General features: G+C 60.4%; 60 protein-coding genes (2 of these 60 cut by a window edge). 48 read left to right on the top strand and 12 right to left on the bottom strand.

Features of this window, described 5'->3' with window-relative positions:
• From dnaE to ispD, 8 genes are all read left to right on the top strand, one after another.
• Positions 1-3,421, top strand: the 3' portion of a protein-coding gene (gene dnaE / locus ACUXVH_RS07365; RefSeq protein ID WP_053156549.1) for a DNA polymerase III subunit alpha. The gene continues 101 nt to the left of window position 1, outside the view; only the last 3,421 of its 3,522 coding nucleotides appear in the window; the start codon falls outside the window, past its left edge; it ends in the stop codon at positions 3,419-3,421.
• 139 nt (positions 3,422-3,560) lie between these two features.
• Complete coding sequence (locus ACUXVH_RS07360; RefSeq protein WP_011059539.1) at positions 3,561-4,508, top strand: acetyl-CoA carboxylase carboxyltransferase subunit alpha; 948 nt, start codon at positions 3,561-3,563, stop codon at positions 4,506-4,508.
• A 133-nt stretch (positions 4,509-4,641) separates the two neighbouring features.
• The gene (gene tilS, locus ACUXVH_RS07355) at positions 4,642-5,958 is read left to right on the top strand and encodes a tRNA lysidine(34) synthetase TilS (protein WP_065364545.1); all 1,317 of its coding nucleotides are present in this window, start codon (positions 4,642-4,644) and stop codon (positions 5,956-5,958) included.
• Positions 5,959-6,232: 274 nt separating this feature from the next.
• The gene (locus ACUXVH_RS07350) at positions 6,233-7,864 is read left to right on the top strand and encodes a CTP synthase (RefSeq protein WP_011059541.1); all 1,632 of its coding nucleotides are present in this window, start codon (positions 6,233-6,235) and stop codon (positions 7,862-7,864) included.
• 5 nt (positions 7,865-7,869) lie between these two features.
• Positions 7,870-8,715, top strand: coding sequence for a 3-deoxy-8-phosphooctulonate synthase (kdsA, locus tag ACUXVH_RS07345; RefSeq protein ID WP_011059542.1), 846 nt, complete (start codon positions 7,870-7,872; stop codon positions 8,713-8,715).
• A 155-nt stretch (positions 8,716-8,870) separates the two neighbouring features.
• Positions 8,871-10,160, top strand: coding sequence for a phosphopyruvate hydratase (gene eno / locus ACUXVH_RS07340; RefSeq protein ID WP_011059543.1), 1,290 nt, complete (start codon positions 8,871-8,873; stop codon positions 10,158-10,160).
• Between the two features lie 172 nt (positions 10,161-10,332).
• A complete protein-coding gene (gene ftsB, locus ACUXVH_RS07335; protein ID WP_011059544.1) occupies positions 10,333-10,611 on the top strand; it encodes a cell division protein FtsB in 279 nt (92 codons plus the stop codon).
• Positions 10,608-11,315: a 2-C-methyl-D-erythritol 4-phosphate cytidylyltransferase gene (gene ispD / locus ACUXVH_RS07330; protein ID WP_019093200.1), complete on the top strand. Its 708-nt coding sequence runs from the start codon at positions 10,608-10,610 to the stop codon at positions 11,313-11,315. The genes ftsB and ispD overlap by 4 nt, the downstream gene beginning before the upstream one ends.
• A gap of 117 nt (positions 11,316-11,432) precedes the next feature.
• Here the strand turns inward: ispD and ACUXVH_RS07325 are convergent, their stop codons facing one another.
• Positions 11,433-12,332 carry a LysR substrate-binding domain-containing protein gene (locus tag ACUXVH_RS07325; protein ID WP_065364544.1) on the bottom strand — a complete coding sequence of 300 codons (900 nt, stop codon included), beginning with the start codon at positions 12,330-12,332 and terminating at the stop codon, positions 11,433-11,435.
• A gap of 104 nt (positions 12,333-12,436) precedes the next feature.
• Here ACUXVH_RS07325 and ACUXVH_RS07320 point away from each other — a divergent pair, with 104 nt between their 5' ends.
• The 8 genes from ACUXVH_RS07320 to rpoS all read left to right on the top strand — a co-directional run bounded on the left by ACUXVH_RS07320 (position 12,437) and on the right by rpoS (position 19,663).
• Entirely contained in the window at positions 12,437-13,549 is a 1,113-nt protein-coding gene (locus ACUXVH_RS07320) for an S-(hydroxymethyl)glutathione dehydrogenase/class III alcohol dehydrogenase (RefSeq protein ID WP_011059547.1), read from the top strand.
• 86 nt (positions 13,550-13,635) lie between these two features.
• Positions 13,636-14,481, top strand: coding sequence for an S-formylglutathione hydrolase (gene fghA, locus ACUXVH_RS07315; protein ID WP_041116226.1), 846 nt, complete (start codon positions 13,636-13,638; stop codon positions 14,479-14,481).
• A 52-nt stretch (positions 14,482-14,533) separates the two neighbouring features.
• Positions 14,534-15,007, top strand: coding sequence for a 2-C-methyl-D-erythritol 2,4-cyclodiphosphate synthase (gene ispF / locus ACUXVH_RS07310; RefSeq protein WP_011059549.1), 474 nt, complete (start codon positions 14,534-14,536; stop codon positions 15,005-15,007).
• Positions 15,004-16,062, top strand: a complete 1,059-nt coding sequence (gene truD / locus ACUXVH_RS07305; RefSeq protein ID WP_053149271.1) for a tRNA pseudouridine(13) synthase TruD — start codon at positions 15,004-15,006, stop codon at positions 16,060-16,062. Before ispF ends, truD begins: the two co-directional genes overlap by 4 nt.
• Entirely contained in the window at positions 16,050-16,799 is a 750-nt protein-coding gene (surE, locus tag ACUXVH_RS07300; RefSeq protein ID WP_011059551.1) for a 5'/3'-nucleotidase SurE, read from the top strand. Before truD ends, surE begins: the two co-directional genes overlap by 13 nt.
• A 41-nt stretch (positions 16,800-16,840) precedes the next feature.
• Positions 16,841-17,476 (top strand): protein-L-isoaspartate(D-aspartate) O-methyltransferase, encoded by a 636-nt coding sequence (locus tag ACUXVH_RS07295; RefSeq protein ID WP_169892832.1) that lies wholly within the window; start codon positions 16,841-16,843, stop codon positions 17,474-17,476.
• A 212-nt stretch (positions 17,477-17,688) separates the two neighbouring features.
• Complete coding sequence (locus tag ACUXVH_RS07290; RefSeq protein WP_065364543.1) at positions 17,689-18,549, top strand: peptidoglycan DD-metalloendopeptidase family protein; 861 nt, start codon at positions 17,689-17,691, stop codon at positions 18,547-18,549.
• Positions 18,550-18,655: 106 nt separating this feature from the next.
• Positions 18,656-19,663 (top strand): RNA polymerase sigma factor RpoS, encoded by a 1,008-nt coding sequence (gene rpoS / locus ACUXVH_RS07285; protein ID WP_011059554.1) that lies wholly within the window; start codon positions 18,656-18,658, stop codon positions 19,661-19,663.
• A 512-nt stretch (positions 19,664-20,175) separates the two neighbouring features.
• Here rpoS and fdxA read toward each other — a convergent pair.
• Together fdxA and mutS are read right to left on the bottom strand one after the other, a co-directional pair.
• Positions 20,176-20,499 carry a ferredoxin FdxA gene (gene fdxA, locus ACUXVH_RS07280; protein WP_011059555.1) on the bottom strand — a complete coding sequence of 108 codons (324 nt, stop codon included), beginning with the start codon at positions 20,497-20,499 and terminating at the stop codon, positions 20,176-20,178.
• 143 nt (positions 20,500-20,642) lie between these two features.
• Positions 20,643-23,210, bottom strand: coding sequence for a DNA mismatch repair protein MutS (gene mutS, locus ACUXVH_RS07275; RefSeq protein WP_445494419.1), 2,568 nt, complete (start codon positions 23,208-23,210; stop codon positions 20,643-20,645).
• Positions 23,211-23,396: 186 nt separating this feature from the next.
• On the opposite strand from mutS, the gene ACUXVH_RS07270 reads away from it, so the two are divergent.
• On the top strand, positions 23,397-24,122 hold the full coding sequence (locus tag ACUXVH_RS07270) for a hypothetical protein (RefSeq protein ID WP_445494417.1): 726 nt from the start codon (positions 23,397-23,399) through the stop codon (positions 24,120-24,122).
• A gap of 228 nt (positions 24,123-24,350) precedes the next feature.
• Here ACUXVH_RS07270 and ACUXVH_RS07265 read toward each other — a convergent pair whose 3' ends face one another.
• From ACUXVH_RS07265 to ACUXVH_RS07225, 9 genes are all read right to left on the bottom strand, one after another.
• Positions 24,351-25,364 carry a tyrosine-type recombinase/integrase gene (locus tag ACUXVH_RS07265; RefSeq protein ID WP_445494415.1) on the bottom strand — a complete coding sequence of 338 codons (1,014 nt, stop codon included), beginning with the start codon at positions 25,362-25,364 and terminating at the stop codon, positions 24,351-24,353.
• Between the two features lie 11 nt (positions 25,365-25,375).
• Complete coding sequence (locus ACUXVH_RS07260) at positions 25,376-25,570, bottom strand: DUF4224 domain-containing protein (protein ID WP_065364539.1); 195 nt, start codon at positions 25,568-25,570, stop codon at positions 25,376-25,378.
• Positions 25,554-26,408, bottom strand: a complete 855-nt coding sequence (locus tag ACUXVH_RS07255) for a hypothetical protein (RefSeq protein ID WP_445494412.1) — start codon at positions 26,406-26,408, stop codon at positions 25,554-25,556. The genes ACUXVH_RS07260 and ACUXVH_RS07255 overlap by 17 nt, the downstream gene beginning before the upstream one ends.
• A complete protein-coding gene (locus ACUXVH_RS07250) occupies positions 26,408-26,629 on the bottom strand; it encodes a hypothetical protein (RefSeq protein WP_445494410.1) in 222 nt (73 codons plus the stop codon). The genes ACUXVH_RS07255 and ACUXVH_RS07250 overlap by 1 nt, the downstream gene beginning before the upstream one ends.
• Positions 26,626-27,045: a hypothetical protein gene (locus tag ACUXVH_RS07245; protein ID WP_445494408.1), complete on the bottom strand. Its 420-nt coding sequence runs from the start codon at positions 27,043-27,045 to the stop codon at positions 26,626-26,628. The genes ACUXVH_RS07250 and ACUXVH_RS07245 overlap by 4 nt, the downstream gene beginning before the upstream one ends.
• A 45-nt stretch (positions 27,046-27,090) precedes the next feature.
• The gene (locus ACUXVH_RS07240) at positions 27,091-27,417 is read right to left on the bottom strand and encodes a pyocin activator PrtN family protein (RefSeq protein ID WP_445494406.1); all 327 of its coding nucleotides are present in this window, start codon (positions 27,415-27,417) and stop codon (positions 27,091-27,093) included.
• A gap of 158 nt (positions 27,418-27,575) precedes the next feature.
• On the bottom strand, positions 27,576-27,860 hold the full coding sequence (locus ACUXVH_RS07235) for a DNA-binding protein (protein WP_445494404.1): 285 nt from the start codon (positions 27,858-27,860) through the stop codon (positions 27,576-27,578).
• Between the two features lie 9 nt (positions 27,861-27,869).
• Positions 27,870-28,454, bottom strand: coding sequence for a hypothetical protein (locus ACUXVH_RS07230; protein ID WP_445494402.1), 585 nt, complete (start codon positions 28,452-28,454; stop codon positions 27,870-27,872).
• A 245-nt stretch (positions 28,455-28,699) separates the two neighbouring features.
• The gene (locus ACUXVH_RS07225; protein WP_445494400.1) at positions 28,700-29,449 is read right to left on the bottom strand and encodes a helix-turn-helix domain-containing protein; all 750 of its coding nucleotides are present in this window, start codon (positions 29,447-29,449) and stop codon (positions 28,700-28,702) included.
• Between the two features lie 102 nt (positions 29,450-29,551).
• Here ACUXVH_RS07225 and ACUXVH_RS07220 point away from each other — a divergent pair, with 102 nt between their 5' ends.
• The 31 genes from ACUXVH_RS07220 to ACUXVH_RS07070 all read left to right on the top strand — a co-directional run.
• Positions 29,552-29,776 (top strand): helix-turn-helix transcriptional regulator, encoded by a 225-nt coding sequence (locus tag ACUXVH_RS07220; RefSeq protein WP_445494398.1) that lies wholly within the window; start codon positions 29,552-29,554, stop codon positions 29,774-29,776.
• Between the two features lie 326 nt (positions 29,777-30,102).
• Entirely contained in the window at positions 30,103-30,630 is a 528-nt protein-coding gene (locus ACUXVH_RS07215) for a phage regulatory CII family protein (RefSeq protein ID WP_445494396.1), read from the top strand.
• Entirely contained in the window at positions 30,614-30,841 is a 228-nt protein-coding gene (locus tag ACUXVH_RS07210; protein ID WP_445494394.1) for a TraR/DksA family transcriptional regulator, read from the top strand. Before ACUXVH_RS07215 ends, ACUXVH_RS07210 begins: the two co-directional genes overlap by 17 nt.
• Entirely contained in the window at positions 30,831-33,047 is a 2,217-nt protein-coding gene (locus ACUXVH_RS07205) for a VapE domain-containing protein (protein ID WP_445494392.1), read from the top strand. The genes ACUXVH_RS07210 and ACUXVH_RS07205 overlap by 11 nt, the downstream gene beginning before the upstream one ends.
• Positions 33,040-33,399, top strand: a complete 360-nt coding sequence (locus tag ACUXVH_RS07200) for a PA0613 family protein (protein WP_445494390.1) — start codon at positions 33,040-33,042, stop codon at positions 33,397-33,399. Before ACUXVH_RS07205 ends, ACUXVH_RS07200 begins: the two co-directional genes overlap by 8 nt.
• Before the next feature lie 520 nt (positions 33,400-33,919).
• The gene (locus ACUXVH_RS07195; RefSeq protein ID WP_268562457.1) at positions 33,920-34,264 is read left to right on the top strand and encodes a phage holin family protein; all 345 of its coding nucleotides are present in this window, start codon (positions 33,920-33,922) and stop codon (positions 34,262-34,264) included.
• On the top strand, positions 34,245-34,613 hold the full coding sequence (locus ACUXVH_RS07190; protein ID WP_445494387.1) for an HNH endonuclease signature motif containing protein: 369 nt from the start codon (positions 34,245-34,247) through the stop codon (positions 34,611-34,613). The genes ACUXVH_RS07195 and ACUXVH_RS07190 overlap by 20 nt, the downstream gene beginning before the upstream one ends.
• A gap of 155 nt (positions 34,614-34,768) precedes the next feature.
• Positions 34,769-35,302 carry a phage terminase small subunit P27 family gene (locus tag ACUXVH_RS07185; protein WP_068587777.1) on the top strand — a complete coding sequence of 178 codons (534 nt, stop codon included), beginning with the start codon at positions 34,769-34,771 and terminating at the stop codon, positions 35,300-35,302.
• A complete protein-coding gene (locus ACUXVH_RS07180; protein ID WP_445494385.1) occupies positions 35,265-37,112 on the top strand; it encodes a terminase large subunit in 1,848 nt (615 codons plus the stop codon). The genes ACUXVH_RS07185 and ACUXVH_RS07180 overlap by 38 nt, the downstream gene beginning before the upstream one ends.
• A complete protein-coding gene (locus ACUXVH_RS07175) occupies positions 37,109-37,285 on the top strand; it encodes a hypothetical protein (protein ID WP_445494383.1) in 177 nt (58 codons plus the stop codon). The genes ACUXVH_RS07180 and ACUXVH_RS07175 overlap by 4 nt, the downstream gene beginning before the upstream one ends.
• 2 nt (positions 37,286-37,287) lie before the next feature.
• Positions 37,288-38,556 carry a phage portal protein gene (locus ACUXVH_RS07170; protein ID WP_445494381.1) on the top strand — a complete coding sequence of 423 codons (1,269 nt, stop codon included), beginning with the start codon at positions 37,288-37,290 and terminating at the stop codon, positions 38,554-38,556.
• Positions 38,553-39,497: a S49 family peptidase gene (locus ACUXVH_RS07165; protein WP_445494379.1), complete on the top strand. Its 945-nt coding sequence runs from the start codon at positions 38,553-38,555 to the stop codon at positions 39,495-39,497. The genes ACUXVH_RS07170 and ACUXVH_RS07165 overlap by 4 nt, the downstream gene beginning before the upstream one ends.
• A 65-nt stretch (positions 39,498-39,562) precedes the next feature.
• Complete coding sequence (locus ACUXVH_RS07160) at positions 39,563-40,885, top strand: phage major capsid protein (RefSeq protein ID WP_445494377.1); 1,323 nt, start codon at positions 39,563-39,565, stop codon at positions 40,883-40,885.
• Positions 40,886-40,931: 46 nt separating this feature from the next.
• A complete protein-coding gene (locus tag ACUXVH_RS07155; RefSeq protein WP_445494375.1) occupies positions 40,932-41,192 on the top strand; it encodes a hypothetical protein in 261 nt (86 codons plus the stop codon).
• 35 nt (positions 41,193-41,227) lie between these two features.
• The gene (locus ACUXVH_RS07150) at positions 41,228-41,740 is read left to right on the top strand and encodes a hypothetical protein (RefSeq protein ID WP_445494373.1); all 513 of its coding nucleotides are present in this window, start codon (positions 41,228-41,230) and stop codon (positions 41,738-41,740) included.
• A 2-nt stretch (positions 41,741-41,742) separates the two neighbouring features.
• A complete protein-coding gene (locus ACUXVH_RS07145; RefSeq protein ID WP_445494371.1) occupies positions 41,743-42,105 on the top strand; it encodes a head-tail adaptor protein in 363 nt (120 codons plus the stop codon).
• Positions 42,098-42,619 (top strand): hypothetical protein, encoded by a 522-nt coding sequence (locus tag ACUXVH_RS07140; RefSeq protein WP_445494369.1) that lies wholly within the window; start codon positions 42,098-42,100, stop codon positions 42,617-42,619. The genes ACUXVH_RS07145 and ACUXVH_RS07140 overlap by 8 nt, the downstream gene beginning before the upstream one ends.
• 60 nt (positions 42,620-42,679) lie before the next feature.
• Positions 42,680-43,270 (top strand): phage tail terminator protein, encoded by a 591-nt coding sequence (locus tag ACUXVH_RS07135; protein ID WP_445494639.1) that lies wholly within the window; start codon positions 42,680-42,682, stop codon positions 43,268-43,270.
• On the top strand, positions 43,270-43,470 hold the full coding sequence (locus tag ACUXVH_RS07130; RefSeq protein ID WP_445494367.1) for a DUF2635 domain-containing protein: 201 nt from the start codon (positions 43,270-43,272) through the stop codon (positions 43,468-43,470). The genes ACUXVH_RS07135 and ACUXVH_RS07130 overlap by 1 nt, the downstream gene beginning before the upstream one ends.
• A complete protein-coding gene (locus ACUXVH_RS07125) occupies positions 43,467-44,963 on the top strand; it encodes a phage tail sheath subtilisin-like domain-containing protein (protein WP_445494365.1) in 1,497 nt (498 codons plus the stop codon). The genes ACUXVH_RS07130 and ACUXVH_RS07125 overlap by 4 nt, the downstream gene beginning before the upstream one ends.
• 57 nt (positions 44,964-45,020) lie before the next feature.
• Positions 45,021-45,368, top strand: coding sequence for a phage tail tube protein (locus ACUXVH_RS07120; RefSeq protein ID WP_445494363.1), 348 nt, complete (start codon positions 45,021-45,023; stop codon positions 45,366-45,368).
• Complete coding sequence (locus ACUXVH_RS07115; RefSeq protein WP_445494361.1) at positions 45,368-45,667, top strand: phage tail assembly protein; 300 nt, start codon at positions 45,368-45,370, stop codon at positions 45,665-45,667. The genes ACUXVH_RS07120 and ACUXVH_RS07115 overlap by 1 nt, the downstream gene beginning before the upstream one ends.
• A 136-nt stretch (positions 45,668-45,803) precedes the next feature.
• Entirely contained in the window at positions 45,804-48,122 is a 2,319-nt protein-coding gene (locus tag ACUXVH_RS07110) for a phage tail tape measure protein (RefSeq protein ID WP_445494360.1), read from the top strand.
• On the top strand, positions 48,115-49,503 hold the full coding sequence (locus ACUXVH_RS07105) for a DNA circularization protein (RefSeq protein ID WP_445494358.1): 1,389 nt from the start codon (positions 48,115-48,117) through the stop codon (positions 49,501-49,503). The genes ACUXVH_RS07110 and ACUXVH_RS07105 overlap by 8 nt, the downstream gene beginning before the upstream one ends.
• A 5-nt stretch (positions 49,504-49,508) precedes the next feature.
• A complete protein-coding gene (locus tag ACUXVH_RS07100; protein WP_445494356.1) occupies positions 49,509-50,621 on the top strand; it encodes a phage baseplate assembly protein in 1,113 nt (370 codons plus the stop codon).
• Positions 50,618-51,130, top strand: coding sequence for a phage baseplate assembly protein V (locus ACUXVH_RS07095; RefSeq protein ID WP_445494354.1), 513 nt, complete (start codon positions 50,618-50,620; stop codon positions 51,128-51,130). Before ACUXVH_RS07100 ends, ACUXVH_RS07095 begins: the two co-directional genes overlap by 4 nt.
• Complete coding sequence (locus tag ACUXVH_RS07090) at positions 51,130-51,525, top strand: phage GP46 family protein (protein WP_445494637.1); 396 nt, start codon at positions 51,130-51,132, stop codon at positions 51,523-51,525. The genes ACUXVH_RS07095 and ACUXVH_RS07090 overlap by 1 nt, the downstream gene beginning before the upstream one ends.
• A complete protein-coding gene (locus tag ACUXVH_RS07085) occupies positions 51,515-52,555 on the top strand; it encodes a baseplate J/gp47 family protein (RefSeq protein ID WP_445494353.1) in 1,041 nt (346 codons plus the stop codon). Before ACUXVH_RS07090 ends, ACUXVH_RS07085 begins: the two co-directional genes overlap by 11 nt.
• The gene (locus tag ACUXVH_RS07080; RefSeq protein WP_445494351.1) at positions 52,546-53,145 is read left to right on the top strand and encodes a YmfQ family protein; all 600 of its coding nucleotides are present in this window, start codon (positions 52,546-52,548) and stop codon (positions 53,143-53,145) included. Before ACUXVH_RS07085 ends, ACUXVH_RS07080 begins: the two co-directional genes overlap by 10 nt.
• A gap of 2 nt (positions 53,146-53,147) precedes the next feature.
• The gene (locus tag ACUXVH_RS07075; protein ID WP_445494349.1) at positions 53,148-54,674 is read left to right on the top strand and encodes a gp53-like domain-containing protein; all 1,527 of its coding nucleotides are present in this window, start codon (positions 53,148-53,150) and stop codon (positions 54,672-54,674) included.
• A 17-nt stretch (positions 54,675-54,691) separates the two neighbouring features.
• Positions 54,692-54,964, top strand: the 5' portion of a protein-coding gene (locus ACUXVH_RS07070; protein ID WP_445494347.1) for a phage tail assembly chaperone. Its footprint extends 171 nt past the window's final position; only the first 273 of its 444 coding nucleotides appear in the window; it begins with the start codon at positions 54,692-54,694; its stop codon lies beyond the right edge, outside the window.

The raw sequence follows: 54,964 nt of genomic DNA, 5'->3' as shown, positions 1-54,964 counted from the left end.
CATGCCGGCGGTGGCGGTCACCGACCAGAACAACATGTGTTCCCTGGTCAAGTTCTATAAAACCAGCATGGGGGCGGGGATCAAGCCGATCTGCGGCGCCGACCTGTGGCTGTCGAACAAGGACCCGGATAACCCCCTGAGCCGCATCAGCCTGCTGGTGATGAACGCCGTGGGTTATCGCAACCTGACCGAGCTGATTTCCCGCGGCTTCATCGATGGCCAGCGCAACGGCCAGATCATCATCGAGCGTGAGTGGGTGGCGGAGGCCGCGGAAGGCTTGATCATGCTCTCGGCGGCCAAGGAGGGCGAGATCGGCATGGCCCTGATCGCCGGCGATCTCGAGGTTGCCGAGACCCTGGCCCGGGAGTGGATGGCCGTATTCCCCGAGCGCTTCTACCTGGAAGTGCAGCGTACCAACCGCCCCAACGACGAAGAGCAATTGCACGCTGCGGTGGCCCTGGCCGACAAGATCGGCGCGCCGCTGGTGGCTACCAACGACGTGCGTTTCATCAAGCAGGAAGACTTCGAAGCCCACGAAACCCGGGTTTGCATCGGTGAAGGCCGGGCCCTGGACGATCCGCGTCGCTCAAAGAACTACAGCGACCAGCAGTACCTGAAAAGCGCCGAAGAAATGGCCGAGCTGTTCAGTGACCTGCCCGAGGCGCTGGAAAACACTGTCGAGATCGCCAAACGCTGCAACATCGAGGTCAAGCTGGGCAAGCACTTCTTGCCTGACTACCCGATTCCCGATGGCATGACCATCGATGAGTATTTTCGCAAGGTTTCCTTCGACGGCCTGGAAGAGCGCCTCAGCGTGCTGCTGCCCAAGGACACCACCGAGGACTACGAGGCCAAGCGTCAGGTCTACGTCGACCGGCTGAATTTCGAACTGGATATCATCATCCAGATGGGCTTCCCCGGTTACTTCCTGATCGTTATGGACTTTATCCAGTGGGCCAAGAGCAACGGCGTACCGGTAGGTCCGGGCCGGGGGTCGGGTGCCGGTTCCCTGGTGGCCTATGTGCAGAAGATCACTGACCTCGATCCGCTGGAATACGACCTGCTGTTCGAACGTTTCCTTAACCCGGAACGGGTCTCCATGCCCGACTTCGACGTCGACTTCTGCATGGACGGTCGCGACCGAGTGATCGACTACGTGGCCGAGAAATACGGCCGCAACGCGGTGAGCCAGATCATCACCTTCGGTTCCATGGCGGCCAAGGCGGTGGTGCGTGACGTGGCGCGGGTGCAGGGCAAGTCCTACGGCCTGGCCGACCGTCTGTCGAAGATGATCCCCTTCGAAGTCGGCATGACCCTGGAAAAAGCCTACGAGCAAGAGGAGATCCTGCGGGACTTCATCAAGGTCGATGAAGAGGCGGCGGAAATCTGGGAGATGGCGCGCAAGCTCGAGGGCGTGGTGCGTAACGTCGGTAAACACGCCGGGGGCGTGGTGATCGCGCCCACCAAGCTTACCGACTTCTCGCCGATCTACTGCGACGAAGAAGGCGGCGGCCTGGTGACCCAGTTCGACAAGGATGACGTCGAGGCTGCTGGCCTGGTGAAGTTCGACTTCCTCGGTCTGCGGACCCTGACCATCATCGACTGGGCGCTGAAAACCATTAACCGCGACCGCGCCAAGGTCGGCGAGGAACCGCTGGATATCGCCTTTATCCCGCTGGACGACAAGCCGACCTACAGCCTGTTGCAGAAAGCAGAAACCACCGCGGTATTCCAGCTTGAATCCCGGGGCATGAAGGAGCTGATCAAGAAGCTCAAGCCCGACTGCCTGGAAGACCTGATCGCACTGGTGGCCCTGTTCCGTCCGGGGCCGCTGCAATCGGGCATGGTGGATGACTTCATCAACCGCAAGCACGGCCGCGCCGAGCTGGCCTACCCGCACCCGGACTATCAGTACGACGGCCTGCAGCCGGTACTGGCGCCGACCTACGGCATCATCCTGTACCAGGAACAGGTGATGCAGATCGCCCAGGTCATGGCCGGCTACACCCTGGGCGGTGCGGACATGCTGCGCCGGGCCATGGGTAAGAAAAAGCCCGAGGAGATGGCCAAGCAGCGTGGCGGCTTCATTGAGGGGTGCGCCAGCAACAACATCGATGCAGACCTGGCGGGCAACATCTTCGACCTGGTGGAAAAGTTCGCCGGCTACGGCTTCAACAAATCCCACTCCGCCGCCTACGGCCTGGTGTCGTACCAGACCGCCTGGCTCAAGGCGCACTACCCGGCGCCGTTCATGGCGGCGGTACTCTCCGCGGATATGCACAACACCGACAAGGTCGTGACCTTGATCGAGGAAGTGCGGATCATGAAGTTGCGCCTCGACGCGCCGGACGTGAACACCTCCGAGTTCAAGTTCACGGTGAACGACGAAGGTCGCATCGTCTACGGCCTGGGGGCGATCAAGGGCGTCGGCGAGGGGCCGGTGGAAGCCATCACCGAAGCCCGCGAGGCAGGCCCTTTCAAGGATCTGTTCGATTTCTGCGCCAGGGTCGACCTCAAGCGCATCAACAAGCGGACCCTGGACGGCTTGATTCGAAGCGGCGCCCTGGACCGCCTGGGGCCGCACTTCTTCGATGAGCCCAAGGCCTACCAGGCCAATATCGACCAGAACCGCGCCGTGCTGCTGGCGGCCATGGAAGAAGCGATCAAGGCCGCGGAGCAGACCGCCCGTACCCACGACAGCGGCCACGCCGATCTGTTCGGCGGGGTCTTCGTCGATGAGGATGCGGATGTCTACGCCAACCATCGCAAGGCCAAGGAACTGACCCTCAAGGAACGCCTGAAAGGCGAGAAAGACACCCTGGGGCTGTACCTGACCGGGCACCCGATCGACGAATACGAAGGCGAGATCCGTCGTTTCGCCCGCCAGCGCATCATCGACCTGAAGCCGGCCCGGGATACCCAGACCGTGGCTGGCATGATCATCGCCCTGCGGGTGATGAAGAATAAAAAGGGCGACAAGATGGGCTTCATCACCCTCGACGACCGCTCGGGGCGGATCGAAGCCTCGCTGTTTGCCGATGCGTTCCACTCGGCGCAGTCGCTGCTGCAGACCGACGCCATGGTGGTGGTGGAGGGCGAGGTCAGCAACGACGACTTCTCCGGCGGCCTGCGCCTGCGGGTCAAGCGGGTGATGAGCATGGAGGATGCGCGGACCAACCTGGCGGAAAGCCTGCGCCTGAAGATCCACAGCGATGCCCTGAAGGGCGATCAGCTACGCTGGCTGGGTGATCTGTTCAAGCGCCACCGCGGCGCATGCCCGATCACCATGGAGTACACCCGGGATGACGCCAAGGCCCTGCTGCAGTTTGGCGAGAACTGGCGGATCGATCCGGCGGACAGCTTGATTCAAGCCCTGCGTGACCAGTTCGGGCGAGACAACGTCTTCCTCCAATACCGTTGACGGTGAGGTGCCATCATTGCGCCTCATCGTCACTTGAATTTTTAATCTCGACCTCAACGCGTCCGTCCCTTAAGGTAGGGCGCGAATAGACAACCGGCCGGCCCAAGCTCCCTTGGACGTCGAGCCCAGACGGACGCCTATGAACCCGAATTTTCTTGATTTCGAACAGCCGATCGCCGACCTGCAAGCCAAGATCGAAGAGTTGCGCTTGGTCGGTAATGACAATTCGCTGAATATCGGCGATGAGATTTCCCGCCTGCAGGACAAGAGCAACACCCTGACCGAGGACATCTTCGGCAAGCTCACCAGCTGGCAGATCGCACGTCTGGCGCGGCACCCGCGTCGCCCGTACACCCTGGACTACATCCAGCACATCTTCACCGAGTTCGACGAGCTGCATGGCGATCGCCACTTCTCTGACGACGCCGCCATCGTAGGCGGCGTTGCTCGCCTGGACGAGCAGCCGGTAATGATCATCGGGCACCAGAAAGGCCGTGAAGTACGCGAAAAGGTCCGCCGCAACTTCGGCATGCCGCGTCCGGAAGGCTACCGCAAGGCCTGCCGCCTGATGGAAATGGCCGAGCGCTTCAAGATGCCGATCCTGACCTTCATCGACACTCCGGGCGCCTATCCGGGCATCGACGCTGAAGAGCGCAACCAGAGCGAGGCCATTGCCTGGAACCTGCGAGTCATGGCGCGCCTGAAGACTCCGATCATCGCCACCGTGATCGGTGAAGGTGGTTCTGGCGGTGCCTTGGCCATCGGTGTCTGTGACCAGTTGAACATGCTGCAGTACTCCACCTACGCGGTGATCTCGCCGGAAGGCTGCGCATCGATCCTTTGGAAAACCTCGGAAAAGGCTGCCGATGCCGCCGAAGCCATGGGTATTACCGCCGAGCGCCTCAAAGGCCTGGGTATTGTCGACAAGGTCATCGGCGAGCCATTGGGCGGTGCCCATCGGGATCCGGCTGCCGCAGCGGCCTCGATCCGTGCCGAACTCAGCACGCAGCTGGCCATGCTCAAGGAAATGGACAACGACACCTTGCTGGCCCGTCGCTATGACCGCCTGATGAGCTACGGTCTCTGATCGAGCACTGCCTCCCCTTGTAGGGGCACGCTCGTTCGCGACCCAGGCGCCGCCATCGATTCGATGGCGGCGTTGTTGCTTATGCGGGCAAGCAGTACGCCACCCGGCCGCTCCTACAGGTCTTGAACACGTCATGAACGCTCTCTCCGCCAAACTACTGCACAGCCTCGCGCCCTGGCGCGACTCCAGGAGTTGGCGCGTGGCTTTCTCCGGTGGCCTGGATTCCACCGTCCTGTTGCATCTGCTCGCCGATCTGGCGCAGCACCATCGCCTTCCTCCACTTTCGGCTGTGCATATCCATCATGGGCTTCAGGCTGCGGCCGACGCCTGGCCGGAGCATTGTCAGGCCTTCTGTGATGCGCTGGGGGTGCCGCTGCAGGTGCTTCGCGTCCAGGTGCCAGCCGGTGCCAGCCTGGAGCGCGCCGCCCGCGAGGCACGCTATGGCGCTTTCGCACGGCTCACGGCGAGCACTGAAGTGCTGCTGACGGCGCAGCATCGTGACGACCAGGCGGAAACGCTGCTGTTCCGCCTGCTGCGCGGTGCCGGAGTCAGGGGCTTGTCGGCAATGCCGTCAGCGCGGCCATTGGGCGACGGGCACCTGCTGCGACCCTTGCTTGATGTGTCACGTGCCGAACTGCAGTGCTACGCCGTGGAGCATCAGTTGAGCTGGGTCGAAGACCCATCCAACGCCGATCATCAGTATTCGCGCAATTACCTGCGCCACCAGGTCATGCCGGCGATTACCGCGCGCTGGCCCCAGGCGGCACTCAGCATGAGCCGCAGCGCCGCGCACTTGAATGAAGCCCAGGGCCTGCTCGATGAGCTGGCGCTCATGGATCTGGATGCAGCCCGCGGTGCTAGCGTCTGGCCCTGGCTGGATCTGCCCTCACTGGCTCTGGCACCTTTGCAGTCTTTGTCGGGCGCGCGCCAACGCAATGCCCTGAGCCATTGGTTGAGCCGGTTTGGCCGTTTGCCGGATACCGATCACTGGCGTGGCTGGGACAGCCTGCGAGATGCGGGTGCCGAAGGGCGACCGGTGTGGCGTTTGGCCGATGGCGAGTTGCATCGTGCGGCAGGGCGAGTCTGGTGGTTGTCCGGCAGCTGGCTGCAACCGGTCGACGGACGGTTGCAGTGGCTCGATCCGCAAAAGCCCTTGCATCTGCCGGGCAACGGTCAGGTGTCGTTCCCTGGGCCAGTGCCGACCGGGTCGCTGCATATCCGCTATCGCCAGGGGGGCGAGATCATGCACCTGGCCGGCCGCGGCCATCGGGACTTGAAGCGTTTGCTCAATGAAAGCGGGCTGCCGGGTTTCGTCCGTGGCAGATTGCCGCTGCTGTATCAGGACGACCGCTTGCTCGCGGTGGCGAACCTGCCGGCACTTGCGACAAACCCCCAGGGTGGCTGGCCATTGCAATGGCTGCCACCAACCAGCGATCAAGGTTTGAGCTGAAAGGGGCTTTCCGGTAGACTACGCTCCCTTCTTGATACAACTTCTGTGGATTCGCCTGAATTGCAGGAGTTGCCGATTACCAAGCAGTCTTTGCTGGGCGATTCCAAAAAATGTGTAGCGAGCAACCTACCGGTGTTTTTGCATCCGGTCTGTCACCACGCGGCGGTTTTTTTGAAAGGTGCACTGTGATTAATGCAGGTGATCGGGGGCTTCGGCCTTCCTTCGCTTTCCCCGGCGGCACTGACCGCTTTAACGCAGACTTCTAGGGTTTTTCATGACGCGCTACATATTCGTCACGGGCGGTGTTGTTTCTTCATTGGGGAAAGGCATTGCCTCGGCTTCATTGGCGGCCATCCTGGAGGCGCGGGGGCTTAAGGTCACCATGCTCAAGCTGGACCCGTACATCAACGTCGACCCGGGCACCATGAGCCCGTTCCAGCACGGTGAAGTGTTCGTCACCCACGACGGCGCCGAGACCGACCTGGACCTGGGCCACTACGAGCGGTTCATCCGCACGACCATGACCCAGAACAACAACTTCACCACCGGCCGCGTGTACGAGCACGTGCTGCGCAAGGAGCGCCGTGGTGATTATCTGGGTGCCACCATCCAGGTGATTCCGCACATCACCGACGAGATCAAGCGTCGCATCATCAAGGGCGCCGGCGATGCCGACGTGGCCCTGGTGGAAATCGGCGGTACTGTGGGTGACATCGAGTCGCAACCGTTCCTCGAAGCCATCCGTCAACTGCGTGTGGAAGTCGGTTCCAAGCGCGCGATGCTGATGCACCTGACGCTGGTTCCGTACATCGCCACCGCTGGCGAGACCAAGACCAAGCCGACCCAGCACTCGGTAAAAGAGCTGCGTTCGATCGGCTTGCAGCCGGACGTGCTGATCTGCCGCTCCGACCATCCGGTGGATGTGTCGTCGCGCCGCAAGATCGCGCTGTTCACCAACGTTGAAGAGCGTGCGGTGATCTCCCTGGAAGACGTTGACACCATCTACAAGATCCCTGCCGTGCTGCACGCCCAGGGCCTGGACGATTTCGTCGTCGAGCGTTTCGGCCTGCAGTGCAACGGTGCTGACCTGTCCGAGTGGGAAAAAGTGGTGGACGCCAAGCTCAACCCAGAGCACGAAGTCACCATCGCCATGGTCGGCAAGTACATGGAACTGCTGGACGCCTACAAGTCGCTGATCGAAGCGATGAGTCATGCCGGCATTACCAACCGTACCAAGGTCAACCTGCGCTACATCGATTCCGAAGACATCGAGAACCAGGGCACCGCGCTGCTGGAAGGCGTCGACGCGATCCTGGTTCCAGGCGGTTTCGGCCTGCGTGGCGTGGAAGGCAAGATCACCGCGGTGCAATACGCTCGCGAGAACAAGGTGCCGTACCTGGGTATCTGCCTGGGCATGCAAGTGGCGGTCATCGAGTTCGCCCGTAATGTCATGGGCTGGAAAGACGCCAACTCCACCGAGTTCGATCGCACCAGCGGCCATCCGGTCGTCGGCCTGATCACCGAGTGGGAAGACGCCACCGGTGCCGTTGAAGTACGTACCGAAGCTTCCGACCTGGGCGGCACCATGCGTCTGGGCGCTCAGGAATGCTTGCTGGAAGCGGGCTCCAAGGTCCACGACTGCTACGCCAAGGACGTGATCATCGAGCGTCACCGTCACCGCTACGAAGTGAACAACAAGCTGCTGCCGCAACTGATCGAAGCTGGCCTGAAGATCTCCGGTCGCTCGGGTGACGGCGCGCTGGTTGAAGTGGTCGAGGCCCAGGATCATCCATGGTTCGTCGCTTGCCAGTTCCACCCCGAGTTCACCTCGACTCCCCGTGACGGCCACCCACTGTTCAGCGGTTTCGTCAAAGCAGCATTGGCTCAACACCAGAAGAAGGCGTGACCCTGATGGCGCAGAAGATCATCCGCGTAGGCAACATCGAGATCGCCAACGACAAGCCGATGGTGCTGTTCGGCGGCATGAACGTGCTGGAAAGCCGCGACATGGCGATGCAGGTCTGTGAAGAATACGTGCGGGTCACCGAGAAGCTCGGTATCCCCTACGTGTTCAAGGCCAGTTTCGACAAGGCCAACCGTTCGTCGGTGACCTCCTACCGTGGCCCGGGCCTGGAAGAAGGCATGCGGATTTTCGAAGACGTGAAGCAGGCCTTTGGCGTGCCGATCATCACTGACGTCCACGAGCCGGCCCAGGCTGCCGTGGTCGCCGAAGTCTGCGACATCATCCAGCTGCCGGCCTTCCTTTCGCGGCAGACCGACCTGGTGGTGGCCATGGCCAAGACCGGCGCGGTGATCAACATCAAGAAAGCCCAGTTCCTCGCACCCCAGGAAATGAAACACATCCTGAGCAAGTGCGAAGAGGCGGGCAACGATCAGTTGATCCTCTGCGAGCGCGGTTCCAGCTTCGGCTACAACAACCTGGTCGTGGACATGCTCGGTTTCGGCATCATGAAGCAGTTCGAATACCCGGTGTTCTTCGATGTGACCCACGCCCTGCAGATGCCGGGTGGTCGCGCCGACTCCGCTGGCGGTCGCCGGGCCCAGGTCACCGACCTGGCCAAGGCCGGCATGAGCCAGTCTCTTGCCGGGCTGTTCCTCGAAGCCCATCCGGATCCGGACAACGCCAAGTGCGACGGTCCTTGCGCCCTGCGCCTGGACAAGCTCGAGCCGTTCCTGGCCCAGCTCAAGGCCCTGGACGAGCTGGTCAAGAGTTTTCCGACGGTAGAAACCGCGTAAAACCGATTTCTCCGGTAAAGTACCGCACGATTATTGCTCAGGCCCCCGGGCCTGAGCCTTATCGTCTGCAAGACTGCCCGCTTTCCCTGCCTTGCCGACGGTAAAAGATTTCCTACAGCTGCGTCGTTTTCGTCAACTTTGGAGTGTTTACAACAATGGCAAAAATCGTCGACATCAAAGGTCGTGAAGTTCTCGACTCCCGTGGCAACCCCACTGTCGAAGCGGACGTGCTTCTCGACAACGGCATCATCGGCAGTGCATGCGCGCCGTCCGGTGCTTCCACCGGCTCGCGCGAAGCGCTGGAGCTGCGTGATGGCGACAAGAGCCGTTACCTGGGCAAGGGCGTGCTCAAGGCGGTAGCCAACATCAACGGTCCGATCCGCGACCTGCTGCTGGGTAAGGACCCGATCGATCAGAAGGCCCTGGATCAGGCCATGATCAAGCTCGACGGTACCGAGAACAAGGCCACCCTGGGCGCCAACGCGATCCTCGCCGTGTCCCTGGCTGCTGCCAAGGCCGCCGCTCAGGACCAGGACCTGCCGCTGTACGCCCACATCGCCAACCTCAATGGCACTCCGGGCGTCTACTCGATGCCGGTACCGATGATGAACATCATCAACGGTGGCGAGCACGCCGATAACAACGTCGACATCCAGGAGTTCATGGTGCAGCCGGTTGGCGCCAAGTCCTTCTCGGAAGGCCTGCGCATGGGCACCGAAATCTTCCATCACCTCAAAGCCGTGCTGAAGGCCCGTGGCCTGAACACCGCAGTGGGTGACGAAGGCGGTTTTGCACCGAACCTGGCTTCCAACGAAGACGCTCTGAAAGTGATCTCCGAAGCCGTGGCCAACGCCGGTTACACCCTGGGCACCGACGTGACCCTGGCCCTGGACTGCGCTGCCAGCGAATTCTATGAAGATGGCAAGTACAACCTGTCCGGCGAAGGCCAGGTGTTCACCGCCGAAGGTTTCGCCGAGTACCTCAAAGGCCTGACCCAGCGCTACCCGATCATCTCCATCGAAGACGGCCTGGACGAGTCCGACTGGGCCGGCTGGAAAATCCTTACCGACAAGATCGGCGAGAAGGTTCAACTGGTCGGCGACGACCTGTTCGTGACCAACACCAAGATCCTGAAAGAAGGCATCGACAAGAAGATCGCCAACTCGATCCTGATCAAGTTCAACCAGATCGGCACCCTGACCGAAACCCTGGAAGCCATCCAGATGGCCAAGGCTGCCGGCTACACTGCGGTGATCTCCCACCGTTCCGGTGAAACCGAAGATTCGACCATCGCCGACCTGGCCGTGGGTACCTCGGCTGGCCAGATCAAGACCGGCTCCCTGTGCCGTTCCGACCGCGTTTCCAAGTACAACCAATTGCTGCGTATCGAAGAGCAATTGAACGGCAAGGCCAAGTACAACGGTCGCGGTGAGTTTCGCGGCTAAGCAGTAGATGGTAAAAAGACACCGGATTGTGTCGGGAAAATCGCTACAGCGAGTTTTTTGCCACTAATCTGATGCCTTAAGAGCACAAGCCTGGGTCTTCCAGGCTTCGTGCTATCAGTAGGTCCGAAGTTGTTGGCATGGCTGTCTTTTTTCACTGGATACCCGATATTCGATGCGCAGTCCCAATTGGTTGTTCCTGGTCTTGCTCTTGCTGCTGGCTGGCTTGCAGTACCGCCTGTGGGTGGGGAACGGCAGCTTGGCCCAGGTTGCTGACCTGACTCAGCAGATTGCCGACCAGCACGCTGAAAACGAGCGTTTGCTGGAACGAAATCGCGTACTCGATGCGGAAGTCATGGAGCTGAAAAAAGGCATGGAGACCGTGGAAGAACGGGCTCGCCATGAGTTGGGTATGGTCAAGGAGGGTGAAACCCTCTACCAGTTGGCCCAATGAGCGACGTATTGCCGGCCTTCTGGGCCGTGATTCCTGCCGCGGGCGTTGGTGCCCGCATGGCCGCGGACCGCCCCAAGCAGTACCTGCAACTGGGTGGACGCACAATTCTTGAACACAGCTTGGGCTGCTTTCTCGACCACCCCGGCCTCAAGGGGCTGGTGGTCAGCCTGGCGGTTGATGATCCTTACTGGCCGGCCCTGGCTTGCGCCCATGATTCGCGGATCCAGCGGGTCGAAGGTGGTGCTGAGCGTTCCGGCTCGGTGCTCAATGCCTTGCTCCATCTGCACGCCCAGGGCGCTGCCGATGACGACTGGGTGCTGGTTCACGATGCCGCCCGGCCCAATCTTTCCCGGGATGACCTGGACAAACTGCTGGGTGAGTTGGTGGATGACCCGGTGGGGGGGCTGCTCGCAGTTCCGGCCCGGGACACCCTGAAACGTGTGGACAAGCACGGTCGAGTGCTGGAAACCGTTGACCGCAGTTTGATCTGGCAAGCCTACACACCGCAGATGTTCCGCCTCGGCGCCCTGCATCGGGCCCTGGCCGACAGCCTGGTGGCCGATGTGGCGATTACCGATGAAGCTTCGGCGATGGAATGGGCCGGCCAGGCGCCGCGCCTGATCGAAGGCCGCTCGGATAACCTCAAGGTCACCCGTCCCGAAGACCTGGAATGGTTGCGCCAGCGCTGGTCCAACCGCCGCTGACTGCTGGCTTGCGCTGCACCTTGTAGCTGCTGGTGCAGGCTGCGAACGACTCGGAAGGAGGCGCCGCTCTTGAGGCCCTGAAGGCCCTGCGGGCCTTGTCACAGCCTGCGGCAGCAGCTACAGGTCGCGGTATTCCGGGCGCTGCGCCAGCCCTTGTTTCAGATAATCCACCAGCTTGCGCACTTTCGGTGACAGGTGCCGTTGCTGCGGGTACAGCGCCCAGACTGCGGTGTTGGGCGGTTGGTGAGCTTCCAGCAAGGAAATCAGCGTACCGTTCTGCAGGTGCTCCAGGACGTAGTAGTCCGGCAACTGGCACAGCCCTACCCCTTGTAAGGCCGCATCCAGCACCGCCTGTCCGCTGTTGCAGCGCCAATTACCCTGCACCCGTTGCGAAAATTCGCGCCCATCCAGTTCCAATTGCCAGATATCCGTGCTGCCGATCAGGCAGTTGTGCCGGCTCAACTCCGACAGGCTGTGTGGGCGTCCATAACGTTCCAGGTAGGAGGGCGAGGCGCATAGGTACATGCGACGTGGGGCCAGGCGAGTGGCGACCAGGCGCGAGTCCTGCAGGCGCCCAAGGCGAATCGCCAGGTCCAGCCCTTCATGCACCAGGTCCAGGGGGCGGTTGCTGAGCTCTATATCCACCCGCAACTGCGGATAAAGGCTCATGAACCGGGTAACCAGCGGCACGATAAAACGCTCGCCGTAGGCCACTGCACAGGTCATGCGCAGCATGCCCTTGGGCTCGCTGGTCAGGTCGCCTACGGCCCGCAGGGCCTCCTCGCGACCATCCTGCAGACGTTGGCAATGCTGGAGAAAGGTCTGCCCGGCCTCGGTCAGGGTCACCCGGCGGGTACTGCGATACAGCAGGCGAGTCTGCAAGCGTTCCTCGAGCCGCGCCACCTGACGGCTGATATGGGACGAAGAGACCCCCAGGCGCTCGGCGGCAGCGGTGAACTGGCTGCATTCGGCGACCGCGACAAATTCGTCGATACCTTCCCAACGGTTGTCATTCATTGATTGTCCCCATACAGCAATAATGTTTTGCTTTTGTCTGGATTATTCATCGCATTGCGCTGTTTTACACTCTATGCCTCGTTTTTATTCGCTGGAGAGTCAGGATGATCAAGTCACGTGCTGCCGTAGCCTTCGAGGCCAAGAAGCCGCTGGAAATCGTCGAAGTGGATGTCGCCATGCCCAAGGCGGGCGAGGTGCTGCTGCGGGTCGTCGCCTCCGGCGTCTGCCACACCGACGCCTACACGCTGTCTGGTGCCGACCCTGAAGGCATCTTCCCGGCGATCCTCGGCCACGAAGGCGGTGCGGTGGTTGAGGCGGTGGGCGAGGGCGTGACCTCGGTGGCTGTGGGTGACCATGTGATCCCGCTGTACACCCCGGAATGCGGCAAGTGCAAATTCTGTCTGTCGGGCAAGACCAACCTCTGTCAGGCCATTCGCGCCACCCAGGGCAAGGGCCTGATGCCTGATGGCACCACGCGTTTTTCCTACAAGGGTCAGCCGATTTTCCACTACATGGGTACCTCGACCTTTTCCGAGTACACCGTGCTCCCGGAAATCTCCGTGGCCAAGATTCCCAAGGAAGCCCCGCTGGAAAAGGTCTGCCTGCTGGGGTGCGGCGTGACCACCGGGATCGGAGCGGTGATCAACACCGCCAAGGTCAAGGCCGGTGACACCGTGGCCATCTTCGGCCTGGGCGGCATTGGGCTGTCGGCGGTCATCGGTGCGGTCAAGGCCAAGGCCGGGCGTATCATCGCCATCGATATCAACCCGGCCAAGTTCGAGATCGCCAAGCAACTGGGCGCCACCGACTGCGTCAATCCGAAGGATTTCGACCGTCCGATTCAGGAGGTCATTGTCGACATGACTGATGGCGGCGTGGATTTCTCCTTCGAGTGCATCGGCAATGTGCAACTGATGCGTGCGGCCCTGGAGTGCTGCCACAAGGGCTGGGGCGAATCGGTAATCATCGGCGTGGCCGGTGCCGGCCAGGAAATCTCCACCCGTCCCTTCCAACTGGTGACCGGCCGGGTATGGCGCGGCTCAGCCTTTGGTGGCGTGCGCGGGCGCAGCGAGCTGCCAAGCTACGTGGAAATGTCCCAGACCGGCGAGATCCCCCTGGATACCTTCATCACCCACACCATGGGCCTGGAAGATATCAACAAGGCGTTCGACCTGATGCACGAAGGCAAGAGCATTCGCTCCGTCATTCACTTCTAAGAGCAGCGGCAAGCGGCAAGCCACAGGCGCCAAGCGGGAGTACCGCTTGCGGCCCATGGCTTGCGGCGTGCCGCTGGAGGTCTGCCATGAGTCTGGAAAACCTTTCCTGCCAGAAAAGCTTCGGCGGCTGGCATAAACGCTACAAGCATCATTCCCGGGTGCTGGGCTGTGACATGGTGTTCGCCGTGTATTTGCCGCCCCAGGCCGAGCAGGGCGGCAAGCTGCCGGTGCTTTACTGGTTGTCCGGCCTGACCTGTACCGACGAGAACTTCATGCACAAGGCCGGGGCTCAACGCATGGCTGCCGAGCTGGGCTTGATCATCGTCGCTCCGGATACCAGCCCGCGTGGCCCCGGCGTGCCCGGTGACCCGGACGGTGCCTGGGATTTCGGTCTGGGTGCCGGGTTCTACCTGAACGCGACGCAGGAGCCCTGGGCCCAGCATTACCGGATGCACGATTATGTGGTGAACGAGCTGCCGGAGCTGGTGGAGGCGCATTTTCCCGCTTCGCACAAGCGTGGGATCAGCGGGCACTCCATGGGCGGTCACGGGGCACTGGTGTGCGCGCTGCGTAATCCGGGGCGCTATCAGTCGGTTTCGGCCTTCGCTCCCATCAGCAACCCGATGGATTGCCCCTGGGGGCAGAAGGCGTTTTCCCGTTACCTGGGGGAGGAGCGCTCACGCTGGCGCGAGTGGGATGCCAGCGTGCTGATCGCCGAAGCCACCGAGAAGCTGCCGTTGCTGGTGGATCAGGGGGATCGTGACGACTTCCTTGCCGGTCAGCTCAAGCCTGAAGTGCTGCAGCAAGCGGCAAAGAATGCCGGGCATGAGCTGACGTTGCGGATGCAGCCGGGGTACGACCACAGCTACTTCTTTATCGCCAGTTTCATAGACGACCACTTGCAGCACCATGCACGTGCTCTTAACGCCTAATACCTGCCAAAGCAGGTAGAATCACGTCCTGACTTTTTCGGGGCGTTTTTTTATGCGTATTGGCCACGGCTACGATGTGCACCGTTTCGCTGAGGGCGACTTCATCACGTTGGGGGGGGTGCGTATTGCCCACCATTTCGGGCTGCTCGCGCACTCCGATGGTGATGTGCTGTTACACGCACTCAGTGATGCCCTTCTGGGCGCTGCCGCGCTGGGTGATATCGGCAAGCACTTTCCGGACACCGACCCGCAGTTCAAGGGCGCCGACAGCCGTGTCCTGCTGCGTCATGTTGTCGCGCTGATTCATGCCAAGGGCTGGAAGATCGGCAACGTCGACAACACCATCGTCGCCCAGGCACCGAAAATGGCACCTCACATTGAAACCATGCGGGCGTTGATTGCCGAGGACCTGCAGGTCGAGCTGGACCAGGTGAACGTGAAGGCAACCACCACCGAAAAACTCGGCTTTGTCGGCCGCGAGGAAGGCATCGCCGTGCATTCCGTGGCCTTGTTGCAACGCCCATGAATGAACTGCAACTGTTGGGCCCGCGGGCCTATGGCGATGCCCTGGGCAGCGCCGTACTCAAGGCCACTGCCGAAGACTTCCAGGTTGATGAAGTACTCGATATCCCGCTGAGCGGGGAAGGCGAGCATCTGTGGCTGTGGGTGGAAAAACGCGGCTTGAACACCGAGGAAGCGGCGCGGCGGATCGCCAAGGCGGCGGGGGTGTCGTTGCGCACTGTCAGCTATGCCGGGCTCAAGGATCGCCAGGCGCTGACCCGCCAGTGGTTCAGTGTGCAACTGCCGGGCAAGGCCGACCCGGATCTTGGCGCAGCGGAAAATCACACTCTGAAGATCCTCGAGGCCACCCGCCACAAGCGCAAATTGCAGCGTGGGGCCCATGCCGCCAATGGCTTTACCTTGCGCCTGACAGAGCTCAAGGCGGATCAGGCCGCCATCGACGAGCGCCTGAAGAGGATTGCCGCTCAAGGTATTCCCAACTATTTCGGCGCCCAGCGCTTCGGCCACGACGGTGGCAACCTGGCGGACGCCCGTAGCTGGGCTGCCCGCCAGGCGCTGCCGGAGCAGCGCAATGTGCGTTCGCGCCTGTTGTCCACCGCCCGCAGCTACCTGTTCAACCAGGCGCTGGCAGCGCGAGTGGCGGACGGCACTTGGCAGCAGGCGCAAGTGGGCGACTTGCTGGCATTTACCGACAGCCGCAGCTTTTTCATGGCCGGCCCGGATGAATGCACGGATCCGCGCCTGGCAATTCTTGACTTGCATCCCACAGGCCCGTTGTGGGGCGAAGGCGAGTCTCCGGCGGGTGGTGCGGTTCATGAACTTGAACAGCAGATGGCCGACCGCGAGGCGGCACTGTGCGAATGGCTGATAAAAGCCGGCATGAGCCACGAACGACGCATCCTGCGGCTGCCCATTGGCGGTTTGACGTGGCATTATCCCGAGCCTGATATTCTGCAACTGGAATTCGTCCTCCCGGCCGGATGTTTCGCCACCGCCTTGGTGCGTGAACTCGTCGATCTGGTGCCGGTGGGGCAGACGGACAGCTCATGCGCATTCTGATTTCTAACGATGATGGGGTAACTGCACCCGGTATCGCGGCGTTGCACGCTGCGCTGGCGGATTACGCCGAGTGCGTGGTTATCGCTCCGGATCAAGACAAAAGCGGCGCCAGCAGCTCGCTGACGCTCGACCGTCCGTTGCATCCGCACACCCTTGGCAACGGCTTTATCAGCATCAATGGCACTCCCACCGACTGTGTTCACCTGGGGCTCAACGGCCTGCTGGAGCATGACCCGGACATGGTGGTGTCGGGCATCAACCTGGGGGCCAACCTCGGTGATGACGTGCTGTACTCCGGGACGGTCGCCGCTGCATTGGAAGGGCGCTTCCTGCAACGCCCTGCGATCGCCTTTTCGCTGGTCTCGCGCCAGGTGGAGAACCTTGCGACCGCAGCCTATTTCGCGCGCAAGCTGGTGCAAGCCCAGGGCTTGCTGGATTTACCACCACGGACGGTGTTGAACGTGAATATTCCCAACCTGCCGCTTGATCATATTAGGGGCATCCAGTTGACCCGCCTGGGCCATCGCGCCCGTGCTGCGGCACCGATGAAGGTGGTCGACCCCCGCGGCAAGGCGGGTTACTGGATCGCTGCCGCCGGCGACGCCGAGGATGGCGGGCCCGGTACCGACTTTCATGCAGTGATGCAAGGCTACGTGTCTGTCACGCCGCTGCAGCTGGATCGCACCTTCAATGACGCGTTCAGGAGTCTGGATGGCTGGTTGGAGGGGCTGCGCTGATGGCTCGCGAGCAAGACGATCTGCTGCGGCGGGGAATCGGCATGACTTCCCAGCGTACCCGCGAACGCCTGATCCAGCGCCTGTATGACGAGGGGCTGTCCAACCCTCAGGTACTGGAAGTGATTCGGCGCACACCGCGGCATCTGTTTGTCGATGAGGCCCTGGCCCATCGTGCCTATGAAGACACGGCGCTGCCGATCGGCCACAACCAGACCATCTCCCAGCCTTATATGGTGGCCCGCATGAGTGAGCTGCTGCTGGCGGCTGGGCCGCTGGACAAGGTACTGGAGATCGGTACCGGCTCGGGCTACCAGACGGCGGTGTTGTCGCAGCTGGTGGAGCGGGTGTTTTCGGTGGAGCGGATCAAGGTCCTGCAAGACCGGGCCAAGGAGCGCCTGCAGGAATTGAACCTGCGCAACGTCGTGTTTCGCTGGGGCGACGGCTGGGAAGGCTGGCCGGCGCTGGCGCCCTATAACGGCATCATCGTCACTGCCGTCGCCACCGATATCCCCCAGGCCCTGCTCGATCAACTCGCGCCTGGCGGGCGCCTGGTGATTCCGGTGGGGGCAGGGGAGGTGCAGCAGTTGATGCTGATCATCCGTGAAGAACAGGGCTTTGCCCGGCACGTCCTGGGGGCGGTGCGTTTTGTGCCGTTGCTCAATGGTCCCCTGGCCTGAAGGCATTTATCAGGCTGGGGTGAATTCTGTCTGGCGGGCTGTGTCTTAGTGCCGTATCGATCGTCAATGAGTGATACGACGGTCAGAGGCAGGTTCTTGCGGCTGTCCTTGTGCTGGGCCAGCGGTAAAGCGCCTGTGTCCAGTTATACTTGCGTCACTTCACGCCTGAGTCAGGCAATCTATATCGTCAACCACCACAAAGGGAGCGGCGGGTGAGTCTCACAGTCATTGCGCAGCGTATAGGTACAACAAGCTTTCAGCGACTGATGATTGGCCTTGCCTTGAGTTCCTTGTTGGTCGGTTGCTCCAGCACCAAATCCAGCAGCGTGGGGGTGGTCGAGCGCAGTAACACTGTTGCGCCGCAGCGCCCCACGGTGACCACCGGGCAGTACGCGGTGCGTCGCGGAGACACCTTGTTTTCCATTGCCTTCCGCTATGGCTGGGACTACAAGGCGCTGGCCGCTCGCAACAACATCGCCGAGCCTTACACCATCCATCCCGGGCAGGTCATTCGCTTTGACGGCCGCACTGGCACTATGCCGGCGACGGTTGTTACCAGCACCCAGTCCAGTGCCTCCTCCTCCAGCAAGACCACGGTCATTCGTCGCCCGGCAGGCACTACGACAACGCCTGCAACTGCGACCACCACCAGCCCTGCGAGCAAGCCGGCGCCTGCTCCGGCTACCCCCGCGGGCCCCGCTCCTACGGGTTGGGGATGGCCTTCGAACGGTGTTCTGATTGGAAAATTTTCTTCAAACGGTAGTTTGAATAAAGGCATTGATATCGCCGGAGATTTGGGACAGCCTGTTTTAGCTGCGTCTGATGGGACGGTGGTTTACGCCGGGAGTGGCTTAAGGGGCTACGGCGAATTAGTCATCATCAAACACAACGAAACCTACGTCAGTGCTTACGGCCACAACCGCAAGCTATTGGTTCGGGAGGGACAGCAGGTCAAAGTCGGACAGACAATTGCCGAGATGGGATCAACTGGTACAGACCGGGTGAAACTGCACTTTGAGATTCGCCGACAAGGTAAACCTGTAGATCCGCTGCAATTCCTGCCACGTCGTTGATCCGTTACCAGCCTGTTCCGCTCACGTAGAGGGAACAGGCTCCAGCGTTGCCAGGGATAAAGGCGCCGCTTGAGCCTGAGGTCGAACTCACCAAAGGACTATAACAATGGCTCTCAGTAAAGAAGTGCCGGAGTTTGACATCGACGATGAGGTTCTCCTTATGGAGAGCAGCATCGATATGGATTCGATGTCGAATAATGAGGGGGCAACTCCACCTTCCGTTCGCACCAAATCCAAAAGCTCCGCTTCATTAAAGCAACATAAATACATTGATTACACGCGTGCACTCGATGCGACGCAGCTGTACCTCAATGAAATCGGCTTTTCTCCATTGCTCTCCCCCGAAGAGGAAGTGCACTTTGCGCGGTTGTCGCAAAGTGGTGATCCGGCCGGGCGCAAGCGCATGATTGAAAGCAACTTGCGGCTGGTGGTGAAAATCGCCCGGCGCTATGTCAATCGTGGCCTGTCACTGCTGGACCTGATCGAAGAGGGCAACCTCGGGCTGATCCGAGCGGTGGAGAAGTTCGATCCGGAACGCGGCTTCCGCTTCTCGACCTATGCCACCTGGTGGATTCGTCAGACCATCGAGCGGGCCATCATGAATCAGACCCGGACCATCCGGTTGCCGATCCATGTGGTCAAAGAACTCAACGTCTACTTGCGCGCCGCCCGTGAGTTGACGCAAAAACTCGATCATGAACCCTCCCCCGAAGAAATCGCCAATCTGCTGGAGAAGCCGGTGGCCGAAGTCAAACGCATGCTCGGCCTGAACGAGCGGGTTTCTTCGGTTGATGTCTCCCTGGGCCCGGATTCGGACAAGACCCTGCTGGATACCCTGACCGACGACCGTCCGACAGATCCTTGTGAGCTGTTGCAGGACGACGATCTGTCACAAAGTATCGATCAGTGGCTTTCCGAATTGACCGAGAAGCAGCGCGAAGTGGTGGTTCGACGTTTCGGCCTGCGAGGACACGAGAGCAGCACCCTTGAAGATGTGGGCCTGGAGATCGGTCTGACCCGTGAGCGGGTTCGGCAGATCCAGGTTGAAGGGCTCAAGCGCCTTCGGGAAATTCTCGAGAAGAATGGATTGTCCAGTGAGTCGCTGTTTCAGTAGCCACTGGATCGATTCACAAGAGCCCCGATCGACTCGGGGCTTTTTATTGCACGCAGCTTGTGGTTTTGAATGGGCTATTGCCAGAGAAGTTGGCTTAACTCTCAACCGTCATGTAAGCCAAAGATTACTTTTTCGTACGCATTCGGTTCTCGGCTACTTCTGCGTTGTCTAGTTTTGCGTAGGCTGTTTTTTATATTGTTGATTTATATAATATTTTTTATGAATGGCTATGAGTTTCGACAAAGTTTCACACGAATAGTGCGATTGCTCTTGCCGGGGAACTCTCTAATATCAGCCCTGTGTCGACGGATAGACACAGCCATCAAGGACGATGGTCAGGACATCGCAGGAAGCGATTCATCAGGACGATGAAAAGGAACACAGGGACTAGGGAAAAATGTGGGCGGGTCATACCGCCCCTTTTTTTCGTCTGTCGAAAAGTCCCGCCGGCATTTCCTTGCCCCAGAAACGCAAAAAGGCCCGCAAGGGGCCTTTTGGGAACGCGGGGGGAATCAGCGTTCGAGATCCTTGATCTTGCCTTTGACGCCATCCCACTCTTCGGCATCTGGCAACGGATCTTTCTTTTCAGTGATATTCGGCCAGATCTCTGCCAGCTCGACGTTCAACTGAATGAATTCTTGCATCTCTTCCGGGACTTCATCCTCGGAGAAAATCGCTACAGCGGGGCATTCAGGCTCACACAGTGCGCAATCAATGCACTCATCCGGGTGAATCACCAGGAAGTTCGGGCCTTCGTAAAAGCAGTCCACCGGACAGACTTCTACGCAGTCGGTGTACTTGCACTTGATGCAGTTGTCGGTGACGACGAAGGTCATTTCTAATTCTCTCCTCAGGCGGCGGCAGCGGAGCCCCTACATGACGGGGTCGCCAGGTTTGGGAGCGATAGTCTGCGCAACCAGGCTAATAGTCCGCAGCATCCCAAACCGCGCGAGATTCTAACAGCTTGAAGGCGTTCGCGTTAGATGCGTGTCTTCAATGTATAGAGCATTTCCAGCGCTCGGCGTGGCGTCATGTCATCCAGATCCAGCTTGGCCAGGTCGTCGAGCACCGGGTGCGGCAGGCTGGCGAACATGTCGCTTTGTTGCGGAACCGAGGGTTTGCCCGGCGCTTGAGGTGCCACTTCATGGGGCAAGCTGGTGGTTTCCAGGCGGCTCAAGTGCTCCCGGGCGCGGGTGATGACTGCGCTGGGAACCCCGGCCAGCTGGGCTACCGCCAGCCCATAGCTCTGGCTGGCTGGGCCTGGAAGTACATGGTGCAGGAACACAATGCGCTCATTGTGCTCGGTGGCATTGAGGTGCACGTTGGCCACCAGCGGCTCGCTTTCCGGCAGTACCGTCAGTTCGAAATAGTGGGTGGCGAACAGGGTATAGGCGCGCAGGTGGGCGAGACGTTCTGCCGCAGCCCAGGCCAGGGAAAGTCCGTCAAAGGTGCTGGTACCGCGTCCCACTTCGTCCATCAGCACCAGGCTGCGTTCCGTTGCGTTGTGCAGGATGTTCGCGGTTTCGCTCATTTCCACCATGAAGGTCGAACGGCCGCCGGCCAGGTCGTCGCTGGAGCCGATACGGGTGAAGATCCGGTCCACCAGGGACAGCTCGCAGCTCGCCGCCGGGACGAAGCTGCCGATATGGGCCAGTAGCACGATCAGGGCCGTCTGGCGCATATAGGTGGATTTACCGCCCATGTTCGGACCGGTGATCACCAGCATCCGCGTGTTGTCGTCCAGGCTCAGGTCGTTGGCCACGAACGGCGTGCTCAACACTTGCTCCACCACCGGGTGACGACCCTGGGTGATGCGCATGCAAGGTTCGCTGACAAAACGTGGGCAGTTGAGGTCCAGATTCAAGGCGCGCTCGGCCAGGTTGCTCAGCACGTCCAGCTCAGCCAGGGCACCAGCGGTATCCTGTAACGGCGGCAAATGGCTGATAAGGGTTTCCAGCAGCGCGTCGTAGAGCATCTTCTCCCGGGCCAGGGCACGGCTCTTGGCCGATAGCGCCTTGTCTTCGAACTCCTTGAGTTCCGGAGTGATGAAGCGCTCGGCGCCTTTCAATGTCTGGCGGCGAATGTAGTCCGCCGGGGCCTGTTCGGCCTGCTTGCTTGGCAGCTCGATGAAATAGCCATGGATACGGTTGTAGCCGACCTTGAGGTTGGCCAGGCCGGTACGGGCTTTCTCGCGGGCTTCCAGGTCAATCAGGAACTGTCCGGCGTTCTCGCTCAGCGACTGCAGCTCGTCGAGCTCGGCGTCGTAGCCGGTCTTGAGTACACCGCCGTCACGGATCACCGCCGGCGGATTGTCGATGATGGCCTTGGCCAGCAGAGCGGCCAGTTCCGGGTAGGTGCTGGTGGTGGCGGCCAGCTGATTGAGGTGAGTGGCCTCCAGCTCGGTCATGGCTTCTTGCAGCTCGGGCAGTGCAGCCAGGGCATCACGTAGACGGGCCAAGTCCCGCGGACGGGCATTGCGCAGGCCGATTCGCGCCAGAATCCGCTCGATATCGCCGATTTCCTTCAACTGCGGTTGCAGCCGTTCGAAACGGTAGCCGTCCAGCAGGCAAGTAATAGAGGATTGGCGCGCTTCCAGGACCTTGAGGTCGCGCAGCGGGCGGTTCAGCCAGCGGGTCAGCAAACGGCTGCCCATGGCGGTCTGGCAGCGATCGACCACCGATTGCAGGGTGTTGTCGCGCCCGCCCGCCAGGTTGGTGTCCAGTTCCAGGTTGCGACGGCTGGCACCGTCCAGCACCACGGTGTCATCCAGGCGCTCATGACGCAGGCTGCGCAGGTGGGGCAGGGCGGTACGCTGGGTTTCCTTGGCATAGCTGAGCAGGCAACCGGCGGCGCCGATGGCCAGGGTCAGGGTTTCGCAGCCAAAGCCCTTGAGGTCCTGGGTAGAGAACTGCTGGCAGAGGCTCTTGTGCGCCGAGTCCCGCTCGAAATCCCAGGGGGCACGGCGTCGCACACCGCGGCGTTTTTCCGCCGGCAAGCCTTGTGGCCAGTCATCGGGGATCAAAAGCTCCACTGGGTTGATCCGCTCCAGCTCGGCCAGCAGGTTCTCCCAGCCCTTGATCTCCAGGACGCTGAAGTTGCCGCTGGTGATGTCCAGCACCGCCAGGCCGAACAGACGCTCGTCGCCCAGCACGGCGGCGATCAGGTTGTCGCGGCGCTCATCCAGCAGAGCCTCGTCACTCACGGTGCCTGGCGTGATGATACGCACCACCTGGCGTTCCACCGGGCCCTTGCTGGTCGCCGGGTCCCCCACCTGTTCGCAGATCACCACCGACTCGCCGAGCTTTACCAGCTTGGCCAGGTAGCCCTCGGCGGCGTGGTAAGGAATACCGCACATGGGAATCGCCTGGCCGGCCGACTGCCCGCGCGCCGTCAGGGTAATGTCCAGCAGCTTGGCGGCCTTCTTCGCGTCTTCATAGAAGATCTCGTAGAAGTCGCCCATGCGGTAGAACATCAACTGATCAGGGTGCTGGTTCTTGAGGCGCCAGTACTGCTGCATCATTGGAGTGTGCTTAGAAAGGTCTATCATTCAATGGCTTACGTTCGTATGTCTATTTGACATGATGAATTTGTCTATTATTGAGTCGCATTTTGCCAAGATTTTGAGCTTTATGCGGACCTCATTTTTGAGTCGAAATACGATGATTGCATATTGGCACTGCCTTTTTCGCCATGTACCATGCTGCCTCACATCAAGTGTTGGGTAGAGAAAGCATTGGAAGCTGCAGCAAATGACTTGGAGGTCGGCGTCGAGGCCGCCCCTCCCATGGAGGTCGGCGTCGAGGCCGCCCCTCCCATGGAGGTCGGCGTCGAGGCCGCCCCTCCCATGGAGGTCTGCGTCGAGGCCGCCCCTCCTATTAGAGTGAGGTTGGAGATTTCCAATGAGATCTCGCGAGCGTCAGTGCAACCAATAATCGATCAGTTGAACGCGGCTGAAGCTGAATGTCTTTTTGAGCTTCACTTGCGCCACAATGGTGGCGGGTGCGTAACAACAATGATTGACCTCATTGATGCATTGCAGGGAACCAAGGGGCAGGTAGTCATCACCTTTGGTCGCTACATTATGAGTGCGGCTGCAACTATTTGGTTGTGGTTTTTGGTGCGAGAGAATCCTAACGTCAAGTCGTTGTACCCGCTCAAGCCAGGTGTGGTTATGTACCACCGACCTAGACGGATTCAGAAAGGTGAATACTTCTGTTTTGCTAACGAGGTTGACGCTAATCATCCACTGAAAGGCCCCCTAGAGAAACAGTTCCAGCTTTTCGATGATCTGTTTTCAGATGTATATGATTGGTTCTTGTATGAAACTCTTGACGGGACCCCGCGAGAAGCTCCTGAAGAAAACTTGATTTGTGAAAAGGACGGGCTAATGTATCGTCATTGGCTAGCTCGCCTCAAAGACGCCTACCTAGGGAACCAAGACTGCTTGATTCCCGTCTAAAAAATAGTAAGTAACTTATGAGTATGAAAGGGAGATAGGCATATGGTTGGGAAATCACTGCGAAATCTGAAACCCATTTCACAAGAAAAGCGTGAAGCCAACGTGGAAAAGGCCAGAAAAGCAATTGCTGATTACAAGCAAGCTTCTCGGGACATTCATCAGATCTGTGCGGCATCAGGCCTCGCAGAGCCTTTCCTCGTAGCTTGATCGTACGATAAAAAAAGCCCCTCACTTGAGGGGCTTTTTTGTGAGCTGCTTTTCTTCGAGGTGGCCGAGTTGCAAGTGGGTCGGTCCAGTGGCTACATCGATTTGACGTAGGCGTATATAGCGTTGTGTCATTTTTGCATCAGCATGACCGCCCAGCTTTTGTGCATCGTTGCCCTGGTCGTCGGTATCGGTCAGAGACTTGGCGCGCAGATCATGAATGGTTGCGTCGGCCACCTCGGCCCGCTTGCATGCAAGCGCGAAGGCGTCTTTCACCGAGCTGTAATGTACCGGTTTGCCGCCGCGAGGTGAGCAGAACAGGGTTAAGCCGCGGATCTTCCGTGGCAGGGCCTTGATCCTGCTGATCAGTTCTTCTAGATCTGGAGTCATTCGAACGATCAGGCGGGCGCCGGTCTTCTCTTGAGTGAAGGCAATCCCCTCGGCTGTAATATCCGCCAGCCGTATCGACAGAACATCGCCGATGCGCTGCCCGGTCAAGTAACACATCTCATAAATCACCCTCATGTTGTCGCTCGATTTACCGCAGATCGCGGCAAGCTCGGCGTGGGTGATGTACCTGTCGCGCTGCTTTTCGGGGTGTCGGCGGATGCCGGTGCAAGGATTGAAGTCAACCATCTGCTGTTCCAGGGCGTAGGTGAATACGCCTCTCAGAACAGATATCACGCGGTTGGACATATTCGGAGTGTCCGCCATGTGCATCTTGAGTTTCGCGACGTGCCTGGGCAGTACGTCGCGAGGTTCGAACTCTGCAAAGGCTTCTTTCAGCCTTACGGCTGCAGCCTGGTATTGAACAATGGTGTTTGGCTTGAGCTTCTTCGACATCTGCTCTAAAGCGTCATCGATCAGCTTGCCCATGCCGCCTTGGCTGCCGCTGTCGATGATCTTCGCATACTCTGCCAGAGCCGCCTGGAAGTCACTTCCCAGGCGTTTCCATTTACCTTTGCGCACCAGGTAGTAAGCCCCATGCTTTTCGTACATGCATGCGGGCAGGTGCCGATCTTTCTTCCGAGGACGCATCTGTTCTCACCTCACCCCAGCCGAAGCTCCGGCTCCTTCCTTGATTGAACCCCACCCATCCTGCCGATCACAACCTGCCGCAGGACTTTCGGGTGACCATCTCCACCAACTGCAAAACCGTATTTGTGGGCGGTCAGCCATCGGATTTGGGCGCCGTAGCGCTTGTAGCCCGTCAGTTCGGCCACTTCTTCAGGTGTCAGAAACATATGGGCCCCCAACGTCTAAGGACGTTGCCGCCTCAAGAGAGTCTGGCCTGTTCCTGCATTCGAAGAAGTGGTCCCACTGGTGACCGCATTCGGGGCAGTCAACCATCTGTACGCCGCACTTGTTGCGCCCAACAGTTGGATCAGGCTTGGCGAGAAGGGCTTGAAGCTCATCCATGTACTGGCTGAACTCGTCGAACTCCATGCGTCCGAACGCCATCGCCTCCAGCTTGTGACGCGGCACGCTGATCATTTCGTTACGCATGGCCGGCGCGCTCGGCTCTGCGCTGGAGGATAGAAGCCCCATGACATCTAGCAGCATCATGCAGCAGTTGGCCACGTCGGCTGCGTATTCGCTAATCTGCGGATAGTCCAGGGCGGAAAGCGCCTCGCCGAGCTTGTCGTGGTGGTGCGTGATCTCGTTGAAGGCCGTTGCGGCAGTCATACCAAGCCAACCCTCGCGGTCACCCTTATGGCTATTGGCCTTCAGCTCTCGGACCATCAACGCCACGAACGGGCGCAGCGTGTCGCCGTATTTGCCGAACAGCGCGTCCCACTCGGGCAGGTGCTTATACCCCTCCACAAGCTGCGCGGGCGGGCGAATCTGAGCGATCAGCGTTGCATCAGGGGTTGCTGCCTCGCGCAGCTTTTCGTGGGGTGTAAGTGCTTCGGTGGTGCTGCTGCAAAGAGCAATAATGCCTGCTGCTGTGCAGCAGAGGCTGTTGTTTACAGGCGCGGCGATCCTGCTGGCGTTGCAGAGCAAAGCGGCCTTGTCCTGGTGGTGGAACTGTTCAGCCTGCATGCCGCTTTTCTCTGGCGTCTCGATCTTGTGGCGATCCATCACGCGACCTCCTTGGCCAGGTCGGCCAGCAACAGCGCGTTGTCGGTGTTCTTCTGCAGCCGGCGGAAAGCCTCGCTGCCGATCAGGGTCTTTACCTGCCGTTCAAACTCTTTCCGGTAGCGGGTCAGGGCGCGCAGTTCAGCGTTGGCTTTCTGGTGCTGCTGGTGCAGCTCGCCGGCCGCCTGTGGTGTGAGGCGTAGCAGTACAGGTGGGCGGCTCATGCGGCTTTCTCCTGCTCGGCTGGCTGGAGTAGGTCGGCCATGGCCAGTAATTGGTCCCGCTGGATGTGGGCGTTTCTCTCAAGGCCCTTGCAGGTGCGGAAAGCGCTGAACGCTCCGGCCGCTACGCGCAGTGTTTCGGCGATGCAGAGCAACTGCTGCCGGTCCTGTTCTCCGAGCTGTGAAGCGGCCCGGGCTCGCTTGTAGTGGCCATAGAGTTTTTGGTAATGCTCCTGGGCCTGCTCAAGCTGCAGTTGCTTCTCGCGCAGGGCTTCGGTGCTGTCCGAGTGCTGGATTGCTTTTCCTTCGTCTATTCCGCTTTCTCGGCCTCGGTTGTGGCCAATGAGGTAGCCGACTCCGAGAACAAGGCCGCTGGTGATGATCAGCCCGATCAAGGCGAAGATCTGTAGTTGTGTCATGTGGTGCACTCCTAGTTTGCGTGGCTGGTGGTGGCAGCCGTTGGGTTACTGGTTTTGCTCGGGTGTATCGGTCTGCTGCCTGGCCTGTTCCTCGTCGGCCTTGTAGGCGCGAATATCGATCAGGGCGGCAACGTGTCGGATATGCGCGTACTTCGGCGCCTTGCGGCTGCTGTCTAGCGTCATGACTGGTAGCTGAATGCGGCCGCTGGTGATCTCAGCGACAAACGTCTGCTCGTTGAGGTTGCGAAAGTACTGCGCGCGCAGCTTGTCCAGGGGGATCAGCACGTCGCCGAAGGTGCGGAATAGCAGCTCAACGGTGGACGTTTCCGGCGCTGGCATCAGGCGCAGCGGGCTTTGGTTAGCGTTACTCATCGGTTTGTTGGCTCTCCAGACGCTGGCGGCGTTTCGGATGGTTCCAGGTGTTCAGACAATGGGCTTTTGTCAGCTCCCGCAGATGCTCCGGAACCTCAAGGAGCGCAGCGTTGCGCTCCTCTTTGGTCCGTAAAGCGAGGATCTGGCGGGCGTACTCCCTAGGCCACGTCACGGCGGTCTGCCGGGATGGCAGGAAGATCGAGCCCTAATTGCTCCGCAAGCCACGGAATTCCGGCCTGGTGAACCCTCGTTGACTGGCTGTACTGCATGCCTAGCTTCGGGTGGAACCACTGGCCTTGCTTGGTCCCCAGGTATTCCCGGTCCCGTGTTGGGTAGGCTGGTAGACGCTTGGCATTGAGCAGGTCTTTCTCCCGCATCAGGGCGATCAACTGCGGCCGGGTGATACCGAAGTACCGGGCCGTTTCTTTAAGGTTGCGATCCATAGCGGCCCCCTAAGCAGCGTGCGCGGCGGGAGTCGCCAGCGTGGCCAGGTGGTTGATGGATTCGCAGGCGGCCTTGTAGATCTCTGCATCGGAGCCGTAAACCGTGAAGCATTTAGTTCTTGGGCTGCGATGGCCGATGCTGAGGATGATGGTTGCGCCTGCACGGCTCCGGGTGCGGTGGATCGCTGCCCTAATCGGCAACGAGAAACCCATATCAAGGTCAAGGAATCCGCCCAGGCAAACCAGGCCAAAAACCCGCTCTCGTTGCTCTGCGCTGAACGTCCCATACTCGCGCTCGGCGTGGGGTAGGGGTTGAAGCAGGGCATTGGGATCGATTGGGAAGTTGGCCACGCCCTCAATGAAATCTGCCAGCTTGAGGTGGGTTTTCTTGTCGTTGGCCAGGGTAAGGGTGTGGCGCTCGCTGCCCAGCTCGATGACAAAGGAGCTTTCTGCAGGGCCGCGGTCAACGTTCAGGCGAAACCTTAATGCCGTGCGCTCGGGTGAGTTGCGCAGCGTGTGGTTAAAGGTTTGGCTCAGGTTGACCTGGGCTTTGAGTAGCTGCAGCGTGCGGTTGTCGATTGAGAATCTGTTCATGCCGCGCTACCCCCGCCGTTCGGGCCAAAGGGGGCGCAGTGATGGGGTTGGGGCTTTGGTTTGAGAGGGATGTAAGGGCAGCCGAATCGTTGCGCCAGACGGCGGATCTCAAAGATTCGATCAGGGTTTGCAGCGGCCGGGTGGACGTGCAGTGATGCATTGGTGTGCATGGTGTTGCCTCGCTCTGTGGTGGAAGAGTGAGGCAAATATCACGCAGCGTGCTTTAAAGGTCAACACATATTGTGCTAATCGTCCGTTGCGCTATGGAGAAATCGTGATGATTTCAAGATTCCCCCAATTAGATGAATCTGTATGACTTCATTTTCAGGCAGGTGAATGGTGGCCTGTTCTGCATTGATGCTATCGAGTCTATACATGCCATCGCGTAGGTAGATGAACTCTTTGATCATGCTTTTACCGGACGTCGTTTTAACCATAACCTCATCGCCGCTATCGAAACCCTTGCTGGGTTCGACTAGAACGAATTCTCCGTTTTTGATCCTGGGCAATAGGCTGTCGCCTGTGACCTTGAGGCCGTAGGCGTCGGGGTCATCGCTATGGATGTTCAGGAAGCCATCCCCTGAGCCGGTGGGGAGCGACAGCGCCTCAAAATATCCCTCAGCGCCTAACTGTGCGCTGCCTACAACCGGAACTCTCCCCGCTTTTGCCCAGCCGATGTTGCTTCCTACTGGCTGCCCTTTGTCGCTGGTGCGCCCGTACTCTCGCGCAGAACGATCTTCGGAGCGAACTCGGCCCTGTATATGGTCTGGTAACGAGTTGAGTTCAGAGCGATCACGTCCAGCAACTAGGTCCGGCAGTGATACACCAAGGGCGGTAGCAATTATTTCAAGGTCTTGAAGGTTGGGCTGCCGGGTTCCTTTCTCATAGTTTCCGATTCGTGACTGGGAATCCCAGCCGCAGGCATGAGCAAGCGCCTGCTGGCTCATGCCTAAGCCTTTTCTTAATTGCTTAATGCGATTTCCTAATGTGTTCATAGGCATTTTTTACCACGATATGAGATTTTTTCTCAGCACGAACCGTGTTGTAATGTTCACGATTCGTGCTTATTATGGCGCTGAGTTCAAGGAGGTCTCTGGATGAACCTGATAGCTGTTTATAGAGATAGAGCCGGTATCAAACAAATAGCGCTTGTCGCTGAGCTTGGCTGGACGCAGACGCGGCTGAGTAACTATGAGGCCGGGCGCAGAACGGCTGGTCTAGCTGAATGCCGATCCATTGTTCGGGCGCTAAACAGGCTCGGGGTGATCTGTTCACTTGATGATGTTTTCCCCCCTGACGCCGAGGTTACGTGCGCGGCGTAGAAAAAAGGCGACCTTAAGGCCGCCTCGTTCCTCCCGGTATACACCACCACAGTGTTGCCAGGTCGCGGTTTGAGTAGGCGCGCACACCACATGCAAAAACGTCTACTACTACCGCGTTTCAAGGCTTGGATGCCTTGAGTTGCTGCCTTTCTCCACCACAGATAGGGCAGCTGTTGCGCCAGAGGTAAACAACGGATTGTTCGCCTCGGCACGGTGCCGGCTTCGATCTTGAGGATCTGGTCGGCGTTTGGGCCCTTTCAAGCCACGCAGTAAATGTATCACCACTACATGCTGCGCGGCACTGGCAACTTATAAGGATTAATGCCATGAGCCGAATTGCTCTGAATAGTGTTGAGCGAGCCAAGCGGGAAGTCTTGCCGCTCGATCTCGCGCTTTACCATGCTGCCCGGGACTATCCCGGGGGAGCTGCCGCCATCGCCGCCACCACCGGCCGAAACCCCACCACGCTGCAGCACAAGCTGTCCCCAACCCATCCTGGCCATAGCGTCAACGTTCAGGAGTTTGGCGAGATCCTAGAGCTAACCAAGGATCGGCGCATCCTCGATGCTGTGCATGCCCTGGTCGGCGACACGATCTGGCAGGAGCTGTCGGACACCTACACCAACGACATGCCGGAAACCTTGACCACTGGTATCGCGGTGTACTTCCGCCAGGTGGCGGACCTTGCTGATACCTGGGCTAAGAGCATTGGCGACGGTGTAGTCAGCGATGCTGAGCTGGCAGAGATCCGGCTGCAGGTGTTTCGGGGTATCCAGGGGCTGCTGGGGCTGTTCAATCGTGCCAGCTACGTCAATCAGACGACTCGGGGGGCGGATCATGCCGGACGTCGTTGATTTCGCTACTGACTTGGTTCAGGAGCATTTAGATCAGGCTATGGCGGCGCGCCTACTGGCCAGGTCCCGGGCATCCGGGCATTCCTTCCCGATCTGTATCGATTGCGATGGTCCCATTCCTGAGGCGCGCCAGCTCGCGCAGCCTGGCTGCACGCTGTGTGTGGACTGCCAGCAAGTCGAGGATGCAAGGAGGACTCGTTATGCTCGATGAGGTATTGGCGCAGTTTGGCGATTATGGCCTAGAGCCCGCGCAGCCTTTGGTTTTCGGTAAGTTGACCCGCTGCAAGACGGCGCAGGACAAGGGCCGGGAGAAAAACGGCTGGTATGTGGTGCATGAGCATCGCACGGAGAAGGGCGAAACCCTGATCTTCGGCAGCTTTGGCGATTGGCGTTCCGGTGAGACGCAGAAAATCAAGGTTAAGGCCGGGCGCATGAGCGCAGAGGAGCGCGAGGTTATGCGCGCTAGGCAGGAGGAAGCCAAGCGCAGGGCCGCCGAAGTGGCTGCTAACGCGGCGCGTCGTGCAGCCAATCGAGCATCCGCGATGTTCAAGCGCATGCCGGCAAAGGGCAAAAGCGCCTATCTGGATCGAAAGCAGATCATTGGGTTCGGGGTTCGCTATGCGCCGCGCTCGGGGGCGTTCTTGGTCCCAATGTGCAATGTCCGGGACCAAATTGTCGGCCTGCAGGTTATCTATCCGCAGAAGCAAGAAGACACCGGACGAGACAAGTCCTACTGGCCCTATGGGATGTCGAAAGAGGGCGCCTTCCATCTGATTGGGCCCCATCCTGAACCCGGGGAGCCGGTTCTGGTCTGCGAAGGCTACGCGACTGGCGCCAGCCTGCACATGGCGACTTCGCTGACTGTGGCTATCGCCTTTGATGCCGGCAACCTGATGTTGGTGGCCAAAGCAATGCGCGAGCGTTTCCCTGGTCGGCCAATCATTCTTTGTCGGGATGACGACTGGAAGACCACACGCCCCAATGGCGAGGCCTGGAATCCGGGCAAGGAGCGCGCAGAGAATGCGGCGACGGTCGTCGGGGGGCAGGTCGTAGCGCCGATCTTTTCGGGTGAACGTGAAATCAAATGGACCGACTTCAACGACCTGCATTGCGCCGAAGGTTTGGAGGCGGTCCGGCGCCAGGTGCTAGCCGTGGTCAAGCCTCCGGCAGCCGGTGGTTGGAAGGATATGTTGGCTCGTACTGATAGCGGCATGCTGATCGCTCATATGCAGAACGTTGAATTAATCCTGAGCAACGATCCGCGATGGGCTGGGGTGATCGGGTTTAGCTCGTTTAGCTCCAAGATCGTCAAGCTGCGGGTGCCCCCATATGGTGGGTCAACCGGTGATTGGGCGGATATCGACGATATGCTAGTAATGAAATGGCTGGCCCAGCAGTACAACCTGAGGGTAAAGGTTGGCCACGTAATCGAGGCGGTGAGCGTGGTAGCCCATGACCAAGCGTTTCACCCTGTACGGGACTACCTGCGATCCCTGGAATGGGACCGAACGCCCCGGCTGGATAGTTGGTTGACGACAATCATGGGTGTTGCACCAACCGAATACAGCCAGAAGGTAGGGAAACGCTGGATGATTTCCGCCGTGGGCCGGGTAATGTCGCCCGGCTGCAAGGCAGACTCGGTAATGATCCTGGAAGGGGCCCAGGGCGCTGGTAAGTCTACGGCGATGGGTATCCTTGGCGGCGCGTGGTTCATGGATACCCCCTTTGCCCTGGGCGACAAGGACGGTTTCCAGGCGATCCGTGGCAAATGGATCGTCGAGCTGGGCGAACTGGATAGCTTCAACAAAGCCGAATCCACCAAGGCCAAGCAATTTTTCTCGGCATCGGTTGATACCTACCGCGAGAGCTACGGTCGCAGAACTATGGATGTGCCCCGGCAATGTGTGTTCGTCGGCACCACCAACCAAGACGAGTACCTTAAAGATGCCACGGGCAACCGCCGCTATTGGCCAGTGGCCTGCACCAAAGTCGAGCTGGAACAGCTGCGGGAGATCCGCGACCAGCTGTGGGCCGAGGCGATGTTCTGCTATGAGGCTGGCGATATCTGGTGGGTGGTCCGGGACGAGGCTCCGTTATTTGCCGAGGCTCAGGATGAACGCTTTGTGGTGGACGAGTGGGAAGGGCCGATTCTTAAGTGGCTGGAGGAATCGCACCTGGGCAAGACCACCACGGGCAGTCAGATCCTGTCTGATGCGTTGAAACTTGATTTTGGGCATTGGGGGAAACCGGAGCAAATGCGTGTCGGTGCGATCATGCATCGGTTGGGGTGGCGAAAAGTGCGGCAGCCGGCGCTTGCAAAGAGTGGCGTGCGGCCTTGGGCCTACAAGAAGCCAGACGGATGGGGTGGCACTGTCGAGGCGCAGGAACGGTCTGAGGAGCCCTGTTTCGATGATTAAGGAGATCGACGCGCTTCTAAAGGTTTGGGCACTGGAGCTTCACAGCGATTTCTCTGCAGGTGGATTGGCCGGTGGCAACATGGTCGCCATGATGATGGAAAGTAACGGCCAGTTGATCCGTGGAAGGCGTGCAAGTAGAGTGCCGCTTGAAAGCTCGATGGATATTGAGCTGATAGTGACTAAGCATCTTGACGAGCAACTTGCTACGGTCGTGCGCGAGCACTATTGCTGTCACGACTTCAATATGCGGCTACGGTACGCGCACTGTGGTTGTGGGCGCGATACTTACTATCAGCGTCTGCATGATGCGCATCTGTTCATTGAGGGCATGCTGATTGGGAGGGCGGCTTGAGGCTTGGCCTTAAAGCGTTTGTAACTGTCCTACTGGCTCGCCTTGTCTGCCCGCGTTTTTACGTGGAAGGACAAGCGCGGGCCTTGTCATTCCTGGCCTGTCCTACCGTCCTACCTCCGCACACGTCATGCGCGCATATGAGCGTAGCGCACACACATTGCGCGCGTGTGCGCGCAAGCGTGCCTTTATCTTTTCTTTCTATACGCGAGAAAGAGAATAAATAAGTAGGACAGTTGGGCAAGGCCCCATATTTCGGGGCCTGTAGCTGTCCTACCTGACACTGCATTAGTGGGACAGGAAGGACAGCGCCCGAGGCGCTGAAAGCCGAAGTAAAGATATTCGCCGACATTGCCTAGACGTTCGCCAGATATTCACCGGGTGGCATTAAAACTAGGTTGCTGCCACCGGAATCGACCTGTTTAATACAGCCATCTTCGATAGGTGCGACCGCAGATAGCGGCAGGCGCCCACACACTAAACCCGGCCATTGCGCCGGGTTTTTGCGTTTAAGGGGTAGGTGATGACGAACGAGCAGCAAGCGCTTGCGGAAATGCCCATTTGGCTGGTGATCGTCCTGGCCCTGGTCGGTGGTGTATCCGGTGAGATGTGGCGAGCAGACAAGGACGGCGCCCGGGGTTGGGCGCTGCTGCGGCGCCTGGCGCTGCGGTCCGGTGCCTGCATCGTCTGTGGGCTATCGGCAATGATGCTGCTGATCGCTGCCGGTCTGTCGGTCTGGACGGCTGGCGCGTTGGGATGTCTGACCGCCATGGCTGGCGCTGATGTCGCCATCGGTCTGTACGAGCGTTGGGCAGCAAAGCGTCTCGGTGTTTGTGAGGTGCCAGACAATGGCCAGCCAGGACAGTGAGCGTCGCGGCAACAGCTCCGAACGTGGATACGGCTACAAGTGGCAGCGGGCGCGGGATAGTTTCTTGCGCGAGCATCCGTTTTGTTCCATGTGTTCAACGGATCAGCGGCCAGTGGCGGCGACGGTTGTAGACCACAAGGTCGCGCCCAAGCTGAAAGAAGCCAAGGACAGCGGCGACCCTGCGGCAATCAATCTGGCCTGGAAACTGTTCTGGCGTCGCTCGAACTGGCAGAGCCTGTGCAAGTTCTGCCATGACTCGACAAAGCAACGGGCCGAAAAGAGCGGGCGCCTTCCCGGGTGCGCCGCCGATGGCCGGCCACTGGACCCCGGGCACCACTGGAACCGGTGACGCCCCGGCGGTTGGGTTGTTGTGAAAAATTCTCATTTATAGGGGTAGGGGGGGTAAAAAACTTCCTTCCGCTCCTCTTCTAGACCGCTCGCCCCCCTCCGTGTGCAAAACCGGGAAAAATGAGGGTGGGGGGGTATCAGATATTGGAGGTTTCCATGGCCGGAAACGGTAACTCTGGGCGGCCTGGCCTGCCCGCGTCGGTGCATCTGCTCAAGGGAAATCGCAGCAAGCTTTCGCCCGCCCAGCTGATGAACGAAATCAAAGATCCTGCGGTTCCGGTTGGCGTGCCGCCTATGCCGGAGTTCCTTTCCGATGACGCGGCTTCCGAATGGACGCGCATTACCGAGGCGCTGCTTGCGCTGGGCTGGGTGTCACGGCTCGACCAGATGGCGCTGGCCACTTACTGCCAGGCCTATGGAGACTGGCTGCGCTTTCAGCGACTGATTGCGAAGCGCAATTCCGAATCGCTGGATGGCTTAGGCGGTGAGGTCCAGACCTTCAAGACCGGTGCCCAGCAGACCCACGTTCTGCGGCAGTTGGCCAACGATGCCGAGAAGCGCGCCAATGCTGCAGGCGCTCAGTTTGGCTTGTCGCCTCTGGCGCGCCGGAACCTGAAAGCTGCCCCTGCAGCGCAAGGAGATCTTTTCCCCAATGCAGAACGAGACGCCGCCGCCGCATATTTCAGCTGATTGCCGTGTAAAGGGTTTTGCCGACCGCGTGCTGGCAGGCTCAATCGTTGCGGGTCCGGACGTGCGCAACGCGGCGCGCCGTCACCTGCAGGATTTGGAGACTGGCCAGCAACGCGGGCTGATCTGGAGCGCCGAGGCCGCACAACGTGCCATCGGATTCTTTGAAGACGTGTTGTGTCTGAACGGCGGCGACTTTGAGGGGTTGCCGTTTCGCTTGGCGCCTTGGCAGGCGTTCATTGTCGGTAGCCTGTTCGGCTGGTACACCGACGATGGCTATCGCCGTTTCCGCCAGGCGTATATCGAAACAGGGAAGGGCTCGGGCAAGTCGCCATTGGTTGGTGGGATTGGTCTATATGGCCTGGTGGCTGATGGTGAGCAGCGGGCAGAGGTGTACGCAGCCGCGACGAAAAAGGATCAGGCTCAAATCCTGTTCCGCGATGCAGTCAGCATGGTGAACATGTCGTCGCATCTGTCGGCTCGTCTGGTGCAGTCCGGCCGTGATGAAAAGGTGTGGAACTTGTTCTACCCCGGTACGAACAGCTTTTTCCGTCCGATCAGTTCCGACGATGGACAGTCAGGCCCTCGACCTCATATCGCCTTGATCGATGAGCTGCACGAACACAAGACGGCCAGCGCAGTGAACATGATGCGGGCCGGTACGAAGTTTCGACGCCGAGCGCTGATTGTGATGATCACAAACAGCGGCTCGGACAAAGGTTCGGTGTGTGGTCAGTATCACGACCTGGGCGCGAGGATCTGTGAAGGCAAGGAGCAGAACGACGCTTTTTTTGCCTATATCTGCTCGCTGGATAAGGGCGATGACCCGTTCAAGGATGAATCCTGCTGGCCGAAGGTGAACCCCTCACTGGACTTTGTTCTAGAGGGGCAGAGCGATGGCATCCCGGGCCGTAAGTACCTGCGGGAGCAGGTAGCGGAAGCCAAGGGGCTGCCCGCAAAGGAGGCCGTAGTACGGCGCCTGAATTTCTGCGAGTGGACGCAAGCCACCTCGCCCTGGTTGTCCTGGGAGATCTGGAGCGGTGCCGCAGAGCGGGTGCCTATGCGTGTCCTACGCGGCCGGCCGTGTGTGGGCGGCCTGGACCTTTCCAGCACCACCGACTTAACCGCCTTTGTGCTGATGTTCAGTCCGGTGCCACACGATCCGCATTGGCGCTCTTTGTCGTACTTCTGGATACCGGACGAAGACCTGGCCGGGCGGGAGAAGCGCGACCGTGTGCCGTACCTACAGTGGATCAAGGAAGGCCACTTGGAGACTACCCCCGGCCGGGCTATCAGCAAGCTGCATGTGCTGCGCCGCCTGCAGACAATCTGCGATTACTTCGACGTGCGCCGGATCGCCTACGACCGTTGGCGCATAGAGGACTTATTGCAACTGATGAATGATCAGGCAATCACGCTGCCGGAGCTGGTGCCCTTCGGCCAGGGCTTCAAGGACATGGGGCCCGCTGTCGATGAATTCGAGCGTAGGTTGTTGGGGCGCAAGGTTGAATCGCCGGGCGTGATCGAGCAGGACGTAATCGACCTGGACCCAGGCGACTATCAGGTCGTTTCCGAAGTCTCGACCCCTGTTGAGACGGTCGAGACCTTGTTGCATGACGACAACCCGGTCATGACCTGGAACGCGGGCAATGCGGTGATCGTGTTCGACCCGGCCAATAACCGAAAGGTCGATAAATCCAAGGCTACTGGCCGAATCGACGGCATCGTTGCTGCGGTAATGGCCACCGGCATCAGTGGTGATATTTCCGAGGCTTCCGGCACGTCGGTGTACGACGAAGGGGTGGGTATATGAAGTTGGTTGTTTTGTCCTGGCTGGTGGGCCTGCTGGGGTTTGTGCTGCTGGTGGCAGGCGTTTGGCAGGTGTATCAGCCGGCCGCATTCATCGTTGCCGGTGTTGGCTTGTTGGTCTGGTCGAAGCTGGCCGATCAAGCCTCGGCGGGGCAGGCTGCTAGGGGAGGTGGCTAAACATGTTTTTCTCCAGTCTACGCGCCTCGGGCGCCGGCACGTTGACCGAGCCCGACAGCGGTTTTTGGCGTGGCCTGGTCGGTCGTGGTCGAAATTCCGCGGGGGTGGCAGTGACTCCCGAAACCGCGCTTGCCCTGCCGATCCTGCAGAACTGTTTAACCCTATTGGCCGAGACAGTGGCACAGCTGCCGCTGGAGCTGTTCCAGCGCAAGGAGAAGGGGCAGCGGGAGCCCGCAGTCAGTCACCCGTTGTACGACGTGTTGCGGTATCAGCCTAACCCCTTTCAGACCCCCTATGAGTATATGGAGCGGCACCAAGGATCGGCCGGCTTACGCGGGAATGCCTACAGCTTTATTGACCGCCGCGAGGACGGCAATGTCACCGCCCTATGGTCGCTCAAGCATGATCAGGTGCAGGTTCTAAAGGGGGCTGACCTGCTGCCGTATTACCGGATCAGCGGCGGCGAGTCGCTGCCCATGCGGATGGTGCATCATGTTCGTTGGTTCGGCACCAACCCCTATGTCGGCATGTCGCCCATTGAGCTGCATGCTGAGGCGGTCGGGCTGGCCCAGGCCGTGCGGCAGTACACCGGCAAGAGCTTTGCCAATGGTGTGGCCGTGTCCGGTGTGATCGAGCGTCCCCGCGAAGCTCCGGCGATCAAGGATCAAGGGACCATCGACAAGCTTGTTGATCAGTGGGGCCAGAAGTTTGGCGGCATGGACAATGCTAAGAAAGTCGCCCTGCTGCAAGAGGGGATGACCTTCAAACCCGTGTCAATGACCAACGTAGACGCTGAGATCCTTGGCATCTTGAAACTGACGGGTATGGATATTGCGCGGATCTACAAGATCCCGTTGCCCATGGTCAACGATCTGGAAAAGTCGAACTACAACACCCTGGAACAGCTAATGATCCAGTTTGTGGTGTTCGCGCTGTTGCCCTGGGTGAAGCGTCACGAACAGGCAATGATGCGCGATTTCCTGCTGCCGAAGGACCGGCGGGAATACTTTATTGAGTTCAACCTGTCCGGCCTGCTGCGTGGTGATCAAAAAAGCCGCTATGAGGCCTACGCCATCGGCCGCCAGTGGGGATGGCTGAGCGTGAACGATATCCGGCGCCTGGAGAACATGCCGCCGATTCCGGGCGGTGATATTTACCTGCAGCCCCTAAATATGGTCGATGCCGGCAAGCAGCCGGATCTGAGCAACCCGGCCGTGCGCGCTCAGTTGGAGATGCAGCACGCCGAGATCGAGAGGATTCTTGCCCAATGAGTAAACGTTATCTGCGGGCATCCAGCCTGCTGTTCAATCAGCCCTTGCTGGTGACGCCTGACATGCTCGACCTGGGCGTGCGTTGGGCCAACCAGACCATGAGCCTCAACATCATCAACCTAGGCGGCGCAGCTCAGATGTGGCAGGGCGACGAGCCGTTAGATCGTGTGGCTTACGCGGACGAGCAGCGCCGAACAGCCATTGCGCAGACCGGGATCGAAGTGATCCCGGTTAGTGGGGTGCTGGTCAGTCGTGGTAGTCACCTTAACGCCTGCGAGACGATGACCAGTTATGAGGGCCTGCGCGCCCAGCTGCAGCGTGCTGTGGCCGATCCCCTGGTTGAGCATGTCGTGTTGGATATCGACAGCCCAGGCGGCGCGGCTGTTGGCGCCTTTGAGTTGGCCGAAGACATTCGAGCAATGACTGCTCAGAAGCCCATAACCGGTTTGGTCAACTTTATGGCCTACAGCGGGGGCTATCTGCTCGGCTCGGCCTGTAGTGAGCTGGTGGTAAGCCGTACTAGCGGTGTTGGGTCAATCGGCGTGATAGCCAGCCACATGGACCGCTCCAAGCTTGAGGAAGGCATGGGTGTCAAGGTGACTACGGTCTACGCCGGGGCACACAAGAATGACCTGTCACCACATGAGCCGATCAGCGAACAGTCGCTGGCGTTTCTTAACGACTTGGTACAGGAAAGCTACCAGATGTTCGTTGGTGCCGTTTCCGAGTATCGCGGCCTGCCGCTCGCCCAGGTGATCGCAACTGAGGCCGCTTTGTATCGCGGCCAGAATGCAATCAATGCGGGCCTCGCTGACAGGATGCAGAACCCGCAACACGCTGTTGACGAGTTGTCGCGGGCCGTCGCGCAGAGTCGTGCCGCCCGCCAGTCGAATCGAATCAGCATACGAGCGACGGCACTGGCCATGCAGGCGCTGGCCTGATCGCTCCACTGTTTCAACCGAACCTAACCCGCTCAGTGCGGGTTTTTTTATGCCCAGGAGGCAGCATGTCCCTTGTACTTCAAATGCGTAACGAGCGCGCCAGCCTGGTCGCCCAGGTGCAGATACTGGCGAAGATCGAGGCCGACGGCGGTGCGTTGAGCGTCGAGCAGTTGCAGCAGTTCACCGAGTTGGAAACCAAGATCAATGATCTCACAGCCAAGATCAGTCGGGCCGAGTCGGCCGAGCGCCTGGCGGCCGCAGGTGCTGTGCCAGTCAACGAGTCGGCGCAGGGTATAGCCACTCCGCCGGGGGGCAATATCTCTGGCCCGTTCAGTGAGAAAGCCAAGCCCGGAACCGGTATGGCGCAAATGACTCGGTTGCTGGCCGCAGCGCAGGGCAATCAGCAGACGGCGGCGCAACTGGCCAAGGACGGTGGTTATCCATCTGACGTCCATATGGCCTTGAGCGTTGTCACGCCCGGCGCGGGCGGTGTCCTCGTGCCGCAGAACTTTGCGACCGACATTATCGAGTCACTACGGCCCGTCTCCATCATGCGGAAAATGGGCGTCACTAGTCTGCCGCTGAACAACGGCAATCTGACCATGCCGCGCATTACCGGCAACACCGTTGTTACCTACATCGGTAGCGATACTGATATTCCGGTCACCGGCATGACCTTCGCAGACACCAAGCTGTCGGCCAAAACTGCCGCAGCTATCGTGCCGATTTCCAATGACCTGCTGGCGATGAGCGGCGTTAACCCGCGTGTTGATTCCATCGTGGCTAGCGACCTGACAGTCAGCATGGGCCTTTCGGAGGATCTGCACTTCATTCGTGCGGATGGCTCCGGTGTGCTACCGAAGGGCGCGCGCCACTGGGCAGCGCCTTTCAACGTCCTGCCAGCGCCGGTTGTGACCGGAATCACCCTGGAGAAGATCGATCTGTTCCTGGGCGGCATGATGCTGCGCCTTGAGGCGGCGAACGTGCAGATGAAGTCTTGCGGCTGGTTGATGGCGCCGCGTGTGCTGCGCTGGTTGCAATCGATACGAGACGGCAATGGCAACAAGGCCTATCCGGAAATCGATCAGGGCATGCTCAAGGGCTACCCGGTCGGTCTCAGCACTCAGATTCCGGTCAACCTCGGTGCAGACGGTGATGAAACCGAAATCTACTTTATCAACTTCGCAGACTGCATGATCGGCGAGGACATGGACCTGACCATCGGTTTCAGCAGTGAAGCTTCCTACAAAGACGCCGAGGGCAATATGGTCAGCGCCTTCCAGCGCAACCAGACCTTGGTGCGAGTTATCGCTAAGCACGACTTCGGGCCGCGTCACGTTGAAAGTATCGTGGTGGCGGTGGCCGTGAAGTGGGGCAAGGGTATGTAAACCTAGGCCCCGCGCACGCGGGGCCGCTTATCTGGAAGGATTGTTTATGGCACAGGTCATTATCGAATTCACTGGCTCCTGGCGCGGTTATGGCAAGGGCGAAGTGGCAGGCTTTGAGGAAGACGTGGCGCAGTCGCTGATCGACGGCGGGCGCGCCGTGGCCTACGAAGGCGGAAAGGGTGGCAAGAAAGGGAAGTCGAGAGTACCGGCACCTGGCGGGGAACAGTCCGGAACTGCTCCGCAGCCGGGGGCGGAGTCCGGCTCGGCGCCAGAGTCTGGTTCGCCCGACGACGAAGCCAAGCCCTAGCCGTGGGGCGTCGTATCGCCTACACGGGGGCGCCCGTGCTGACGTTGGAGCAGATCGCCTTTCAGGTTCGGGCAGAGCCTGAGGATCTGCAGCCCGAGCTGATCAATCAGATCATCATTCCGGGGGTGACTGGCTATTGCGAGTCGAAGACGGGGGCAGCAGTTCGTGAAGCGCTGTATGAGGACGAATGGCTGGCCTCCTATCCCTCGGGGCATTCGCTCGACATTGGCCAGGTGGTTGCTGTCGAGTCGGTGGTGGTGTTGGGGGCCGCCGTGACGCCGTACACCGGGCGGGTGGAGCTGGAGCAGGGAAGCAAGGAAAGCTATCTGCATTTCCCGGACGGTCGGCCGTCTGGCCGGCTGCGCATCCGCTATCTCGCTGGGGTGGACCTTCAGGCTTACCCTAGCGTGTTGTCCTGGTTGTTGCTTGCGGCCGAAACAGCGTTCACCCATCGGGGGCTGCTGGTGATAGGGCAGAGCATAGCCGAGCTGCCGTCGCTCTATCTCGATCACCTGTTGGCCGATATCACTGTCCCGCCGAGGTTCTGACTATGGCTATGCGTGAACCGCGTTCGGGGGAGCTGGACCGGCGTATCTTGATCCGCTTGCGAACAGATATCCCGGCCGAGGATCAGGGGCTGACCCCGGTGTTTTCGACTGAAAAGGAGCGCTGGGCCAAGATCGAGCCGGTAGGTACGGCGGTTTACAACTCCGGGGTGCAAGTCGATAGCAAGGTGACTCATAGAATCATTCTGTACCTGCTTGCGGGCATGAGTGAAGCGCATGAGGTGCTGTATCGAGAGACGATCTACCGGGTTAGTCGGGTGTCCGAAATGAACGGTAGTCGCAAGTTCACGTTGCTGGAGGTTGAAGAACTGGGACCGCAGAAAGCGAGCGGGGGTGTCTATGTCTAACTCGGCATCGGTTGAGGGGTATTTGCACTTCGAAGGCTTCGACAGCTTCGAGCGTGACGCCTTCGACAAGAAGGCGATCCGCGCAGGGATGCGCAGGGCTGGTCGTCTGGTCACTCAACGCGCACAGATGAACCTTGCTCTGGGCAAGGGGCAGGAAGGCTACCCGGTTAACCGCACCGGGGCCACCTTGGAATCCATCGCATTCAAGGTGTCGCGGTCGGGCTTTCTGGTGAGGATCGCGCCCCGCAAGACAGCGGCCATGGCTGAGTTCTACCCGGCCTACCTGCACTACGGTGTAAAGCGTGGTGGGCGCCTTGGGAAGCTGGCGCCAGGGAAGGGCAAAGGAAAGTCTAACCGGCGCGCAGCTGGAGCCCGCGCGGCGGCACTCGCGGAGCGGGCAGCCGGAGAGTGGCGTATCAAGCCCAGGGGTAACTACATGGCTGATGCTCTGCAGGACTCCAGTTCCGACGTGCAACGGATTCTGCGCGACGCCTTTGCAGAAGCCCTGCATTAGCGGGGCGTGATGGTTCAGAACCTCGCAATGGCGGGGTTTTTTTATGTCCGAGGTTCTTCTATGAGGCTAAGCCCCATCGTTGCGCACTTGCGGGCCCACTGCCCGACATTCTCTCAACGTGTCGTAGGCGGTATCGATTGGGATGCCGTCGCCGAAAGCGCAAAACTCCAGTTACCGGCGGCTTACGTGATCGCCACGGCCGACGCCGCGACGCCATGTGAGGCTCAGAACAGCCTAATCCAGGGCGTGACGGATCAATTCAACGTAGTAGTCGTTTTAGAGCCCAAGGACGAGCGGGGGCAGGAGGCCAATGATCTGTTGCATGGGGTTCGCGCTGAGCTGTGGCGGGCCTTGGTGGGCTGGAGGCCAGCACCTGAATACACGCCTATCCAGTATGGCCAAGGCGCCTTGCTGCATATCAGCCGTGCCCGGGTTGTTTTCCAGTTCGGCTTTCTTGCCGAGTTCCAGCTCGGCCGAAATCGAGCTGATCAGCCTGCGGAAACCTGGCAGGAGTACGAACTAGACGGGTTGCCCGCGCTGGAGGGCATCAACATCGCTGTCGATTTTATCGATCCGATGACCGACAAAAACCTATCCGCGACCGGGCCTGACGGCCGGGTCGAGATGATGACTCGCGAGGAACTTTCGTGATGCAAACATTCGTTCATGTGAAGCCGGCGCCGGGGCGTGATTGCCCAGTTCCGGAAGACGGCGGCCGCCTGTTGCCTGCAGAAGGGCGGCCGGTGGTGCTCAATGCCTGGTGGCAACGCCGGCTCAACGATGGTGACGTGATCCGGCCCGAGGATCTGCCGGCCGCTGAAACCAAGCCTGCGAAAGGGGGCAAAGCATGATCAGCTTCAACAACATTCCCGCCGATATCCGCGTGCCGCTGTTTTACGCCGAGGTTGATAACTCGATGGCAAACACCAGCGGCGGCGGCGCGTTGCGCCGGCTGATCGTCGGACAAGTGAACGAAGGTGTCACCAGTTCCGAGGTCGGCCGCCTGGTCCTGGTGACGCGCCTGGCCGATGTTCTGGATATCGGTGGCGCCGGCTCGATGCTCGCGGCTATGTACAACAAGCACCGGGCCATCGACGTGGCCGGCGAGGTCTGGTGTTTGCCGCTGACCGTGACCGAAGGCACGGCGGCCAAGGGCACCGTTACGGTAACGGGCACGGCATCGGCGCCGGGCCTGGTCAATCTGTACATTGCTGGTCAGCGAGTGCGGACCAACGTCGCCGCGTCCATGTCCGCCGAGGCGGTGGCCACTGCCATCGCGGCCCGGGTTAACGAGTCGATCGATTTGCCGGTAACGGCCACGGCGGCCGGCGAGGTGGTCAACCTGGTGGCGAAGTTCAAGGGCGACCTCGGCAACGATATCCGCATTGAACTGAACCGTCTGGGCCGGGCATCTGGCGAGGAAACGCCGCCAGGTCTAACCCTGGTGGCGGGTGTGATGACCGGCGGGCTCGGCGCGCCGGACATGGCTGCCGCGCTGGCGGCGCTGGGGGACGAACCTTTCGAATTCATCTGTCAGCCCTGGAGCGACACGGCCACGCTCGACGCCTGGAAGGCCACCATGGACGACACGGCCGGTCGCTGGTCCTGGGCCAAGCAGCTCTATGGCCATGTTTACAGTGCCAAGCGCGGCAGTGTCGGTGAGCTGGTGGCCGCCGGCCGGGCCCGCAACGATCAGCACATGACGTTGCACGGCTTCGAACGGGGGTTGCCGCAGCCGGTGTGGGAAGTGGCGGCGCAGTACGCAGCACGAACGGCGGTGTTCATCAGTGCCGACCCCGGCCGGCCGACGCAGACAGGCGCCCTGTCGGGCATCGATCCAGCCCCGGCCAGCGACCGCTTTACCCTGACTGAGCGTCAATCGCTGCTGAGCTACGGCATTGCTACCGCGTACTACGAGGGCGGTTCGTACCGCATTCAGCGCGCCGTGACGACGTACCAGCGCAACGCATACGGCCAGGCCGATACGTCCTATTTGGACAGCGAGCCGCTGCACCAGTCGGCGCATGTGATTCGCAACCTGCAAGGCCGCATTACCAGCAAATACGGCCGTCACAAGCTGGCCAACGATGGCACCGCCTTCGGCGATGGTCAGGCCATCGTGACGCCGTTGGTGATCCGTGGCGAGCTGGTGGCGGCCTACGGCGAGCTGGAGCGCGCCGGCCTGGTCGAGAACATGGAGCTGTTCAAGCAACACCTGATCGTTGAGCGCGACGCGAAAGACCCGAACCGAATCGCGGTGCTGTTCCCGCCGGATCTGGTCAACCAGCTGCGCGTCCTGGCCCTGTCGTATCAGTTCCGGCTGCAGTACCCCGACGCCGCATAAACCCTACCGATTCACCCCGGCCCGCCTTGTGCGGGCCTTTTTGTGGAGCCCTTTTTTATGGGTCAGAAAGTTGCAGGTACTTGTTACATCAAGGTCGATGGCGAACAGCTGACGATCACGGGCGGCGTTGAGGTGCCGCTTTCGAAGTACAAGCGGGAAACGATCATCAAGGGCTACTTCAAAGAGGAAGACGTTACGCCCTCTCTGAAAGTGGACGCGGTGAAGACCCCGCGTTTTCCCATGGCCAAGCTTGAGAACGGCACGAACATGACTATCACGGCCGAATTCAAGGATGGCAGTAGCTACGTGCTGTCCGGGGCCTACCTGGTCGACGAAGTGAAAGTGACAGGGGATGACGGCAAGGTCTCCCTGAATTTCGAAGGTATCGCGGGAGACTGGCAGTAATGAGCATCGTAACTATTCAGCTGAGTGCACCGATTCAAGCCCACGGTGAAACCCTGGTGGCCCTGGAGCTGCGCAGGCCCACGGTGCAGGACTGCCGCGATATCAAAGCGCTGCCGTACAAGATCGACAAAGACGAGTCGGTTTCCCTGGATCTGGACATTGCCAGCAAGTATATCGCCGTGTGTGCCGGCATTCCCCCGGGCTCTGTTGGCCAGCTGGAACTGCACGACTTCAACGGCATTGCCTGGGCGGTTGCGGGTTTTTTCATGGCTGCCGCTTCGCCGAAATCGGAGAGCTAACCGAGCTGGCCTATGACCTGGCCTGGTACTGGAAAACCAGCCCGGAACAGGTCAAGGCCTGGCCCCTGGATGTGCTGTTCGAAAGTGAAGAACACGCGCACCGAATACAGCGGCAAACCGCATCAGGGGGTGAATGATGGCGGATAGATTCCAGCTCAAGGCGTTGATTACCGGTGTCGATAAGCTGTCGCCGGTATTGACAGGAGTTCGAAAGAACGCGGCGAATCTGCGCAAGCAGTTGAACAGTTCGGGCCTCGGGAAAATCACTTTCGGCGATGCAATCCAAGGGGGGGCCATAGCGGCCCCCTTTGTCATGGGGGTGCAAGCGGCAATCAAGTTTGAAAGCGCCATGGCGGACGTAAAGAAGGTCGTTGACTTCGAGACGCCCGCGCAGTTCAAGGCGATGGGGGAGGATGTTCTGAACCTGTCCGAACGCCTGCCGATGGCGGCGGACGGGATCGCTAAAATCGTTGCGGCTGGCGGTCAGTCGGGCATTGCCCGGAAAGGTTTCGAACGGGAAGACCTCAACCAGTTCGCCGAGGACGCGGTAAAAATGGGCGTGGCTTTCGACCAGACGGCCGAACAGTCCGGGGAAATGATGGCGAAGTGGCGCACCGCGTTTCACATGAGCCAAACCGAAGTGGTGACCCTGGCCGACAAGATCAACTATCTAGCGAACAACGGCGCGGCCAGTACCGCGCAAATCTCGGCCATCGTGACAGCCATCGGCCCGTTGGGCGAGGTGGCCGGGGTCAACGCTGGGCAGCTCGCGGCGATGGGGTCGGCTCTGGCCGGGGTGGGAATCGGCCAGGAGGTGGCAGCCACCGGCATCAAAAACTTTATGCTGACGCTGAGCGCCGGCACGGCGGCTACTAAGTCGCAGAAAGAAGCGTTCAAGGCGTTGCGGCTGGATGCTAGCCAAATCTCCAAGGGCATGCAGACAGATAGCGAGGGCACGATTAACCGCGTCCTGATGACCCTGGCCAAGGTCGAGAAAAGCAAGCAGGCGGCGGTCCTGACGAACTTGTTTGGCAAGGAGTCGGTAGGGGCCATCGCGCCGCTGTTGACGAACCTAGACACGCTGCAGAAAAACTTTAAAAACGTCGGTGAAGGCGGCGAGTTCTCCGGCTCGATGTTGGCTGAATACACGGCCCGCGCCGCGACCACGGAAAACTCCCTGCAGCTGCTGCAGAACCGCGTAACTCGTCTGGGCATTACGGTTGGCAACGCCCTGTTGCCGCCGCTCAATGACTTTGTGGCCGTTGTCGGGCCGATTGTCAGCCAGGCGGCCGAGTTCGCCGGAGCCAACCCGATGTTGATCAAGGGCATTCTCGGCGCGGCTGTGGGGTTCACAGCGCTGCGCCTGGCCGCTGCCGGCGCTACTGCAGTGCTTACGATCATGAACGGCGTAGCGATGATGAGCCCGATAGGCCTGATCGTGCGCGGGATCGCGATTGCGGCCGGTGTCCTGATGGCCAACTGGTCAACGGTGGGTCCGTACTTCGAAAAGCTCTGGCAGCAAATCAAGGGCCCGGCCATGGTGCTGTGGGGTTGGTTCAAGCAGGCGTTCCGCTGGACTCCGCTTGGCCTGATCGCGGCGAACTGGGGGCAGCTGATCCCTTTTTGCGTGCGACTGTGGGAGCAGGTCAAGGCGCCGGCCATGGCGGCCTGGGAGTTCCTGAAAGCCGGCCTGAGCTGGACCCCTATCGGGATGGTGATTCAGAACTGGGGGCCCCTGGTCGAGTTCTTTAGCGCGCTGCGGGAACTGATCAAAGCGTTTTCCGGGCCGATCATCGACTACATGAAACACATGTTCGACTGGACCCCGCTCGGCTTGATCGTCAAGCACTGGGCGCCTATCACGCAGTTTTTCCAAGACCTGTGGAGCGACCTTAAACCGATCATCGAACCGATGATGCAGTTCCTAGGGGTCAGCTCAGACGGTGACGGGGTGATCAGCGCGGCGTCGTCGAAGATCCGCAGCTGGGCCGAGCAGCAGAACGCCCGAAACGGCGAAGGGTTGCCGGCGCCGGGGCAACTGGTCAAGCCGATTGCTGCAGCGCCTGAGCTGCTGCCGCAGGCGACGCAGGTAGCCAGCCTGCTACGCGCACCAGCGAACGACAGCGGGCCCCTGCTGCAGGTGGTGGCAGCGGCAAAGACCCTGCCGGGGCCGCTGCCGGCGCCTGCAGGTGTCAAGGCGCTGCTGCCGGAGGCCGAAGGCCGGCCGCCGGTTTCGGCTCGGTCCGGCATCGGCTCGGGCAGTCTGCCGGCCGAACGCGGGTCGCTGATTCAGAAAACGGCCGCGTCACAGCGTACCGAGCTGACCGGTGCCATGGTCGTGCGCTTTGAAAACGCACCTGCAGGCATGCGGGCGGACCCTGCGCAAACCAATCAACCCGGGCTGTCGGTTAGCCCGCAGGTGGGCTACCGGTCCTTAGGGGGTAGGAATGGCTGATAAGCCGGATACGTGGCGGGAACAGTTGTACCCGCCGAGCTTTAGAGGCGTGCCGTTCTTTGTTGACAGCGACGCAACCCCGGTCGGGCGCCGGACGCAGTTGCACGAGTACCCCCAGCGGGACCGGCCGCAGGTGGAAGACATGGGCGCCAAGACCCGAGAGATAAAGCTCGATGCGTTCGTAATCGGCGATGACTGTCTGTTCCAGCGGGACAACCTGCTGCATGCGCTGGAAACGCCCGGCCCCGGCGAGCTGGTGCACCCCTGGTTCGGCCGCCTGCAGGTGACGGCCGGCGAGGGCTGCGAGGTGTTGCACGAACGCCGGGCCGGCGGCCTGGTGCGTTTCGCCCTGGTGTTTGTCGAAGCCGGGGAGAAGGGCTACCCGGTCGGGGTCAAGCGTCAATCGGTGCAGGTCGAGGAAGATTCCGAAAGCCTGCTTGAGTCGGCAATTGCTCGCTACAAGCAAGCGATGGCCGTGGTAGACCGGGCCCGGATGGCCATCACAGTGCTGCAGAACGGTATAGCCGGGATTCAGCAGGTGATTCAGCAGGAGTTTGGGCAGCTGCTGGGCATTGTCAGTTCGGTTGAAGCCCTGGCCGACATGCTGACGAATGCCCCCGGCAACTTCGCGGCGATGATCCGCGCACAGTTCGCCGGGGTTGGGGGGCGCTCGCGGTCCTCGGGCTACCGCTGGGAGCCTTCCAGCGGCGCGCACAGCGCGGCAGCGGTCGAGGCGGACCCTGAGTTCGCCCGAACGGTTGCGCGCCTGGCAGGCACCGAACAGGACGTTCCAAGCCTGGTTGAAGCCTCGCGGGACATTGCGGCGAAAACCGAGCTGGCCCAGGGCTTGAGCGAGGAAATCAAGCGCGACGCCGAAGCCGTCACGCCGGCCGGTGGCCAGGCGACGGCGGCCACGGTGCTGGCTGCGCGTGAGCTGATGCGTGACGCCCTGATCGTTCACGCGGCGCGCTCGGCGGCCTCAATGCCGGTTGTGCCTGCGCCGGTCCCCTTGCCAGGTGTGCCGGTGGTCGAGCAGCAGGTATCGGCGCCGATCACTCGGCCCGAGGTGCCGGCAGCGGCGGACGTGATCGAGCTGCGCGACGCGCTGAACGATGCGCTGTGGTCGGCCGCCCTGGTGGCCCCTCATGAGCATTTCCAGGCCCTGGAGGCGCTGCGCAAGAGCGCGAAAGCGCATCTGTCCGAAGTCGCCGCCGCCGGGGTGCGCCTGGTGGTGGTCGAGCGCAAGGAAAGTCTGCCGGCGGTCGTGCTGGCTTATCAGTGCTTTGGCGACGCCTCCCGCGCAGATGAAATCGTTACGCGCAACAAAGTCTCGCACCCCGGGTTTCTGCCGGCGGGTGCGCTGTACGTCGCCCAGGAGTAACCCCCATGCACGAACAGAACGCTGTCACGCTGAGCGTGAACGGCTTGGATTATGACGGCTGGAAGAAAGTCAGCATCAGCGCCGGCATTGAGCGCTTGTGTCGAGACTTCAAGCTCGACGTGACCTGGCGCTGGCCTGGCCAGGCCGAAGAAATCCCGATTCGCCAAGGCGACTTTTGCCAAGTCCGGATAGGCGGCGACCTGGTGTTATCCGGCTGGATCTTCGGCACACCGGTTAGCTACGACAGCAAGTCGGTCACGCGCTCGATTCAGGGCCGATCAGTGACCGCGGATCTGGTCGATTGCTCGGCGATCAACAAGCCCGGGCAGTGGAAGGGGCAGAGCATCCAGCAGATTGTGCAGGCCCTGGCCGAGCCCTACGGCGTCCAGGTGCGCAGCCAGGCCGCCGAAACCACCAAGCTTGCTGAGCACAGCATCGAGCCCGGGGAATCGGTGTTTGAGTCCATCGACCGGCTGTTGACCCTCTCGCGCCTGCTGGCCACGGACGACAGCCTGGGTCGGGTGGTGATCATTCGCCCAGGCAGCGCCGGGCGGGCGGTGGACAGCCTGCAGCTGGGTGAAAACATCCTGACCGGTTCGGCAGACCTGGACTTTTCCGGCGTGTTTTCTGAATACGTTGTCACCGGCCAGCGCGCCGGCAATGACGACGATTACGGCGCCAAAGCCTCGGAAATCAAGGCCTCTGCCGCTGACCCTCGCGCAGCGCGCAAGCGCGTACTGCAGATTCACGAAAGCGGGCAGATGACCCCGGAGCTGGCCAGCGCCCGGGCGAACTGGGAGCGCGGGAGCCGCATGGGCAAGGCGCTAACCCTGCACTACAAAATCCAGAGTTGGCGGCAGTCGAACGGCGCGCTGTGGCTGCCGAACATGATTGTTCGTGTGGTAGATCCGCTGATCGGCATGGACCGTGACCTGCTGATCAGTGAAATCGAGTACAGCCTCGACGAGTCCGGAACCGTCGCGAATCTCACAGTAGCGCCGCCGGACGCTTTCGAGCCGGAGCCGAAAGACCCGCACAAGAGCCGCAAGCTCAAGAAGGGCGGCAAGGCGGACAACTTCGAATACCTCATACCTGCCGACTGGAAGCCCGAACCATGAAACCAGCACGCAACAACGTGGCCCGGGGCGAAGTCGCCTTGGTGAACCCTGCCGGCAAGCTGCAGGGCCTGCAAATGCGACTGACCGCTGATGAGGTTCGCGATGGCCTGGAACACTTCGAACCCTACGGCATCACGTCCAACCCGCACCCGGGCGCCGAAGGTATCGCGCTGTTTTTGGGCGATGGTCGCTCGCATGGGGTGGTGCTGAATGTCGCTGACCGGCGCTTTCGTCTGCAGGCGCTCGCCCCGGGCGAGGTGGCTTTGTACACCGATGAGGGCGACGTGCTGCACTTCAAGCGCGGTCGGGTGATCGAGATTGAAACCGTAACCCTCAAGGTCAAGGCCTCGGCCGGCGTGGAGTTCGATACGCCGGAGATCCGCACCACCGGGGAAATCGTCTCGGCCGGCGATCAGGTGGCCGCCGGCATTAGCCAGGTGAAGCACGCGCACACTGGAGTTATGCCCGGCCCTGGTCAGTCCGGCCCGCCTGCAGGGGGTGGCCAATGATCCTGCAGGATGACGCTACCGACGCCGCCTGGCAGCGCGCCGCCGTTATCAGTCTGCTGACCTGGCGCCGCGCCGGCCCTGACGACCGGATCGACGACGCCGAGCGCTTCGGGTGGTGGGGCGACAGCTTCCCCAGCCTGGCCAACGACCGTATCGGTTCGCGGCTGTGGCAGCTGCGCCGCGCCAAGCTGACGGCCGAAACCGCGCAGACCGCCGAGGCATTCGCTCGTGAGGCTCTGGCCTGGATGACCGAGGACGGCCGGGTCACGACCGTTACGGTCACGACCACTCGCGGCGTGGATCGGCTGGAACTGCAGGTGCTGCTAACCCTGCGCGACGGCCGAACGATCGATGTTCAACTAGACAATCTATGGCAGGTGATCAATGCCGTTTAATACCCCGAGTCTGCCCGAGCTGATCAGCCGCGAGCTGTCGAGCCTGGCCGGCTCCAGCGCCCTGGTGCGCTCTGATGCCGAGGTGCTGGCCCGGGTACTGGCCGCCGCATCGTTCGGCCGCTACGGCCATCAGAAGTACATAGCCGACCAGATTTTGCCCGACACTGCAGACGAAGAAACCTTGCTGCGCATGGCTCAGGCGCGGCTCAAGCGCGGGCGCCTGCAGGCGGTGGCGGCGTCGGGCGTGTCGGCGTTCACCGGGGCCCCCTCGGCGGTCCTCGATGCCGGCACGCTGCTGCAGCGTGATGACGGCGTGCGCTTTCGCGTTACGGTAACGACGACCCTAGCCGGATCTGCCGGCGAGGCGAAGTTAGAGGCCCTGGAGCCGGGCCCCCTGGGCAACACCAGCGCCGGTGCGGTCTTGCGCCTGGTGTCGCCCGTTCTGGGCGTCAACGCGGCGTTTACTGTGCAAGCCCCAGGGCTTCGCGGTGGCGTCGCCCAGGAGAGCGTAGAAGCGCTACGCGCCCGGGTGATTCGCTCGTATCGGGTGATCCCGCACGGCGGCAGCACCAGCGATTACGAAACCTGGGCCCTGGAGGTGGCCGGCGTGACCCGCGCCTGGGTTGTTCGGCACTTCATGGGCCCGGGTACGGTCGGGCTGTTCTTCATGCGCGACAACGATCCGGACCCGATCCCCAGCGCCCAGGCTTGCGCCGAAGTGCATGCCTACATTGAGCGCGAGCGGCCGGTAACGGCCGAACTGTACGTGCTGCCGCCGGATGAAAAACCGGTTCAGTACGAAATCAAGGTAACGCCGGACAGTTCGGCGGTTCGCCGGGCTGTAGAGGCCGCGCTGATCGATCTGCACAGCCGTGAGTCGGCCTTGGGCGCGGAGCTGTTGTTGACGCATATCCGCGAGGCCATCAGCGGCGCAGCCGGCGAACGCGATCATGAGTTGTTGAGCCCTACGGCGAACGTCAAGGCCGCCCCTAATCAGTTGCTGACCTATGGGGGTGTGCTGTGGCGATAAGAACCGCCGAGGACTACCGCGCCCAGCTGCAGGCGCTGCTGCCCCCGGGGCCGGCCTGGGACCGGGAATTTAACCCCGGGCTGGATTCGCTGCTGCAGGTGGCGGCGGATCTGCTGGCCCGCGAGGACGCCCGGGCGGCGGATCTGCTGGCCGAAAGCAACCCCTACACCGTGCGCGAGCTGGTGCCCGACTGGGAACGGGTTATGCACCTGCCTGACCCCTGCCTGGGCGAGTCGCCGAAGTTCGAAGACCGGCAGCTTTCGGTCAGGCGCCGACTGATCGAGGCGGGCGGTCAGTCGCCGGCCTATTTCGTGGATCTGGCGGTCAGCCAGGGCTATTCGGATGCCCGCGTGATTGAGCATCGGGCGCCGCGCTTCGGCCGCGCCCGGTTCGGTCTGGGGCACTTCGGCACCTGGGCGGCTCAGTTTATGTGGACCCTCGACACCGGCCCCCGGCGCCGCCTGGGCCGTCGCTTCGGCGCGGCGTACTTCGGCGAGCAGTTCGGCGGCAACCCTTCCGGCGCCCTGGAGTGCGCACTACGGCGCAGCGCGCCTGCGCACGCTATCGAAAATATCAAATACGGGAACTGAACATGGACTATCCAAAGAGTATTCCAGGCGTGGGCCTGGTTGACGGGCACTTTGTTGACGAGAACCCGGCGACCGGGCAAGTCGGCTCGCTGATCCCGGCGGCATGGGGCGACGCGATCACGCAAGAAATTCTGAACGTGATCAAGGCCGCCGGCATGGCGCCGAGTGAGTCAAATGTCAGCCAGCTGGCTGCCGCTGTGCAGGCCATTGCCGCGTCCGACATCAAACGCTCGGTACTGGTGGCCACCACCGGCCCTATCGCCCTGAGCGGCCTGCAGAGCATCGACGGTGTTGCCGTCCCGGCCGGGGCCCGGGTGCTGGTGAAGAACCAAGCGAACAGCGCGCAGAACTGGATTTACGTTGCTGCAGCAGGTTCCTGGACGCGGGCCCAGGATGCCGACGATAGCGCGAAGTGCACGCCGGGGCACCTGATTGGCGTGCAATCCGGTACGGCGAACGCCGGGGCCGTCTGGCAACTGGCCAACACCGCTATTCCAGTATTGGGCACTACGGCGCTGGTGTTCACCCTGGCCATCGGTAAAACCGGTGTGATTGCCGGCGAATACCGCCGGGTCGTTGTCGATGCGCTGGGGCGTATTACTGGCGGCAGCAATCCCACTACATTGGGCGGTTACGGTATTACTGACGGCGCGACCAAAACGGAAGTTGGCAGTAAAGCTGATAAGGCTACAACGTTGGGCGGTTACGGTATTACTGACGGAGCTACCAAGGCGGAAGTTAGTAGTAAAGCTGATAAGGCTACTACTCTGGGTGGTTACGGTATTACTGATGCTGCAACTATCGCATTGCTTAATAGCTCTGTTGCTCAGTTGTTACCCAGGGCCGGCGGCTTGGTTTCAGGCCCTATTTACCTTAGTAATGGAACCAATTATTCACCTGAATTTGCCATGAAAACTCCAGAGCTGGAGGTTTATATGGACGTTGCAAACAAGTGGTTCAGGATTCTTGCAACTTATAATAATGCTACGACTTTTCCTATGGTTATTAATGCCGCTGAAAAGTCTGTTTATTTTTACGATAATATCGCATGGCACTCCGGGAACTTTAACCCCGCAACCAAGGCTGATGCCGCTCTGGTTAACCAGGCCACGGAAAACAGCCGAGGAACGGCAAAGGTTGCGTCACAAAGCGCCGTAAATGCTGGTGTTGACGGTGAGTCGTTTGTTGCTCCCAAAACGCTTTTGGGCGGCTTTAGAATTCTGCTGGCCAACAATGGATATATAGTTTTTCCGGGGTGGCTCGGTGGTTTCGTTATTCAGTGGGCGTCGGGTGTAAATGCGGCAGTAAGCGGCGGCGGAATAATTTCGCAAGATATACAGTTCCCTATTCCATTCCCCAATGCTGTTTTGGGTGGGCACGTTACTAGCAAATATATCTCCGGGACGACGACTGTCTCTTATGAGGCGGCATCAGGGCTAAATAATTCAAAGGTTAGTGTGACGGTTGTTAACCCTGTATCGAGTGGTTCCGGTGTCAGTCAACCGCGTGTGTACTTTTTTGGTTATTGATTTTTTATGGGGGATTTATGGCAGATAAGTATTTTGCAACTGTTGACCCGCAAGGGAATCTAGAACTTTGTTTGATTGAAGGTGTTCACAAAATTCCGGAAGGCGCGGTGCCGGTTGATCATAAAACTTGGTTCAATCTTACTCAGGAGCGATCCAGTCTTTGGACATGGGATGGCAATACATTCGTTAAGAGCCCAGCACCCGTAGCTGTCCCCGATCCTGAATTTGTAGCAGCAGCAGAGCGCGGATGGAGAAGCGCCGAGCTGTACGCGACGGATGGAGTAGTGGCA

The organism is Pseudomonas sp. 8(2025), assembly GCF_052665325.1.
This window is presented reverse-complemented; position numbering and strand designations above follow the sequence as displayed.

Coding starts and splice junctions, on each gene's coding strand:
- ACUXVH_RS07085 (WP_445494353.1), top strand. CDS start 51,515: ATGCCGTTTAATACCCCGAGTCTGCCCGAGCTGATCAGCCGCGAGCTG.
- fghA (WP_041116226.1), top strand. CDS start 13,636: ATGAGTCTGGAAAACCTTTCCTGCCAGAAAAGCTTCGGCGGCTGGCAT.
- ACUXVH_RS07185 (WP_068587777.1), top strand. CDS start 34,769: ATGGCCGGAAACGGTAACTCTGGGCGGCCTGGCCTGCCCGCGTCGGTG.
- ACUXVH_RS07170 (WP_445494381.1), top strand. CDS start 37,288: ATGTTTTTCTCCAGTCTACGCGCCTCGGGCGCCGGCACGTTGACCGAG.
- surE (WP_011059551.1), top strand. CDS start 16,050: ATGCGCATTCTGATTTCTAACGATGATGGGGTAACTGCACCCGGTATC.
- ispD (WP_019093200.1), top strand. CDS start 10,608: ATGAGCGACGTATTGCCGGCCTTCTGGGCCGTGATTCCTGCCGCGGGC.
- ACUXVH_RS07220 (WP_445494398.1), top strand. CDS start 29,552: ATGAACCTGATAGCTGTTTATAGAGATAGAGCCGGTATCAAACAAATA.
- mutS (WP_445494419.1), bottom strand. CDS start 23,210: ATGATAGACCTTTCTAAGCACACTCCAATGATGCAGCAGTACTGGCGC.
- ACUXVH_RS07160 (WP_445494377.1), top strand. CDS start 39,563: ATGTCCCTTGTACTTCAAATGCGTAACGAGCGCGCCAGCCTGGTCGCC.
- ACUXVH_RS07135 (WP_445494639.1), top strand. CDS start 42,680: ATGAGGCTAAGCCCCATCGTTGCGCACTTGCGGGCCCACTGCCCGACA.
- ACUXVH_RS07210 (WP_445494394.1), top strand. CDS start 30,614: ATGCCGGACGTCGTTGATTTCGCTACTGACTTGGTTCAGGAGCATTTA.
- kdsA (WP_011059542.1), top strand. CDS start 7,870: ATGGCGCAGAAGATCATCCGCGTAGGCAACATCGAGATCGCCAACGAC.
- ACUXVH_RS07130 (WP_445494367.1), top strand. CDS start 43,270: ATGCAAACATTCGTTCATGTGAAGCCGGCGCCGGGGCGTGATTGCCCA.
- ACUXVH_RS07295 (WP_169892832.1), top strand. CDS start 16,841: ATGACTTCCCAGCGTACCCGCGAACGCCTGATCCAGCGCCTGTATGAC.
- rpoS (WP_011059554.1), top strand. CDS start 18,656: ATGGCTCTCAGTAAAGAAGTGCCGGAGTTTGACATCGACGATGAGGTT.
- ACUXVH_RS07250 (WP_445494410.1), bottom strand. CDS start 26,629: ATGAGCCGCCCACCTGTACTGCTACGCCTCACACCACAGGCGGCCGGC.
- ACUXVH_RS07205 (WP_445494392.1), top strand. CDS start 30,831: ATGCTCGATGAGGTATTGGCGCAGTTTGGCGATTATGGCCTAGAGCCC.
- eno (WP_011059543.1), top strand. CDS start 8,871: ATGGCAAAAATCGTCGACATCAAAGGTCGTGAAGTTCTCGACTCCCGT.
- ACUXVH_RS07115 (WP_445494361.1), top strand. CDS start 45,368: ATGAGCATCGTAACTATTCAGCTGAGTGCACCGATTCAAGCCCACGGT.
- ACUXVH_RS07215 (WP_445494396.1), top strand. CDS start 30,103: ATGAGCCGAATTGCTCTGAATAGTGTTGAGCGAGCCAAGCGGGAAGTC.
- ACUXVH_RS07195 (WP_268562457.1), top strand. CDS start 33,920: ATGACGAACGAGCAGCAAGCGCTTGCGGAAATGCCCATTTGGCTGGTG.
- tilS (WP_065364545.1), top strand. CDS start 4,642: ATGAACGCTCTCTCCGCCAAACTACTGCACAGCCTCGCGCCCTGGCGC.
- ACUXVH_RS07155 (WP_445494375.1), top strand. CDS start 40,932: ATGGCACAGGTCATTATCGAATTCACTGGCTCCTGGCGCGGTTATGGC.
- ACUXVH_RS07110 (WP_445494360.1), top strand. CDS start 45,804: ATGGCGGATAGATTCCAGCTCAAGGCGTTGATTACCGGTGTCGATAAG.
- ftsB (WP_011059544.1), top strand. CDS start 10,333: ATGCGCAGTCCCAATTGGTTGTTCCTGGTCTTGCTCTTGCTGCTGGCT.
- ACUXVH_RS07225 (WP_445494400.1), bottom strand. CDS start 29,449: ATGAACACATTAGGAAATCGCATTAAGCAATTAAGAAAAGGCTTAGGC.
- ACUXVH_RS07145 (WP_445494371.1), top strand. CDS start 41,743: ATGGCTATGCGTGAACCGCGTTCGGGGGAGCTGGACCGGCGTATCTTG.
- ACUXVH_RS07120 (WP_445494363.1), top strand. CDS start 45,021: ATGGGTCAGAAAGTTGCAGGTACTTGTTACATCAAGGTCGATGGCGAA.
- ACUXVH_RS07360 (WP_011059539.1), top strand. CDS start 3,561: ATGAACCCGAATTTTCTTGATTTCGAACAGCCGATCGCCGACCTGCAA.
- ACUXVH_RS07235 (WP_445494404.1), bottom strand. CDS start 27,860: ATGGATCGCAACCTTAAAGAAACGGCCCGGTACTTCGGTATCACCCGG.
- ACUXVH_RS07095 (WP_445494354.1), top strand. CDS start 50,618: ATGAAACCAGCACGCAACAACGTGGCCCGGGGCGAAGTCGCCTTGGTG.
- ACUXVH_RS07105 (WP_445494358.1), top strand. CDS start 48,115: ATGGCTGATAAGCCGGATACGTGGCGGGAACAGTTGTACCCGCCGAGC.
- ACUXVH_RS07180 (WP_445494385.1), top strand. CDS start 35,265: ATGCAGAACGAGACGCCGCCGCCGCATATTTCAGCTGATTGCCGTGTA.
- ACUXVH_RS07075 (WP_445494349.1), top strand. CDS start 53,148: ATGGACTATCCAAAGAGTATTCCAGGCGTGGGCCTGGTTGACGGGCAC.
- truD (WP_053149271.1), top strand. CDS start 15,004: ATGAATGAACTGCAACTGTTGGGCCCGCGGGCCTATGGCGATGCCCTG.
- ACUXVH_RS07245 (WP_445494408.1), bottom strand. CDS start 27,045: ATGACACAACTACAGATCTTCGCCTTGATCGGGCTGATCATCACCAGC.
- ACUXVH_RS07190 (WP_445494387.1), top strand. CDS start 34,245: ATGGCCAGCCAGGACAGTGAGCGTCGCGGCAACAGCTCCGAACGTGGA.
- ACUXVH_RS07325 (WP_065364544.1), bottom strand. CDS start 12,332: ATGAATGACAACCGTTGGGAAGGTATCGACGAATTTGTCGCGGTCGCC.
- ispF (WP_011059549.1), top strand. CDS start 14,534: ATGCGTATTGGCCACGGCTACGATGTGCACCGTTTCGCTGAGGGCGAC.
- ACUXVH_RS07230 (WP_445494402.1), bottom strand. CDS start 28,454: ATGAACAGATTCTCAATCGACAACCGCACGCTGCAGCTACTCAAAGCC.
- ACUXVH_RS07265 (WP_445494415.1), bottom strand. CDS start 25,364: ATGCGTCCTCGGAAGAAAGATCGGCACCTGCCCGCATGCATGTACGAA.
- ACUXVH_RS07255 (WP_445494412.1), bottom strand. CDS start 26,408: ATGGATCGCCACAAGATCGAGACGCCAGAGAAAAGCGGCATGCAGGCT.
- ACUXVH_RS07200 (WP_445494390.1), top strand. CDS start 33,040: ATGATTAAGGAGATCGACGCGCTTCTAAAGGTTTGGGCACTGGAGCTT.
- ACUXVH_RS07100 (WP_445494356.1), top strand. CDS start 49,509: ATGCACGAACAGAACGCTGTCACGCTGAGCGTGAACGGCTTGGATTAT.
- ACUXVH_RS07165 (WP_445494379.1), top strand. CDS start 38,553: ATGAGTAAACGTTATCTGCGGGCATCCAGCCTGCTGTTCAATCAGCCC.
- ACUXVH_RS07320 (WP_011059547.1), top strand. CDS start 12,437: ATGATCAAGTCACGTGCTGCCGTAGCCTTCGAGGCCAAGAAGCCGCTG.
- ACUXVH_RS07240 (WP_445494406.1), bottom strand. CDS start 27,417: ATGAGTAACGCTAACCAAAGCCCGCTGCGCCTGATGCCAGCGCCGGAA.
- ACUXVH_RS07140 (WP_445494369.1), top strand. CDS start 42,098: ATGTCTAACTCGGCATCGGTTGAGGGGTATTTGCACTTCGAAGGCTTC.
- ACUXVH_RS07350 (WP_011059541.1), top strand. CDS start 6,233: ATGACGCGCTACATATTCGTCACGGGCGGTGTTGTTTCTTCATTGGGG.
- fdxA (WP_011059555.1), bottom strand. CDS start 20,499: ATGACCTTCGTCGTCACCGACAACTGCATCAAGTGCAAGTACACCGAC.
- ACUXVH_RS07125 (WP_445494365.1), top strand. CDS start 43,467: ATGATCAGCTTCAACAACATTCCCGCCGATATCCGCGTGCCGCTGTTT.
- ACUXVH_RS07260 (WP_065364539.1), bottom strand. CDS start 25,570: ATGTTTCTGACACCTGAAGAAGTGGCCGAACTGACGGGCTACAAGCGC.
- ACUXVH_RS07175 (WP_445494383.1), top strand. CDS start 37,109: ATGAAGTTGGTTGTTTTGTCCTGGCTGGTGGGCCTGCTGGGGTTTGTG.